This is a genomic window from Seohaeicola nanhaiensis (assembly GCF_042654245.1).
In the GTDB taxonomy this organism is placed as follows: domain Bacteria; phylum Pseudomonadota; class Alphaproteobacteria; order Rhodobacterales; family Rhodobacteraceae; genus Seohaeicola_A; species Seohaeicola_A nanhaiensis.
In genome coordinates this window covers 1-56,592 of the sequence record NZ_JBHSGI010000026.1, presented here as the reverse complement: position 1 = coordinate 56,592, position 56,592 = coordinate 1, and the positions used below count along the sequence as shown (strand labels likewise).

General features: G+C 61.1%; 50 protein-coding genes and 4 pseudogenes (1 of these 54 only partly in view). 19 read left to right on the top strand and 35 right to left on the bottom strand.

Annotation, left to right across the window (positions count from 1 at the left end; all coding sequences use genetic code 11):
- The 3 genes in view from ACFO5X_RS18460 to ACFO5X_RS18450 are tightly spaced (at most 27 nt apart) and all read left to right on the top strand, a layout consistent with a single transcriptional unit that may run on beyond the window.
- A protein-coding gene (locus ACFO5X_RS18460) for an acyl-CoA dehydrogenase family protein (protein WP_068242714.1) crosses the window boundary here: on the top strand, positions 1-13 show its end. The gene continues 1,139 nt to the left of window position 1, outside the view; only the last 13 of its 1,152 coding nucleotides appear in the window; the start codon falls outside the window, past its left edge; the stop codon is at positions 11-13.
- A 27-nt stretch (positions 14-40) separates the two neighbouring features.
- Positions 41-850, top strand: a complete 810-nt coding sequence (locus tag ACFO5X_RS18455) for an enoyl-CoA hydratase/isomerase family protein (RefSeq protein WP_380719708.1) — start codon at positions 41-43, stop codon at positions 848-850.
- A gap of 27 nt (positions 851-877) precedes the next feature.
- On the top strand, positions 878-2,074 hold the full coding sequence (locus ACFO5X_RS18450) for a phenylacetate--CoA ligase family protein (protein ID WP_380719706.1): 1,197 nt from the start codon (positions 878-880) through the stop codon (positions 2,072-2,074).
- A gap of 63 nt (positions 2,075-2,137) precedes the next feature.
- Here ACFO5X_RS18450 and ACFO5X_RS18445 read toward each other — a convergent pair.
- A pseudogene (locus ACFO5X_RS18445) lies at positions 2,138-2,654 on the bottom strand (IS66 family transposase); the annotation flags it as partial.
- A 135-nt stretch (positions 2,655-2,789) separates the two neighbouring features.
- On the opposite strand from ACFO5X_RS18445, the pseudogene ACFO5X_RS18440 reads away from it, so the two are divergent.
- Positions 2,790-3,747, top strand: a pseudogene (locus ACFO5X_RS18440) (IS630 family transposase); the annotation flags it as partial.
- A 218-nt stretch (positions 3,748-3,965) separates the two neighbouring features.
- A pseudogene (locus tag ACFO5X_RS18435) lies at positions 3,966-4,265 on the top strand (helix-turn-helix domain-containing protein); the annotation flags it as partial.
- Here ACFO5X_RS18435 and ACFO5X_RS18430 read toward each other — a convergent pair.
- Complete coding sequence (locus ACFO5X_RS18430; RefSeq protein ID WP_380719704.1) at positions 4,247-4,414, bottom strand: IS4/Tn5 family transposase DNA-binding protein; 168 nt, start codon at positions 4,412-4,414, stop codon at positions 4,247-4,249. The pseudogene ACFO5X_RS18435 and the gene ACFO5X_RS18430 sit on opposite strands and share 19 nt — an antisense overlap.
- Before the next feature lie 71 nt (positions 4,415-4,485).
- Entirely contained in the window at positions 4,486-5,529 is a 1,044-nt protein-coding gene (locus ACFO5X_RS18425; protein ID WP_380719702.1) for an IS1595 family transposase, read from the bottom strand.
- 101 nt (positions 5,530-5,630) lie between these two features.
- On the opposite strand from ACFO5X_RS18425, the gene ACFO5X_RS18420 reads away from it, so the two are divergent.
- Together ACFO5X_RS18420 and ACFO5X_RS18415 are read left to right on the top strand one after the other, a co-directional pair.
- Positions 5,631-6,589 (top strand): IS630 family transposase gene (locus ACFO5X_RS18420; protein ID WP_380719700.1). Its coding sequence is split into 2 segments (ribosomal slippage): positions 5,631-5,972 and positions 5,975-6,589, totalling 957 coding nucleotides; the frame shifts between segments, so codons are not numbered across the junction.
- Between the two features lie 158 nt (positions 6,590-6,747).
- A pseudogene (locus tag ACFO5X_RS18415) lies at positions 6,748-7,221 on the top strand (IS6 family transposase); the annotation flags it as partial.
- 138 nt (positions 7,222-7,359) lie between these two features.
- Here ACFO5X_RS18415 and ACFO5X_RS18410 read toward each other — a convergent pair.
- From ACFO5X_RS18410 to ACFO5X_RS18400, 3 genes are read right to left on the bottom strand one after another with little or no spacing between them, the layout of a single operon-like run.
- Positions 7,360-8,526, bottom strand: coding sequence for an acyl-CoA dehydrogenase family protein (locus tag ACFO5X_RS18410; RefSeq protein ID WP_380719698.1), 1,167 nt, complete (start codon positions 8,524-8,526; stop codon positions 7,360-7,362).
- Between the two features lie 15 nt (positions 8,527-8,541).
- Positions 8,542-9,783: a thiolase family protein gene (locus ACFO5X_RS18405; protein ID WP_380719696.1), complete on the bottom strand. Its 1,242-nt coding sequence runs from the start codon at positions 9,781-9,783 to the stop codon at positions 8,542-8,544.
- 13 nt (positions 9,784-9,796) lie between these two features.
- On the bottom strand, positions 9,797-10,585 hold the full coding sequence (locus ACFO5X_RS18400; protein WP_380719694.1) for an enoyl-CoA hydratase/isomerase family protein: 789 nt from the start codon (positions 10,583-10,585) through the stop codon (positions 9,797-9,799).
- Positions 10,586-10,697: 112 nt separating this feature from the next.
- On the opposite strand from ACFO5X_RS18400, the gene ACFO5X_RS18395 reads away from it, so the two are divergent.
- Positions 10,698-11,801 carry a CaiB/BaiF CoA transferase family protein gene (locus tag ACFO5X_RS18395; protein ID WP_380719692.1) on the top strand — a complete coding sequence of 368 codons (1,104 nt, stop codon included), beginning with the start codon at positions 10,698-10,700 and terminating at the stop codon, positions 11,799-11,801.
- A gap of 22 nt (positions 11,802-11,823) precedes the next feature.
- On the opposite strand, the gene ACFO5X_RS18390 is transcribed toward ACFO5X_RS18395, so the two are convergent.
- The 18 genes from ACFO5X_RS18390 to ACFO5X_RS18305 all read right to left on the bottom strand — a co-directional run bounded on the left by ACFO5X_RS18390 (position 11,824) and on the right by ACFO5X_RS18305 (position 32,568).
- Positions 11,824-12,612, bottom strand: a complete 789-nt coding sequence (locus tag ACFO5X_RS18390) for an SDR family NAD(P)-dependent oxidoreductase (protein WP_380719690.1) — start codon at positions 12,610-12,612, stop codon at positions 11,824-11,826.
- A 13-nt stretch (positions 12,613-12,625) separates the two neighbouring features.
- A complete protein-coding gene (locus ACFO5X_RS18385; protein WP_380719688.1) occupies positions 12,626-13,417 on the bottom strand; it encodes an ABC transporter ATP-binding protein in 792 nt (263 codons plus the stop codon).
- A 61-nt stretch (positions 13,418-13,478) separates the two neighbouring features.
- Positions 13,479-14,717 (bottom strand): ABC transporter substrate-binding protein, encoded by a 1,239-nt coding sequence (locus tag ACFO5X_RS18380; RefSeq protein WP_380719686.1) that lies wholly within the window; start codon positions 14,715-14,717, stop codon positions 13,479-13,481.
- A 36-nt stretch (positions 14,718-14,753) separates the two neighbouring features.
- Entirely contained in the window at positions 14,754-15,755 is a 1,002-nt protein-coding gene (locus ACFO5X_RS18375; protein ID WP_380719684.1) for a branched-chain amino acid ABC transporter permease, read from the bottom strand.
- A 54-nt stretch (positions 15,756-15,809) separates the two neighbouring features.
- Complete coding sequence (locus tag ACFO5X_RS18370) at positions 15,810-16,694, bottom strand: branched-chain amino acid ABC transporter permease (protein ID WP_380719682.1); 885 nt, start codon at positions 16,692-16,694, stop codon at positions 15,810-15,812.
- A gap of 15 nt (positions 16,695-16,709) precedes the next feature.
- Positions 16,710-18,707 carry an AMP-binding protein gene (locus tag ACFO5X_RS18365; RefSeq protein WP_380719680.1) on the bottom strand — a complete coding sequence of 666 codons (1,998 nt, stop codon included), beginning with the start codon at positions 18,705-18,707 and terminating at the stop codon, positions 16,710-16,712.
- 4 nt (positions 18,708-18,711) lie between these two features.
- Positions 18,712-19,491 (bottom strand): ABC transporter ATP-binding protein, encoded by a 780-nt coding sequence (locus ACFO5X_RS18360; protein ID WP_047998046.1) that lies wholly within the window; start codon positions 19,489-19,491, stop codon positions 18,712-18,714.
- A 209-nt stretch (positions 19,492-19,700) separates the two neighbouring features.
- Positions 19,701-20,540, bottom strand: a complete 840-nt coding sequence (locus ACFO5X_RS18355) for an HTD2 family dehydratase (protein ID WP_380719678.1) — start codon at positions 20,538-20,540, stop codon at positions 19,701-19,703.
- Between the two features lie 11 nt (positions 20,541-20,551).
- A complete protein-coding gene (locus tag ACFO5X_RS18350) occupies positions 20,552-21,715 on the bottom strand; it encodes an acyl-CoA dehydrogenase family protein (RefSeq protein ID WP_380719676.1) in 1,164 nt (387 codons plus the stop codon).
- Between the two features lie 3 nt (positions 21,716-21,718).
- The gene (locus ACFO5X_RS18345) at positions 21,719-22,513 is read right to left on the bottom strand and encodes a citryl-CoA lyase (protein ID WP_380719674.1); all 795 of its coding nucleotides are present in this window, start codon (positions 22,511-22,513) and stop codon (positions 21,719-21,721) included.
- Positions 22,513-23,427: an SDR family NAD(P)-dependent oxidoreductase gene (locus ACFO5X_RS18340; RefSeq protein WP_380719672.1), complete on the bottom strand. Its 915-nt coding sequence runs from the start codon at positions 23,425-23,427 to the stop codon at positions 22,513-22,515. Before ACFO5X_RS18340 ends, ACFO5X_RS18345 begins: the two co-directional genes overlap by 1 nt.
- A 12-nt stretch (positions 23,428-23,439) precedes the next feature.
- Complete coding sequence (locus tag ACFO5X_RS18335; RefSeq protein ID WP_380719670.1) at positions 23,440-24,399, bottom strand: hydroxymethylglutaryl-CoA lyase; 960 nt, start codon at positions 24,397-24,399, stop codon at positions 23,440-23,442.
- Between the two features lies 1 nt (position 24,400).
- Positions 24,401-26,410 (bottom strand): acetyl/propionyl/methylcrotonyl-CoA carboxylase subunit alpha, encoded by a 2,010-nt coding sequence (locus tag ACFO5X_RS18330; protein ID WP_380719668.1) that lies wholly within the window; start codon positions 26,408-26,410, stop codon positions 24,401-24,403.
- A gap of 10 nt (positions 26,411-26,420) precedes the next feature.
- The gene (locus ACFO5X_RS18325) at positions 26,421-28,028 is read right to left on the bottom strand and encodes an acyl-CoA carboxylase subunit beta (protein ID WP_380719666.1); all 1,608 of its coding nucleotides are present in this window, start codon (positions 28,026-28,028) and stop codon (positions 26,421-26,423) included.
- Positions 28,025-29,416 carry a phenylacetate--CoA ligase family protein gene (locus ACFO5X_RS18320; protein WP_380719664.1) on the bottom strand — a complete coding sequence of 464 codons (1,392 nt, stop codon included), beginning with the start codon at positions 29,414-29,416 and terminating at the stop codon, positions 28,025-28,027. Before ACFO5X_RS18320 ends, ACFO5X_RS18325 begins: the two co-directional genes overlap by 4 nt.
- A gap of 26 nt (positions 29,417-29,442) precedes the next feature.
- Complete coding sequence (locus ACFO5X_RS18315; protein WP_380719662.1) at positions 29,443-30,603, bottom strand: acyl-CoA dehydrogenase family protein; 1,161 nt, start codon at positions 30,601-30,603, stop codon at positions 29,443-29,445.
- Positions 30,604-30,610: 7 nt separating this feature from the next.
- Positions 30,611-31,390 (bottom strand): enoyl-CoA hydratase/isomerase family protein, encoded by a 780-nt coding sequence (locus ACFO5X_RS18310; protein ID WP_380719660.1) that lies wholly within the window; start codon positions 31,388-31,390, stop codon positions 30,611-30,613.
- Positions 31,387-32,568, bottom strand: a complete 1,182-nt coding sequence (locus tag ACFO5X_RS18305) for an acyl-CoA dehydrogenase family protein (protein ID WP_380719658.1) — start codon at positions 32,566-32,568, stop codon at positions 31,387-31,389. Before ACFO5X_RS18305 ends, ACFO5X_RS18310 begins: the two co-directional genes overlap by 4 nt.
- A gap of 95 nt (positions 32,569-32,663) precedes the next feature.
- Between ACFO5X_RS18305 and ACFO5X_RS18300 the strand changes: the two genes are divergently transcribed.
- Positions 32,664-34,697, top strand: a complete 2,034-nt coding sequence (locus ACFO5X_RS18300) for an FAD-dependent oxidoreductase (protein WP_380719656.1) — start codon at positions 32,664-32,666, stop codon at positions 34,695-34,697.
- A 22-nt stretch (positions 34,698-34,719) separates the two neighbouring features.
- On the top strand, positions 34,720-36,240 hold the full coding sequence (locus tag ACFO5X_RS18295) for a class I adenylate-forming enzyme family protein (protein ID WP_380719653.1): 1,521 nt from the start codon (positions 34,720-34,722) through the stop codon (positions 36,238-36,240).
- A 27-nt stretch (positions 36,241-36,267) separates the two neighbouring features.
- On the opposite strand, the gene ACFO5X_RS18290 is transcribed toward ACFO5X_RS18295, so the two are convergent.
- The 5 genes from ACFO5X_RS18290 to ACFO5X_RS18270 form a co-directional block, all read right to left on the bottom strand.
- Complete coding sequence (locus tag ACFO5X_RS18290; RefSeq protein ID WP_380719651.1) at positions 36,268-36,723, bottom strand: PaaI family thioesterase; 456 nt, start codon at positions 36,721-36,723, stop codon at positions 36,268-36,270.
- A 21-nt stretch (positions 36,724-36,744) separates the two neighbouring features.
- On the bottom strand, positions 36,745-37,470 hold the full coding sequence (locus tag ACFO5X_RS18285) for a helix-turn-helix domain-containing protein (RefSeq protein WP_380719649.1): 726 nt from the start codon (positions 37,468-37,470) through the stop codon (positions 36,745-36,747).
- A complete protein-coding gene (locus tag ACFO5X_RS18280; RefSeq protein ID WP_380719647.1) occupies positions 37,454-38,308 on the bottom strand; it encodes an SDR family oxidoreductase in 855 nt (284 codons plus the stop codon). Before ACFO5X_RS18280 ends, ACFO5X_RS18285 begins: the two co-directional genes overlap by 17 nt.
- Positions 38,305-40,242, bottom strand: a complete 1,938-nt coding sequence (locus ACFO5X_RS18275) for an AMP-binding protein (RefSeq protein WP_380719645.1) — start codon at positions 40,240-40,242, stop codon at positions 38,305-38,307. The genes ACFO5X_RS18280 and ACFO5X_RS18275 overlap by 4 nt, the downstream gene beginning before the upstream one ends.
- A 112-nt stretch (positions 40,243-40,354) precedes the next feature.
- Positions 40,355-41,116, bottom strand: coding sequence for a glucose 1-dehydrogenase (locus ACFO5X_RS18270; protein ID WP_380719846.1), 762 nt, complete (start codon positions 41,114-41,116; stop codon positions 40,355-40,357).
- Positions 41,117-41,207: 91 nt separating this feature from the next.
- On the opposite strand from ACFO5X_RS18270, the gene ACFO5X_RS18265 reads away from it, so the two are divergent.
- A complete protein-coding gene (locus ACFO5X_RS18265) occupies positions 41,208-42,581 on the top strand; it encodes a TetR/AcrR family transcriptional regulator (protein WP_380719643.1) in 1,374 nt (457 codons plus the stop codon).
- A 15-nt stretch (positions 42,582-42,596) separates the two neighbouring features.
- On the opposite strand, the gene ACFO5X_RS18260 is transcribed toward ACFO5X_RS18265, so the two are convergent.
- Genes ACFO5X_RS18260 through ACFO5X_RS18235 form a run of 6 tightly spaced genes read right to left on the bottom strand, consistent with a single transcriptional unit; the run spans position 42,597 to position 47,581 of the window.
- On the bottom strand, positions 42,597-43,001 hold the full coding sequence (locus ACFO5X_RS18260; protein WP_380719641.1) for a PaaI family thioesterase: 405 nt from the start codon (positions 42,999-43,001) through the stop codon (positions 42,597-42,599).
- Positions 42,998-43,480, bottom strand: coding sequence for a PaaI family thioesterase (locus tag ACFO5X_RS18255; RefSeq protein ID WP_380719639.1), 483 nt, complete (start codon positions 43,478-43,480; stop codon positions 42,998-43,000). The genes ACFO5X_RS18260 and ACFO5X_RS18255 overlap by 4 nt, the downstream gene beginning before the upstream one ends.
- Before the next feature lie 11 nt (positions 43,481-43,491).
- Positions 43,492-44,295, bottom strand: coding sequence for an enoyl-CoA hydratase-related protein (locus tag ACFO5X_RS18250; protein ID WP_380719637.1), 804 nt, complete (start codon positions 44,293-44,295; stop codon positions 43,492-43,494).
- Positions 44,288-45,142 carry an SDR family NAD(P)-dependent oxidoreductase gene (locus ACFO5X_RS18245; protein ID WP_380719635.1) on the bottom strand — a complete coding sequence of 285 codons (855 nt, stop codon included), beginning with the start codon at positions 45,140-45,142 and terminating at the stop codon, positions 44,288-44,290. The genes ACFO5X_RS18250 and ACFO5X_RS18245 overlap by 8 nt, the downstream gene beginning before the upstream one ends.
- Before the next feature lie 10 nt (positions 45,143-45,152).
- Positions 45,153-46,352, bottom strand: a complete 1,200-nt coding sequence (locus tag ACFO5X_RS18240; RefSeq protein WP_380719633.1) for an acyl-CoA dehydrogenase family protein — start codon at positions 46,350-46,352, stop codon at positions 45,153-45,155.
- A 14-nt stretch (positions 46,353-46,366) separates the two neighbouring features.
- The gene (locus tag ACFO5X_RS18235; RefSeq protein ID WP_380719631.1) at positions 46,367-47,581 is read right to left on the bottom strand and encodes an acyl-CoA dehydrogenase family protein; all 1,215 of its coding nucleotides are present in this window, start codon (positions 47,579-47,581) and stop codon (positions 46,367-46,369) included.
- 101 nt (positions 47,582-47,682) lie between these two features.
- Between ACFO5X_RS18235 and ACFO5X_RS18230 the strand changes: the two genes are divergently transcribed.
- The 8 genes from ACFO5X_RS18230 to ACFO5X_RS18195 form a co-directional block, all read left to right on the top strand.
- Positions 47,683-49,488, top strand: a complete 1,806-nt coding sequence (locus ACFO5X_RS18230; RefSeq protein ID WP_380719629.1) for an acyclic terpene utilization AtuA family protein — start codon at positions 47,683-47,685, stop codon at positions 49,486-49,488.
- Positions 49,488-50,279, top strand: coding sequence for an ABC transporter ATP-binding protein (locus ACFO5X_RS18225; protein ID WP_274557998.1), 792 nt, complete (start codon positions 49,488-49,490; stop codon positions 50,277-50,279). The genes ACFO5X_RS18230 and ACFO5X_RS18225 overlap by 1 nt, the downstream gene beginning before the upstream one ends.
- Complete coding sequence (locus ACFO5X_RS18220) at positions 50,276-51,070, top strand: ABC transporter ATP-binding protein (RefSeq protein ID WP_274557821.1); 795 nt, start codon at positions 50,276-50,278, stop codon at positions 51,068-51,070. The genes ACFO5X_RS18225 and ACFO5X_RS18220 overlap by 4 nt, the downstream gene beginning before the upstream one ends.
- Positions 51,060-52,910, top strand: a complete 1,851-nt coding sequence (locus ACFO5X_RS18215) for an AMP-dependent synthetase/ligase (protein ID WP_380719626.1) — start codon at positions 51,060-51,062, stop codon at positions 52,908-52,910. The genes ACFO5X_RS18220 and ACFO5X_RS18215 overlap by 11 nt, the downstream gene beginning before the upstream one ends.
- Before the next feature lie 51 nt (positions 52,911-52,961).
- Positions 52,962-53,795, top strand: coding sequence for a branched-chain amino acid ABC transporter permease (locus tag ACFO5X_RS18210; RefSeq protein WP_380719624.1), 834 nt, complete (start codon positions 52,962-52,964; stop codon positions 53,793-53,795).
- 3 nt (positions 53,796-53,798) lie between these two features.
- Positions 53,799-54,836 carry a branched-chain amino acid ABC transporter permease gene (locus ACFO5X_RS18205; RefSeq protein ID WP_380719622.1) on the top strand — a complete coding sequence of 346 codons (1,038 nt, stop codon included), beginning with the start codon at positions 53,799-53,801 and terminating at the stop codon, positions 54,834-54,836.
- 45 nt (positions 54,837-54,881) lie between these two features.
- On the top strand, positions 54,882-56,072 hold the full coding sequence (locus tag ACFO5X_RS18200; protein ID WP_380719620.1) for an ABC transporter substrate-binding protein: 1,191 nt from the start codon (positions 54,882-54,884) through the stop codon (positions 56,070-56,072).
- Positions 56,073-56,148: 76 nt separating this feature from the next.
- Positions 56,149-56,592 (top strand): biotin carboxylase N-terminal domain-containing protein (locus tag ACFO5X_RS18195; protein WP_380719617.1); only part of this gene is annotated, 444 nt, incomplete at its 3' end.

The window sequence follows — 56,592 nt, the reverse complement described above, 5'->3', positions numbered from 1 at the left end:
ATTGCCTGACTGAACCCATACCCTGAGGAGGAAAAGAACCATGTCTGACCGTTACGCAAAATATCACAAGATGAAATTCGACTACCCGGCTGATCGCGTCCTGCGCATCACGTTCGACCGCCCTGAGTCCTTCAATTCCGTAGATGCGGAAACCCACACCCAGATGACCGACATGTGGCTCGACATCGACCGCGACCCCGACATCAGTGTGGTCATCGTGACCGGCGCGGGCAAGGCGTTTTCTGCTGGCGGCGATTTCAGCCTGATCGAAAACATGATCGGCAATTCGTACGAGATCATGAAGACGTGGAAAGAGGCCAAAGACCTCGTTTACAACATCATCAACTGCAACAAGCCGATCATTTCCGCCATCAACGGTCCTGCCGCCGGTGCCGGCCTTGTGGTGGCCATCCTGGCCGACATCTCGATCGCCGGGAAGAAGGCCAAGATCGTTGACGGTCACCCGCGTCTGGGCGTTGCCGCTGGCGATGTCGCGGCAATCATCTGGCCATTGCTGACCTCGATGGCCAAGGCGAAGTACTATCTGATGACCTGCAAGCCGGTGTCCGGCGAAGAGGCCGAGCGCATCGGGCTGGTGTCCATGTGCGTCGAAGATGACGTGTTGCAGCAGACCGCTTTGGACACGGCCGTCGAACTGGCCAACGGCTCGCAAAGCGCGATCCGCTGGACCAAATATTCGCTGAACAACTGGCTGCGCCAGGCTGGCCCGATCTTCGATGCCTCGACTGCGCTTGAAATGCTCGGGTTCATGGGCGAAGACGTCAAGGAAGGGGTGCTGTCGCATCGCGAGAAGCGCGCGCCGAACTTCCGCAAGGACTGCCCGCTTTAAACCACGACTGCACAGGGAGGCATGGTCATGTCTGAAGACATCTACAAGGACATAGCTCAGGCCTATGCCGCCGCAGCCGAAAGGGCCCCTGGGCTGAAATCACGATTTGCGGCTGCCGGATTCGATCCGGCGACCGTCAGGTCTCTGGCAGATCTGTCACGGCTGCCGGTGATGAAGAAGGAAGAACTTCTCAAGCTCCAGCGCGCCAACCCACCCTTCGGCGGGTTTCTCGCAGTCGATCTAAGGGATGTCGGCCGGATCTACGTGTCGCCCGGCCCGATCTTCGAGCCGTCGCTTTCGGGCGGCGGTGGACACGGCTTGGACCTGCTGTTCAGATCGGCCGACGTGGGCGCGGGCGACATCATCCTGAACACCTGGATGTATCACCTCGTGCCGGCGGGGCTTTTGTTCGACGAAGCGGCACAGGCCGCCGGGGCCACCGTAATTCCCGGCGGCGTCGGCAATACCGAGCTTCAGGCGCAGATCATCGTCGAAACCGGCGTCACTTCGATCTGCGCATCCACCGCGTTTTTCCTGACGCTGGCGGACAAGGTGATCGAAACCTATGGCCGCGACGCCTGGAAGGTGAAAACGGCCTTCCTCGGTGGTGAGATGGGTGACTGGATGGCCAAGCGCCGCCGGATCGAGGCCGATTACGGCGTGTCCACCTGGGCAGCCTATGCCACCGCCGATCTGGGCCTTGTCGGCTATGAGGATGGCGGCGACGGCTATGTGGTTCATCCCGACCGCGTTGTGCAGATCTGCGATCCGGTCAGTGGAGAACAGGTCGCTCACGGGGAACCGGGCGAGGTTGTTGTGACCGCGCGCGATGCCACCTGGCCGATGATTCGGTTTGGCACCGGCGACAGCGCCTTTGCGCTGGAGAGCAACGCGGATGGCAGCATCAGCCGGATTTCCGCACTGCAGGGCCGGGTCGGCGCTGCGGTGAAAGTGCGCGAGATTTTCGTCTATCCGCGCGTGGTCGAGGAAGTCGTCATCGGCTCGCCCGGCGTGAAGGCCGCGCAGGCCGTGGTAACGCGCGAGAACGATCGCGACATGATCCGCATCTCGCTTGTGCTGGAAGACGGTGCCGATGCTTCTGCTGCGGAAACAGCCGCAGCAGAGACCTTCAAACTGCATGCACGAATCCGCGCCGACGAGGTGAGCATTGTTTCGGAACTGCCCGAGAATGCAGAACTGATCATTAACCAAAAAGACGGTTGAAATCGCTTCCCGATCATCTGCGACAACCGCAGAAACGGAGTAAGCAACCGGCGAGAGCCGCGGCTACGCGGCTTTGATACCTTCAACTTCAGCCTTCCAATGCATCGGGAGCAGCTCATGCACGCGCGAGATTGTGATGTTTGGAAGGCGGGCAAGCACATCGGCCATCCATGCTTGGGGGTCGATATCATTCATTTTTGCCGTTACGATAAGAGTATACATAAAGGCGGCTCTGTCGCCGCCGCGCTCTGAGCTCGCAAAAAGCCATGACTTGCGTCCAAGGGTAAATTCCTCTGAGGGCGCGTTCGGCGGCGTTATTGGGCCGGCAGATGCGCCCGTCGTCGAGGAGCGCTGTGAAGGCCGCCCACCGACCATGTTTAGGGGTGGTGAAGTAGTCGATGGCTTTGGCGACGCCGTTGTGTTTCGACAGCTTGCCGCGCTCTGCGATCAACCAGCTACGCAGACCTTCGACCAATGGGCTTGATCGTTCATGTCGCGCGGCCAAGCATGTGCGTGTGCCTGCGGCCTTGCCATTGATTTCACGCTCGATATCGAAGATCGCGTCGATACGTTTATCCGCTCTTTGCAACCTTGGTGTTGATTTCCACCGAGAACTGACCCGGGTAGCGTCCTAAAGCGGTTTGCGTTTGATCTGAATCGAAAGTGGATTCACAGGAGGCTGTTTGTTTGATTCACTTCTTTTGGGAGGTGGATCATGGGCAAGCCTTACTCTTTAGATCTTCGGGAACGGATTTGCGCATACGTTGCCAAGGGAAACTCAGCCCGGTCTGCAGGGCGGCTTTTCGGGGTGAGCGCGGCGACGGCGGTTCGGTTTGCAGCAGAGCATCGAGACCATGGCGCTGCGCGTCCCAAGCTGCAGGGCCGCCCCGCTGGTCAGTTTGGCAAACTCGCACCGCATCGGGAGTTTCTGCTGGAGATCGTGCAGGCCGAACCGGACATCACGCTCAAGGAACTGGCCGCAGCCCTGTCGGAAACACATGGCGTAGATGTTCAGTTCTCCTCGCTGCACCGTGCTCTCGAACGGGCTGGACTGTCATATAAAAAAAGGACTGATCGCAGCCGAGCGTGATCGGCCCGCGCTCCGCCAGGCCCGTCACGATTGGATCATGCGCCGCCAGCCTCGCATGCGCCTGGAACCGCACAGGCTGGTCTTCATCGACGAGACGGCGGTCAAGACGAACCTCACGCGGCTCCGCGGACGTGCCCCTGTCGGGGAGCGGCTGTACGGCACAGCCCCATTCGGCAAATGGGGCACGCAGACCTTCATCGCTGGGCTGACGCAGGACGCCCTGATCGCGCCATGGGTGATCAAAGGGGCGATGAACGGTCCCGCCTTCGACACCTACATCGAGACGCAACTGGCCCCGGCGCTTGATCCCGGAACCGTCGTCATCCTCGACAACCTGTCCACACACAAGAGCCAGCGCGCCGCCGAAGCACTGCGCAAGAGAGGCTGCTGGTTCCTGTTTTTGCCTGCCTACAGCCCCGATCTCAATCCGATCGAAATGGCCTTCTCCAAACTCAAAGCTCACCTGAGGCGGATCGGCGCCAGGACCTATGATGCCTTGTTCGAAGCTCTTGGCGACATCTGTGACATGTTCAATCCAGACGAATGCTCGAACTTCCTCAAAGCTGCAGGATATGCCTCAGATTACACGCAAAACGCTTTAGAACCTTTGCACCAGAGCCGCGCAGCTCCATACCGGCCAGCGGTCATGTGTTTGCCGCGCAACAGGCCTGATACATGACCGCACCCGATCACACGTCAATGCTGTTCGAAAGCCAACTTGCGCGAACGGGGGCATCCATACATGACCCATGTGACCCTTCCCCCACGCGACGCGCGCAGGGGGGCAACGGAGTGATCCACATGGGACTTTTGAACATTATTCGGAAGCTGCGTTTGCGGCACGGCCTCCCGATCCGGGAGATTGCCCGACGGACTGGTCTGTCGCGCAATACGATCAAGAAGTATCTGAACGCGGGGACGATCGAGCCTTCCTTTTCGACGCCGGAGCGGCCCAGCAAACTCGATCCTTTTGCCAACAAGCTGGCAGGCTGGCTGAAGACCGAGGCGGGGAAGTCGCGTAAGCAACGGCGGTCCCTGAAGCGGATGCATGCTGATCTGGTCGCGCTTGGCTTCACCGGATCCTACAATCGCGTGGCGGCCTTGGTGTTTGACCAGTCCTGAAACGCCGTCGGCAGCGATTTTCCCGGCCGTTCACCAAGGGCCTCGAGCATTCCTTCGAGTCGCCGGTTCAGCCGGGCATCTCCCAGATCGCATCCGGCAGTTTCCGTTTCCACCCAAGTTTGTCCCATGTCTGCACCTCAATCATTTGGTGCCACATGACGAATCATGATCGGTTCCTTACAAACAAGACCAGGCGGTGTCAGCAAACCGTGTTGGCGCGAGGGCCTGAAGCGAGCAGCAGCCTGAGCGCATGAAGGTAGGAGCGGTCCGCGTTGCTTCGGGCGGCATGCCATCGGCCGTAGGCTGCAAGGTTCTTTGACGCGGGTCCGCAGAAGGGTTGCATGAAGGCGCGGAAACGGCTGATCAGGGCGTTCACGGTGTTGATGTGGTGGCTGCGCGGGGTGCGTTCCGTCCGCCGCCCTGCGTTGAGCGCGAAGTGCGGGATGCGCGCGTCCTTCGCGATCCGCTCGTAGGTGACGAACCCGTCCGTGCAGAGCACCGCGTCCGGCGCCATCACGGGCAGCAGGGCACCGGAGATCGCGGCCTGGCCCGCGTCGGCAATGGCCTCGAACGCCCGGTGGCCGGCGCGATCGGTTGCCGCGAGGAGCTTCTTCTCCCAGGCCCGCCAGCCCCCCGGAGGCGCGACCGCCGAACCGCTCCTGCACCGATAGGCCCGCCACCTCAGGCGGGGCGGCACCGGGTGGTTCACGGGGTCACGCCGGTGCCTGACCCACTCCCTCGACCCCTTTCGGCTCTCGCGTTGGTGGGCTTCGTCGGCTTCGACGATGCCAGCAAGGGTGGCGTCGGGCTCCGGCTTCAGGGCGCCGATGATCGCCATCCGCCAGCGCCAGATGCTGTGACGCGACGCACCCAGCACCTCGGCCCCGCGGCGGCACGACATCGGCTGCGGCGCCTCGATCATGTCGCGTGCCAGCGCGACCACCAGATCGGGGCGGTGAACCCGGGCCAGCGGCGTCCCGCTGCGACCTGACCACGTCGCCCCGCACCCCGAGCAGTTCCATCGCTGTGCGCCTGTTCTGGTCCGACCCCACCGGGTGCGCGCGTCGCCCCCGCAGCGCGGGCAGGACGCCGCCGGGCCGCCAGCATCGGCCCGCGCGTCGATCTCCAGGACCGCCTCGGCACGCTTGCGCGCATCTGCAACGAGCCCTTCGGCCTGGCGCAGCTCCTGCGGGGTCAGGCGGGCAAGCAGACGGCCGAATTCAGCCGGATCGAAGCGGGGCATGGCGGGTCTCCTGGAGCTTAAAGCGTCCGACGCAAAACCTGAATCGGAATGGATTCCCTTGAGGCATCAGATGTGATTCATCCTGTTTGGGAGGATGGATCATGTCAGCACCTTTGCCATTGGCACTTCGGACGCGATTTCAGAGATTGGTTGAGGAAGGGTTGAGCGGACGGGCGGCAGCGTTGCGTTTGAAAGTGTCACCTGCCACGGGTGCAAGGTGGGCGCGGCAAGTGAGGGTCAGAGGCCATGCAGAACCTGCCCCTCAGGGACCTCCGCGCGGCAGGGGAAAGCTGGTCCCGCATCAGGCTTTCCTTGAAGAATTGATCGCCCAAGACCCCGACATCACGCTCTTCGAGCTGCGCGATGCGCTGGCCGATGCCGAGGGCGTGATGGTGCATCACTCCTCCATCGCCAACCTGCTATCCCGGCTCGGCTTCACGTACAAAAAAAGTCGCTGGTGGCGACCGAGCGCCGCCGCGCCAAGGTAAGACAGCAGCGCGCGGATTGGTTCAGGCATCGGCTGCCTGCCATTGCGGCCTTGCCCGAGCGCGTTGTCTTTATTGACGAAACGGCCGTGAAGACCAATCTGACCCGCCTGCGCGGCAGGGCGCCGCAGGGTGAACGCCTGACAATGGACGCACCCTTTGGCAGTTGGGGCACCCAGACGCTGATCGCAGGTCTGACCCAGGACGCGCTGATCGCGCCGTGGGTCATCAAGGGCGCAATGGATGGCTCCGCTTTTGCCGCCTACATCCGCGAAGTGCTGGTCCCCGAAATCGCCCCCGGCACCGTCGTCATCCTCGATAACCTTGCCACGCATCGGAACGCGGAGGCCGCGCAGGCCTTGCGAGACCACGGATGCTGGTTCCTCTTCTTGCCGCCGTACTCGCCCGATCTGAACCCCATCGAACAAGCCTTCTCAAAGCTGAAAGCCCACCTGCGACGGATCGGTGCCAGAACATTCACCGATGTCTTCGAAGCCATCGGATCAATCTGCGACCTATACGACCCAGCAGAGTGCTGGAACTACTTCAGGGCTGCTGGATATGTCTCAGGTTAATGTCGAATTGCTTTAGGAAGCCTCAGCATACCTCACTGACAGATCAGAACAAAGTGCGAACCAACACGCTTTGCTGACACAGCCCAAGACCAAGTCTGACGGGTGAATCAATTCGCCGCACCACACCTATGGGTAACTGCAAGGACAACCGGGCGGTTACGTCCTGGCGAATGGACGAGACCTACATCAAGGTCAAAGGCCGATGAACCTATCTCTACCGTACCGTTGATCGCAATGGCGAAACCCTTGATTTTATGCTGTCTGAGCGCCGTGATCTGGCAGCGGCACTCCGCTTCTTCAGAGGTGCTATCGCCACCCACGGGGTTCCGGACCGGGTGGTAATTGACAAGAGCGGAGCCAATCTGGCTGGCCTGCAGGCGGTGAATTTTATCCTCAAGTTCACCGGCACGGGCAAGAAGGTTAAGATCCTGCAGGTCAAGTACCTCAACAATCTCCTCGAGCAGGATCATCGCTTCATCAAGCGCATAACCGCCCCAATGATGGGCTTCAAAACCTTCCACTCCGCGCAGGCCACCATTGCAGGGATCGAGATCGCCCACATGATCCGAAAGGGACAGATCCCGGCCAATGGACGTACCGCCTTTCAGCAGTTTACGGACCTCGCTGCATAATCATGTTCGAAGCTTGGGCGACTCAAAAAAGCCCAAAACGATGCGACAGAACCGTTTGGATCGACCTGCTTAACGCCATTGGGCCGGAACGATCACGCCGTGGCTGCACCTCGTGTGCCGTACCGGCCCGGGCGCATTTCAGAACGCGTTCAGCCCGGTCAGGTTGCGCCCGATGACCAGCTTCTGGATTTCGGTGGTGCCGTCCGGGATCGGCATGACCTTGGCATTGCGGAAGTGCCGTTCGACGGGAAACTCTTTGGTGATACCGTTGCCGCCGTGGATCTGCACGGCCTTGCCGGCGATTTCGACTGCCATTTCAGTCGCATACCATTTCGCCATCGAGGTCTGCGTGTCGCAGCGCACGCCCAGTTCCAGAAGTTGCAGCCCACGCTGGCACAACAGGCGCGCAGCATCCAGATGCGTGGCCATGTCGGCTAGGTAGCCCTGGATCAACTGGTGCCCGCCGATCGGCTTGCCGTGCTGCTCGCGCTCTTTCGAATAAGAGACTGCGCACTCCAGCGCCGCTTGTGCAATACCGACGCTTGTCAGTCCCACAAAGACCCGCGCGCTCTCAAAAAGCTTCAATGTCTGGAACAGGCCCCCGCCTGCATTTCCCAGAACATGTTCGGCGCTGGTTTCCGCACGGTCAAAGAACAATTCGCAGGTCGATGCCCCGACAAGCCCCATCTTGCGCAACTCGCGGCTTTCATAACCGCCCTTGTCGCGATCCACGATAACCATGGAAATGCCACCGTCCAGATTGCAGACAACGATGGCGAAATCCGATTGCGCACCGTTGGAAATCCACAGCTTCTGTCCGCTGACAAAAATCCTGTCGCCGTGGCGCTCCGCGCGGGTCTTGACCTCACGCACGTTCGAGCCGACGGAGGGTTCGGAAATGCAAGTGGCGCAAATGCGCTCACTGCGCAGGAGCGGTTTGAGATAAGCCTCTTTCTGCGCCGCGTCGCCCAACAGGTTGAGCGCGAATGCGGCATGGCCCTGAATCAGAACGGCAATCGCCAGATCGGCCCAGATCCGCGCCAGTTCCTCGTAGAGGATGCCATAGGTCATGCGGTCGATCCCCGCGCCACCGTCCTCTTCGGGGAGCAAGCCGCTGATGAGCCCGAATTCCTCGACCTTGGCGAACAAGCCCTTGAGGGTTTCCGCATCCGGAGGATGGCCCAGGTCTTCGTATTTTTCCACTAGCGGAGCGAATTCCGCATTGGCCATCTTGCGGAAGTTTTCCAGCAACATGCGCTGGTCGTCGGTATAAATCGCCTGTGCGGCAGCAATCACATTTTCCATTTTCTTTTCCTTGTTTCAGCGGCCCAGAATGGTAACGCAGGCGGCGGCTTCCTCGACGCCGTGCAAGCCGCCGCCATTTTCGGCGATGGCGTTCTGTGCGCCGTCAACCTGGCGTGCGCCAGCCTCGCCGCGTAGTTGCGTGACCAGTTCGAATATCTGGCCAATCCCGGTGGCACCCACCGGGTGGCCCTTGGATTCCAGCCCGCCCGAGGTGTTCACCGGGATGCGCCCGCCGATCGTTGTCTCGCCGCGGAGGCTGGCCCGGCCACCTTCGCCGAACGGGACAAAGCCCAGGTTCTCTATCTGGATGACCTCGCCCACGGCGGTTGCGTCGTGCACTTCGGCGAGGGACATGTCATCGGGGCCAAGCCCGGCTTGTTCATAGGCTTGCAGGGCGGCAAGGCGGGTCAGGTGGTTTTCGTGATCCTCGGGCGCGCGGTCGGTGCCCGAGCGCAGGACCGCTGCCTTGACCCTGATCGCGCGGGTCCGGTCGATGCCCAGCCGTTTGAGGCCCTCGCCCGTACAAAGCACCGCCGCCGCCGCGCCGTCGGAAATCGGGGCGCACATGGGAAGGGTCAGCGGGTAGGTGATGGGCGGCGCGGCGAGCACCTGATCAATGCTCATGCTGTCGCGATATTGCGCCAGCGGATTATGTACCGAGTGCCCGTGGTTCTTGGCGGACACGGCCGCGAAGTGTTCCTGTGTCGTGCCAAAAGTTTTCATGTGCAGCCGCGCGAAGCCGGCATAGACATCCATGAACACGCTATAGGGCTTGGACGATTTCGAGCCTTCGGGTTCCTCCACCCCGGCACCCAGATCGGCCAGGCGCTGCGCGACCGCTTCGCCGTTGCTCACGTCCCAGCCGCTGTCAAAGGCCGCGAACATCAGCGCGCGGTCATCGGAATACATCTTTTCGGCCCCCACGGCGAGGCAGCAATCGCCGTTGCCGGCCTTGAGGAAATCCACCGCCAGCTTGAACCCGGTCGAGGCGCTTGCGCAGGCGTTTTCGACATTCACCACCGGAATGCCCTGAATGCCCATCTCGCGCAGCGCGATCTCGCCGCGGATCATGTGCTGGCCTTCCATGTGGCCCTGCACGGCATTCGAGAAGAACGCACCGTCGATGTGCTCTGCCGCAAATCCGGCATCGGCAAGGGCACCGGTGACGGCCTCGCGGGTCATGTCCTTGATGGACTTGTCCCGGAACTTTCCGAACGGCGTCATGCCGACGCCGACGACATAAATATCCTGCATCATTCGTTCTCCTGTGTCAGTATCCGCGAAACTGCGGCTTGCGCTTCTCATTGAATGCCGTCAGCCCCTCGCGCATGTCCCAGGACCGCATATGGGCGCGCAGGTTCAGCATCTCTTCGGCCAGCGCCGCAGGTTCGTCCACGTTCATCGACCTATTCGCCACAGCCTTCATGCGGCGCAGCACGGCGGGGCTCTTGTCGGTCAGCTTGTCGGCAAAGGCCTGCACCGTCTCGCGAAGCTGCGCATCCGCAACCACCTTGTTGACCAATCCCCACTCCATCATTTCCCGCGCCGAGACATTTTCGCCCGAGAACAGCAGGTATTTCGCGCGGTTCAGTCCGATCCGGCGCGGCAGGATCGCGGCGCCGCCGGCACCGGGAAAGACGCCGAAATTGGAATGGGCATCGCCAATCTGCGCGCTTTCGGCGGCAAAGACCAGATCGCAGGACATCACCATTTCCAGCCCGCCCGCCATGGCCAGCCCGTTGACGGCGGCGATCACAGGCTTGGGGCCATGGCGTATCAGCCCGAACGTGTGCTCGACCAGATCGAGCAGGTCGGACTCTCCGGGTTCATGCCTGGCACCGGCCACTTCCTTCAGATCGGCCCCCGCGCAGAAAGCACGGCCCGAGCCGGTCAGGACAATAGCGCGAATGGCATCGTCGGCAATCGCGGCTTCAAGCGCATCTGCCATCTCGCGCAGCATCTGCATCGACATGGCGTTCAACTGGTCGGTCCTCTGGAAGGTGATCCATTCGGTTCGGGCCACGCGCTCCACGGACAGGGTCTGGGGGGCTTCAGTCATGGTAAGCTCCTGAAGAAGAATGAAAAGATATGATTTCAGGTTGCCTTTTGCGGCGGATTGCGCTGCTATGGGCCAGACCCGCACACGGATAAAACGACAACGGGAGACTGACATGAGCACTGCACCACTGGCCGGATTGAAAATCCTCAGCCTCGCGGAACAATTCCCCGGCCCCTACGCGACGATGCTTCTGTCGGATATAGGGGCCGAGGTGATCATGGTCGAACGGCCCGGTGTTGGCGATCCGGCGCGGCAGTTTCCGCCGCTGTTTCGTGCACTGAACCGGGGCAAGCGCAGCGTGGCGCTCGATCTGAAATCCGCCGAGGGGATCGCGCGGTTTCGTGAGATGGTCAGCAAATCCGATGTCATCGTCGAAGGCTTTCGCCCCGGCAAGCTGGCAGCACTTGGCGCCGGGTTCGAGGACATGCGCAAGATCAATCCGCGGCTGGTCTATGTGTCGATCTCGGGATACGGGCAAGACGGCCCCTATCGCGACAGGGCGGGGCATGACCTCAGCTATGAAGGCGTCGGTGGTCTTCTGGCCGATCAGGCCGAGGCCGGGCAACCGGGGCCGGTGCCGACCCTGCCGCTTGCGGATATCGGCGCCGCGCTGTTCGCGGCGATCGCGATCCTCTCGGCTGTGGTATCCAGCCAGCGGACGGGGCAGGGCCGTTACGTCGATGTCTCGATGTCGGATGCGGTGGTCTCGATGCTCACGGCCTTCCTTGTGCCCGCGGCCAATGGCACGCCGCTGGGCGAGTTCATCTCTGAGCCGGGCTATGGCGTGTTCACCTGCAAGGACGGCAAACTGCTGACGCTGTCCATCGCGCATGAGGACTGGTTCTGGCATCCGTTCTGCGAGGCGATCGACAAACTGGACCTCGCCGGGATGAAAAGCCGCGACCGTGTCACGCGCAAGGACGAGTTGCGGGAGGAGATTGCGGCGGTTCTTGTCGGCAAGACGCGCGCGGACTGGGGCGGTCTCTTTGACAAGGCCGGCGTACCCTGGGGCCCTGTCAATTCGCTGGCCGAGGCCATGAACGATCCGCATGTGCGCGCCCGCCGGTTGCTGCGCACCATCGCGCACGATGGCGGCAAGACAGAGACTTTTCTGGTCCAACCCCTGAAATTCGACGGTTTCGAAACCGAGATTTCGGGGCTGCCGCCGGAGATCGGCGCCGATAATAAACGCTTGTTCGAGGGCGGCCCCAATTGATTGCGACTGCCCATATTCGGCTCTAGCAAGCAAATGAATAACCGCCATTCACCGGATAGGTCTGGCCGGTGATCCAGCTTGCTGCATCCGAGCAAAGAAACAGGATCATGCCTGCCGCGTCTTCCGGCTCACCCAGCCGACGGATCACATATTGCGAAAGCGCCCGCTTTTCGGTCTCCGCATCCGGGATCAGATCGGCGACCGCCGGGGTTCTGGTGCCGCCTAGGGCGACGCAGTTTGCGGTAACTCCGAACCGGCCACCGGCCTTTGCAATGGCGCGCATGAAGCCCGCCGCCCCGGCCTTGGCACCGGAATAGACCGCCAGGTGCGGCTCGCCCACCCGGCCTGCGTCGGAAATGACCGTCACGATGCGTCCGTAGCCACCCTTGACCATCATCGGCATGGCGTGGCGGGTGCAGTTCAGCACGCCATCGAAATTGGTGGCCATCCAGCGCCGCCATTCGGCGGGGTTTGATTCCCAGAACGGTACAAGATCGTCGAGCCGTGACGTCGGCCCGGCATTTCCAGCATTATTGACCAGAATTTCCACGCTACCAAAGACGCGCTGCGCCTCGGAAAAGGCCGCGCCGACAGCATCGAAATCCGACACGTCAAAGGCCATCGGTAGCGCCTTTGCACCAGCCGCTTCCACTTCCGCCGCGACGCTTTCGGCCCGCGCGGCGTGGAAATCGTTGACCACAACGGCACCCGCGCCATGTTCGGCGAGATAAAGCGCGACCTGACGACCCACGCCTTGTCCGGCCCCGGTTACAAGTGCGGTATGACCCTTGATGTCCAGCAATTCAGTCATTGTATTTCCCCTCCTATCCGAGCCATCTTTTGCGGCGCCGATAATGCTTGATTTCGCGATAGCTCTTGCGTTCACCGGAGGCGGTGACACCAAGATAGAATTCTCTGATGTCTTCGTTGCCGGCGAGCTTGTGGGCGGGGCCATCCAAGACGATGCGCCCGTTCTCCATCACATAGGCGTAATCGGCGATCGACAGGGCGGCGGCGCTGTTTTGTTCAACAAGAAAGAAGGTCGTGCCTTCGCGCTTGAGCTGTTTGAGAACTTCGTAGACGTCACGGATCATCATCGGCGCCAGACCCAGCGACGGCTCGTCGATGGCGATGATCTTGGGCCTCGCCATCATGGCCCGGCCGATCAAAAGCAGTTGCTGCTCACCGCCGGACATGAACCCCGAGGTGCGGTTGCGCAGGTCCGCAAGACGCGGCATCAGGCTGTAGACATGAGCCAGACGGTTTTTCAGTTCGGTGGAATTGGTCACCATATGCCCGCCGACAATCAGGTTCTGTTCCGATGTCAGGTGACGCAGCACGCGTCGGCCCTCCATCACATGGATAAGGCCATTCTTTACCACATTCGACGCTTCCATGTTCTGAATCGGCGTGCCGTTCAGGACGATCGAACCGGCGGACACGGTTCCGTCTTCGGATTTCAGAGTTCCGGAAATCGCCTTGAGCGTCGTGCTTTTTCCTGCCCCGTTTCCACCGAGAAGCGCAACACACTGACCCTCGCGCACGGTCATTGAGACCCCTTTGAGCGCCAGAATGACGTCGGAATAGGTCACTTCCACGTTATTGAGTTCGAGCATAACTTCGGGTCCGGATCCAGAGAAAGGGTCGGGCACCACGATCGCGGTGCCCGGGTTTTGTTTACCACTTGCTCAAATCGGGAACATCGACGCCGGTCGCCGCGATGGTGATCTTCCCGTCCTTAACCGTGCCCACGTTCACCTTGAGTCCTTTCAGAGGAAAGGGGGCTTCGGGGGTGAAAGTGAGACTCGGAAGGAAGCCATGGGTTTCCTCCGAGGTGATCGGCTTGGCAAAGAGCGCCTCGCGCACCAGCTCGCCCGTCAGACCTTCGGCACCGTTCTCCTCGATCGCGTGCTCGATCACGGCCACGGTATAGAGGGCCTGGGAAATCCCCATGGCCGTCACGACATTCCAGGGCGCCTTGAGCCCGTAATCCGAAACTAGGGTCTGGTAGAACTGCTGCGCTTCTGTGTCCTCATCGGCCGCGATCACCATGCCGTAGGCCTCAAAGTCGCCTTCAAGCTGCGCCAGCCCGCCAAGCGCTTTGCCCGAGGCAGGCAGCCCGTTATGCGAGCTCATCATGATCGGGATGTCGGCCCCGTTGGCCTGCAACCCGCGTTTCGCGGCGACCACGATCGAGGTGTTGGTCTGGATGATCACCGCTTCGGCCCCCGACCGCGCGACGCGACGCATTTGCGCGGTCAGGTCGGTCGGCTGCACGTCGGTATAGATGACCTCAACCAAATCGGCGGCCTCGGGATACTCTTCGGCATAGACTTCGAGCCCCTTTCCCATATCGACATAGGCAGGGGATGCCTCGGAGGACAGGACCGCGAATTTTATGGGTTCGTCGCCGCCACGCTGTTCGCGCATCCAAGCCAGAAAGCCTGCGGCTTCATGCGCATAGGTCGGGCGCGGATTAAATATCCAGGAATCGGGCTGCCAGGCAAAGCCATAGGCGGCCGTGGCCATGAACATCGGGATCTTGTCTTCGGGTAAGCGTTCGGACAGGGCCGCCACGTCCGGCCCGCCAAGGCCGACCACGGCGATCGGCGCCAGCTCCGACTTGATTCCGGGCCACAGGCTGGCGACCTGTGCGGCATCATATCGGGTCTCGTAGTTCTTGTAGTTCAGCTTGACGCCGAGTTCCTTGCCGCTGGTCGCGTTCCACCAGTCGAAAACGACCTCCCGGCTTGAGGCCAAGATCGGCATGATGTCGGCATAGGGGCCAGAAAAGTCCGACAGAAGCGCAAGGTTGTATGTGGTCTCCGCCTGTGCCTTCATTGGTAGCGCCGTGGCGAGCGCCAGCGTTCCGGCGGCCAGCAGCCCCCCAAGGCCCGATTTGCTGAGGTATGTCATTTTCATTCTCCTCCCAGGTTATAGACCGCCCCGAAATCAATAGGGGAACGGCCAGATACGATAAGACGACTTCAGGATATTCCAGCGGTGCATCAACCCCTTGGGTTCAAGGATCATGAACAAGGCAATCACGCCACCAAGAATGACGTTCATGCCCGCGAACACGATATCGCCTCCCAGAAACGAGACGGAATCGGCGATATTCGGGCCGACTGTGGCAATAACTTCCTGGATGGTGCGAATGACGAAGACACCGACCAGCGCCCCGACGATCGACCCCATTCCACCGACGATGATCATCGCCACGAAAAAGATGGAATGGAACAGGGTGAATTGATCGACCCCGATAAAGCGGATCATGTAGGCCCAAAGTGCCCCGCCGACGCCAGCATAGAAGGCGCCGATCAGAAAGGCATTCGCCTTGGTAGCCGCTACATTGATCCCCATGATGCCTGCGGCCACGTCATCGTCCCTGACCGCGATGAAGGCGCGACCGAAGCGCGACCGGATGATCCCGAACGCGCCTGCGATCATGATCGCGGCAACCGCAAGGTTCATGTAGAATTGCTGGGTCTCGGTGACGAAGCGCAGCCCGAATATCTCTGCTGCCGGCACGGTGACTCCATTTGAGCCACCTAGCCAGGAGGATGGCAGGTTCAGGACTGCAAAATGAAAGATGAACTGTGCCGCGAGAGTGGTCAGCGCCAGATAGAACCCCTTGATCCGAGTCGCCGTCAAACCGAAGAGAAAGCCGAACAGCGCAGCCGCGAACCCGGCCAACGGTATGGTCAACAGGAACGTGAGACCGGTCTTGGAGGCCAGTATCGAAGCGGTATAGGCGCCCACCCCCATGAATGCGGCCTGGCCCAGATTGATCTGGCCCGCATAGCCGGTGCAAATCTGGAGTCCGACGGCGATCACGGCGCTGATCAGCATCATGTTCAGCACGGCGATGATACGCCCGCTCACAAGATAGGGCATCGCCAGCATAACCACGAGGAACAGCGCCAGGCAAACCGCCTGCCAGCGCGTGCGCACGAGACGTCTGTCGGCGCGATAGCTTGTGGGAAAAATGCCGGAAGGATCCATGAATTAAACCCGCTCGATTGTGCGCCAGCCGAACAGACCCGTGGGCCGGATCAGCAGAATGGCAAGCATGATGATATAGGGCACGACACTGCCGAGCGAGCCGCCGATGATCGGATCGAGGTAGTTGGTGGTCAGGCTCTGGATTACACCGATGATGATTCCCGCCAGGACAAGTCCGCCGATCGACTCCAACCCGGCGAACAATGCAACCGGCAGTGCCGCAAAACCGATATCCGAGGCCAGAAAGGTCAGCGACTTGCCGCTGAGGAAGATCATCGCCCCTATCGTGGACAGGATTGCGCCGAGAATCCAGGCAAAGGCAATAGAGCCTTTCACCGAAATCCCCATCGAAGCAGCGACGACGTGATCTTCGGCCACTGCCGTCATCCGCAGGCCTGAACGGGTCCAGTTGAAGAACCAGGACAGGCCAACGGCGGCAACGATGGTGATGATCCCCCCGATAAGCAAGTTCATCGGAATCAGCATATCGCCGAGGAAGAGCGGCTTCAGCGGAAAGATGATCGGGAATGGCCGGACGGAAGCCCCAAACAGCAGCAGGACGACGCCACGCAGCAGGATCAGCAGGCCGACAGTCACCATCACCATCGAGAACACCGATTCACCGATCAGCTTGGTGAGGAAAATCCGTTCGATCAGATAGCCGACAAGACCCGCAAGAACCAAGGATAGCGGGATCGACAGCCACAGGCTCAGGCCGAGCTGCATGGTTGTGAACCAGACGATGAAACCGCCGATGATCACCAGTTCGCCCTGCGCGAAATTGAACACCTTGCTAGCGCGGTAGATCACGACGAACCCCATGGCCACCAGCGCGTAAAGCAGGCCGATCAAGGCCCCGGTGATGATGTCATTGATGAAATAGACCATTTTTGCCGACCTCCCTTAAATTTGCGACCGCCGCCCGGCAGCCTTCGATCCGCTCTCGACATCCGATACACGCACCTCGGCCCTGAGCACGCCCTGGCGTCCATCCTGATAAGTAACGGCAATCTCAAGGTCGATCTTGTCGGCACCGCTGTAAATAGCCTCAACGAGCGTGGCATACCGATCTTCCAGGAATTCGCGCCGGAGTTTCCGGCTGCGGGTCAGCTCGCCTTCGTCCGGGTCCAGTTCCTTGGGGAAATTCGCGAACCGCACGACCCGAGAACCTTCGGGCAGCAAGGCGTTGATGCGCGAAACCTCGCCTTTGATAAGGTCCAGAACCTCGGCTTTTTGCGACAGGTCGGTATAGGTCGAGAAGCTGATATTGTTCTCTTCGGCCCAGCGGCTGAGGACCTCCATGTCGATATTGATCAGCGCTCCGACAAAATCCCGGGTTTCGTCGCCCAGCGTCATAAGATCCTTGATGTAGGGGCTGTAGCGCAGCCGTGTTTCGATAAACTGCGGCGGATAACTGTGGCCGTTCGCCAGGCGGCGCATGTCCTTGACGCGGTCGTAGAATACCAGCTCTCCGTCATCGGTCATCGAAACCGCATCGCCGGTGGCATACCAACCGTCTTCGGTCAGCACCTCGGCGGTCTTGTCCGGTTTGCCATAATATCCGCCAAAGCCCGAGCCGCCGCGGACCTGCAACTCGCTTTGCGGCGTTATGCGGTATTCCAACGGATCGCCATAAGCGGTATTGCTTTGCATCCAGCTGCCGCTTGTTTCCAGCTGATAACTTTCGCTGACATGCGCGGTCAGAAGGCCGATTTCGGTCGCGCCATAGACGTTGCGCAGCTTGACCCCCATGGCGTGGAACATGCGAAAGACTTCGGGGGCCATCAGAGCACCGCCGCACATCGCATTTTTTGCCTTGCCAAGGCCTAAATTGTCGCGCAGGTGATGCAGCACCAGCGCCTCGGCAAAGGGAAGTCGCAGGCGCGAGGCGAGGCTGGGACTGCGCCCTTCCAAGCGTTCGACATAAACGTCACGGCCGACTTTCATACCCCAATTGTACATCAAGTTGCGGAACTTGCCCGCGCCCAACATCCGGGCCTGCACGATCGACGCAAGGTTTTCCCACTGGCGCGGACTGAACACCAGCGCGTCAACCGCCAGTTCGCGGATGTTGGTCAGCACGTCTTCGGGGCCTTCGGGAAAATTGACGACCATGGGCGCGATCAAACCGATCGACAGGCCGAAAATCTGTTCCGTAACCCAGGCCGGCGAAATGTAGGTCAGGTATTCGGTGCCCGGCGCGATTTCGATTGCCCCCATCACCCGTGAGCAGTTGTCGAACAGGTAGCGATGGCTGATGACAACGCCCTTGGGTTTTCCCGTGGTCCCCGAAGTATAGGACAGCACGGCGGTATCGTCCGCCCTCCCGCGTTTGACGTGTTCTTCAAATCTGGCAGGCTCTTTGGCGTGGATCTGACGTCCTGCCGCGCTCACACTTTCAAAGGAATGCAACAGGGGATGATCATAGCCCCATAGACCGGAATCATCCCAGTAAACGATCGCCAGGGCACCCGAGTACTTGCCCGCGATCTCGATGCATTTATCGACCTGCTCCTGATCCTGCGCCAGAAAAATCCGCGTTTGCGAGTCTTCGGCCAGATACAGGATCTCTTCGGCGTTCTGATCCGGATAGACGGACAGGACTTTGCCGCCCAATGACTGAACGGCGTATTCAGCCCAGAAATGTTCGGGTTCGTTTTCCCCGATCAACATGACGGATTCGCCCGCCGACAGGCCCAGGTTGTCCAACCCGAGAGCCAGGGCACGAACTCTGTCAATCACATCGGCCCAGGTGAATTCCCGCCAGATGCCCAGGCGCTTGTGGCGTTCGGCGAGGTTGTTCGGCATGGACGTTGCACGCGCGAGCAAAATCTGCGGCAGGGTTTCGCTGTGTGTCACTGCCGGGTCTGAAAAGACCATTGCTGTTCGTTGTTTTGTCATCCCGCTAACCCAGATATGCCTTGATCACAGCCGGGTTCTTCTGGATTTCTTCGGGCGTGCCTTCGGCGATGACCCGCCCGAAGTCCAGCACCACGATCCGGTCAGCAAGGTCCATAACAACGCCCATGTCGTGCTCGACCAGAACCACTGGAATCTTGCGCGCCTCGCGCACATCGAGAATGAAGCGCGCGAGGTCTTCTTTCTCTTCCGAGTTCATGCCAGCCATCGGTTCATCCATCAGCAGGATGGATGGTTCCTGCGCCAATGCGCGGCCCAGATCGACACGTTTGCGCAGCCCGTAGCCCAATGTGCCCACTGGCCGGTTGCGGATTGCTTCGATCTCCAGAAAGTCAATAATCTCTTCGGCGGCTTCGCGATGCTCTGATTCCTCCCGCATCACGAGCCCAAACTGGAAAAAGGCCTGGATCACATTCGATTTCATCAGCATGTGACGACCGATCATGATGTTTTCCACCACGGTCTGCCCGGCAAAGAGATGGGTGCCCTGAAACGTACGCGCCAGTCCGCGCCGGGCGATCTGGTCAACACGCAGGCCGGTAACGTCCTGCCCGGACAACTCGACACGGCCCTTCTGCGGACGATAGAAACCCGCAGTAACGTTCAGAAGTGATGTTTTTCCGGCACCGTTCGGACCGATGATCGCAAGCAATTCATCGTCGTTCACGGTAATGCTCACATCGTCGAGCGCCGTCACACCGCCAAATTTCAAAGTTGCACTGCGCACAGCAAGCGGCGATGTGACGATCCCCCCATTCGTGGTCATGACTCAGCCCGTGCCTTTTGCCGACAGCCCATGGAACGGCACATAACCCGACCGAACGGTGATCCGCGAGTGACGAGGTTTCCTCGCATTTTTCTCCTCCCACCTCTTATTTCAGAGTGCTGCTGCCGGAGGTGCCAAGCCTCTTTCTGATACCTAACATCTGTTAGAAAGTTAAATCAACAATTAAATCCGCCGCCAAGCAGAACCGCTCAGACAGTCGCGTATTCTGCGGTAAAGCTTCGAAGACCGGTTTGATCCTGGCACCAGACGGTTCCGGAGTTTTCGGCGCCTTCACTATGCAACTGCAATTCGCAGGGCAGGGTCAGCGGTGCGAGTCCCCGGAAAGAAAACCGCTGGGGCGACGTCTTCAAGGCTTCCGCCGCCAGATTCAGAAGAAGCGTCGCCTGCAATGGGCCATGCACAACAAGCCCGGAATAGGCTTCGGTTTCGGTGGCGTAGACGTGGTCATAGTGGATGCGATGGGCATTGAACGTCAGCGCCGAATAGCGAAACAGCAGCATCGGATCCGGTGCAAGGCTCGATCTGAGCGTGGTGGGGTCAACCGCGTCAGGTACGTTCTTGACCGGGCGGGGCGCAGAAATCTCGCGATAGACAATCGATTGCTTCTCCCGAATACAAAGCCGGCCGCCGCTCGAATACTCGTGTTCTACGGTCACAAAGACCAACGTTCCGCTGCGGCCCTGCTTGGCCGTTATATCCCCGATCACCGAGCGGCGGGTGACGGCTTCGCCGATCTTCAGCGGCGTGAGATGTGTAACATCGCCGCCGGCCCACATACGGGCTGGCAGCGGGACAGGGGGCAGAAACCCACCCCTTGCAGCATGGCCATCGTCTGACAGAGCGGCAGCTGGCACGGTATCAAGGGCAATACACCAATGAATCCCCAGCGGGACATCACCTGCTCCGCCGCAAAGATGCGGACCGAACGTGGCACGGAATTTGTCGATCAGACCGTGCGTCAGGACGTCTTCTTTGGTTTCAGTGCGTCCTAGCCAGGGTGCCAGCGCGTCAAGGTCGATCTCACTCATGGTCCCTGGCCTCAGAACGACCGCGGCATACCCAGGATATGCTCGCCGACATAGGACAGGATGAGGTTGGTCGAGATCGGGGCCACCTGATACAGTCGGGCCTCGCGGAACTTGCGCTCGACATCGTATTCGCGCGCAAAGCCGAAGCCGCCATGGGTCTGGATGCAGGCATTGGCCGCTTCCCAGCTGGCATCGGCGGCCAATAGTTTTGCCATGTTCGCCTGTGCCCCGCAATCCTGCCCGGCGTCAAAGCGTCTTGCGGCCTCGAAGCGCATCAGGTTGGCGGCCTCGACGTTCACATAGGCCTTGGCGATAGGAAACTGCACGCCCTGATTCTGACCGATCGGGCGATCGAAGACAATACGCTCGCCGGCATAGGCGCGGGCCTTATCCACAAACCAGTATCCGTCGCCGATACATTCCCCGGCAATCAGCGTGCGTTCGGCGTTGAGCCCGTCAAGAATGTGGTAAAATCCGCGGCCTTCGGTTCCGATCAGGTTCTCGGCGGGAATCTCCAGGTTGTCGAAGAACACTTCATTGGTTTCGTGGCCGGGCATGTTGGCGATGGGGCGCACCTCCATGCCATTGCCGATGGCCTCTTTCAGATCAACCATGAAGATCGACAGGCCCTGGGACTTCTTCTTGACATCTTTCAACGGTGTGGTGCGGGCCAGCAGGATCATCAGGTCCGAATGTTGAATGCGGCTGATCCAGACCTTCTGGCCGTTGATCACATAGCGGTCGCCCTTCCTGACCGCTGTGGTCTTGAGCTTGGTGGTGTCGGTGCCGGTGGTCGGCTCTGTCACGGCCATGGACTGCAGACGCAGCGCGCCGCTGGCGATGGCGGGCAGGTATTTCTGCTTCTGCTCGTCCGACCCGTGCCGCAGAAGCGTGCCCATGTTATACATCTGCCCATGGCAGTGGCCCGCGTTGCCGCCGCAGCGGTTCACCTCTTCCATGATGATAGAGGCTTCGGTCAGACCCAGGCCCGATCCGCCGTATTCCTCGGGGATCATCGCGGCGAGCCAGCCCTCGCGGGTCAGCGCATCGACAAATTCCACGGGGTAGGTTTCGTTCTCGCCGAATTTTCGATGATATTCTGGCGGGAACTGTGCACAAAGCGCGCGCAGGGCATCGCGCAGGTCGCCATGGGTTTCGGGGGCTGATGTCTGCATCGTTTATTTCGCTCCCGGTCCCGAGGTTTCAAGGATTTCCTGCTCGGCACGCTGCCACAGCTCATAGGAAATCGGGTTTTCGCTTTCCTCAAGGATATGGCCGACCAGCCCGATCGCCCGCGCCATCACACCGAAGCCGCGCACGATCTTCCAGGGGAACCCGAATTCGCAGCAGATCGCGCCGATGGCACCGGTGGCGTTGATCGGCAGCATCTTTCCCGATTTCGCCTCTGCCACGCCCTGAATTTTCTGAATCAGAGCGACATATTCGCCGGATTTGCCATTCTCGGCGGCGATCTGGAACAGGCGCGGTGTGCGTGGATCAACCGGCTTGTGTACCGGATGGCCAAGCCCCGGCACGATGGCCTTGCGGGCGCGGAACTTTTCGACCGTCTCGACGGCAAGCGCATCCAGATCGACACCGGTTCCCAGCTTGTCCTGCGGCAGCGCCTCGTAAAGCATCTTCGACGCGCCCTCCATCGAGCCGACAAAGACCGTGCCCAGCCCGCACAGACCGGCCGCCACCGCCGCCTGAAGCGATTCCGGCGCGCCCATATAGGTCATGCGTGCGGCAAGGGCCGAGGGCGTGATGCCATGTTCCACCAGGGTAATGACAATGGCGTTGAAGACCCGGCTTTCCTCTGGCGTGGCCTTGCGGCCCGTCAGTTGCAGAAAGGCGAGATCGCCCAGGTTCATGTGGCCCAGGATCTCGTTCGGCAGGTCAAGGCCCCGCACGCAGATCTTGTCAGGGGTGCTCCAGCCGATGTTCGAAGTGATCTTTTCCTTGCGCTTCCCCATCAGACCGGATCCCACGAAAAGACATCCGCCGACACCTCGAGCGGTGTGAACTGCGATCTGAGCGCGGGAATGGCGCGCTCGGCGATTTCATCTGCTGTCCAGCCATGGCCGGAATGAACCGACCGCACCGGGCGGGGCTGGTTGAAGAGGAAGATCTCATTGTTGCGAACGGCAAAGATCTGCCCGCTGACGCCATCGGCCTTGTCGGACATGAGGAAACAGGCCATGGGTGCCACCTTTGCAGGGGTCATCTGTTTGAGCTTTGCAACCCGCGCCACCTGATCGGGCGTTTCGGTCTTGATCGACGAGATCATCCTGCTCCAGGCGAAGGGCGCGATGCAGTTCGACCGCACGTTCCACCGCTTCATGTCGAGCGCGACCGATTTCGAGAACGCCGCGATACCCAGCTTTGCGGCCGAATAGTTCGCTTGCGCCAGATTGCCGATCAGACCCGAGGTCGAGGTCATGTGAACCAGGGCACCGCCTTCCTGTTCGCGGAAATAATCGGCGGCAGCGCGGCTGGTATTGAAGGAACCATAAAGATGGACCTTCACCACCGCATCGAAATCCTCGTATGTCATCTTGTGGAAAAACCCGTCGCGCAGGATGCCTGCGTTGTTGACCACAGCGTCAATGCGACCGAATTCCTTGACACCGGCCTCGATCATCGCACGCGCGGCCTCGGGGTCGGTGACCGAACCGCCATCGGCGATCGCATCACCTCCGGCGGCTTTGATCTCTGCGACGACGGCCTGAGCGGCGCTTTCGGTCTGGCCGGTGCCTTTCAGGGATGCCCCCAGATCATTGACCACCACCGCCGCCCCTTCGGACGCCGCCATCAGCGCGATATCGCGGCCGATACCGCCACCCGCGCCGGTGACCAGAACCACTTTTCCGTCAAGTGCCTTTGCCATCTTCATTCCTCTTCAGTTTGCCTTGCGGTACTTGTCGAGCCCGCCGGTATGCATGACCCGGCCCATCAGTGGTGCGCCGATGATTTCTTCCGCCTTAACCGCCGCAGCGATCAGCTTGTCCAGGTCGATCCCGGTTTCGATGCCAAGCTCGTGGCACAGGAACACCGCATCCTCAGTGCAGACATTTCCTGCGGCGCGGGCATGGCCGTGGCCCGCGAAGGGACAGCCGCCAAGACCGGCGACCGAGCTTTCGAACATGTCCACCCCCATCGACAGGGCCGCGTAAAGATTGGCGATGCCAAGGCCGCGCGTGTCATGGATATGCATCCCGATGCGCGCATCGGGTGCCATTTCGCGCAGCGCGCCGATCATGCGCTTGACCGCTTCGGGGTTGCCCCAGCCCATTGTATCGGCGATCACAAGGATCGGTACGGGGATGTCCTCTTCTTCGCACAGCTGAAGAACGAAGCGGAAATCGTCCAGGATGCGGCTCTGCGGGATCGGCCCCTCGAAGTTGCAGCCGAAGGCCGTCATCACATAGGCCGCGTCGATCGTATATCCCTCTTCCTTGTAAAGACGAACCCAGTCGCGTTGTTTTTCCCGCATTTCCGCGGAGGAACAATTGTTGTTCGATTGGGCAAACGCCTCGGAAGGATATAACAGCAGGCGCGGGTCGATATCGACCTCATGCGCCGTCAGGGCCTTGCGAAACCCTTTGTCGTTCAGCCATAGTGACGTGTAATTCACGCCCGGCTTGCGCTTGATACGCTGGAACAACTCCCCGGTGTCCGCCATCTGCGGCACGTATTTCGGGCTGACAAAGCTGCCGACCTGAATGCGCTTCAGACCGGTTTCGCTAAGCATATCGATCAGTTCGATCCGCTGTTCGATCGGGTAGATCTTCTTTTCGATCTGAAAGCCCTCGCGCGGGCCTTCCTCACGAAATTCGACGAATTTGGGAAAGTCGCTCATTTCATTGCTCCTCAGATGGCAGTATCTCGGCGATGACCTGGCCGCGATCAACCATGTCCCCATTCGAGACGGAAATATTGCTGGCAATCCCGGCTGCGGCAGCGCGGATCGAGATTTCCATTTTCATGGACTCCATGACCGCAATCACGTCGCCTGCGGCGACGGGTTGACCTTCGGTCACCTTGATCTCGACGATCATGCCAGTCAGCGGCGAGACTACGGCGCGATCCGCTGCCGCATCGCCGCCGGCAAAGGCCAGCGGCGTGGCCGGGCGAAAGATCAGCCGACCTTCGGGCGTGTCCATCTCAATCACCCCGGCGTGGAGCCGCGCGTCGATCAAAAGGACGGTATCGCCCTCGCTCAGGCGCCATCGACCCGGCGTGATTTCGCGCGCGGTCAACATGGTAGCATCGCCGTTTTCCGAAATAACGGTGTATTTGTCACCCGGTTTGACCGGGCCGACGCGCAATTCTTCGGATGCACCGGCGGAATCGGAGAGCGTCACGCGCTGTCCCGCCTCAACCGCATCGCCACCCAGGCCAAGCCGCCAGCCAGTGAAGGTATCGCGGTTGCTCCAGGGATCGGCATCCGCATCGCGGCGCGACGTTGCCACGAACAGAATCGCGGCTGCCGCCTTCCACCGCTCGGGGCGGGTAAGGGGGGGCGGCTGTGTCAGCGCGTCAAGTCGGCCGTCGATCCAGCGCGTATGAACCTGCATCTGCCCGAATTCGGGGTTTCGCGCCAGCGCCGTCAGAAAGGCACGGTTGGTTTCCACGCCCTCCACCGCGACATGGTTCAGCGCCGTCGCCAGCCGCGCCAGGGCGGTTTCCCGGTCGGGCGCGTGCACGATCAGCTTGGCGATCATCGGGTCGTAATAGGGCGTCACCGCGTCACCTTCTTCGACACCGCTGTCGATCCGCAGGCCGCCGGGCAGGCTGAGTGTGGTCAGCGTGCCCGTCGAGGGGGCGAATTGCATGGCCGGGTCTTCGGCGTAAAGCCGCGCTTCGACGGCGTGGCCGTTGATCCGCAGATCCTCCTGAACAAGCCCCAGGCCCGCGCCCTCGGCAATGCGCAGGTGCAACGCGACCAGGTCCAGCCCAGTGATCGCCTCTGTTACGGGGTGTTCCACCTGGATGCGCGGGTTCACCTCCAGAAAGAAATACTCGTCCCCCGCGACCAGAAATTCGACCGTGCCCAGGCCGCGGTAATTGAGCGTTTCGCCCAGACGCACCGCGTCATTCGCGATCTCGTCAAGAAGCGCGCGAGGCAAGCCCCAAGCCGGGGCCTCTTCGATGACCTTCTGGTGGCGGCGCTGAAGCGTGCAGTCGCGCTCGAACAGGTGCACCACATGGCCCTTGCCGTCGCCCGCGATCTGCACCTCGACATGGCGTGCCTCGGGCAGAAAGCGTTCCAGCAGAAGGCCCTCGGAGCCAAAGGTGGACTTTGCTTCGCGCAGCGCGCCCTCGATGTCCTCCACAAGCGTGGCTTCATCTGTCACGAGCCGCTGCCCGCGCCCGCCGCCGCCGCCGACCGCCTTGAGCAACACCGGCAGGCCCATCTTGCGCACTTCCTGTGCGATTTCCTGCGGGTTGGAGCGCGCGCCCTGGGCGCCCGAGACAACCGGAATGCCGGCAGCAACCGCCGCGTCCTTGGCGCTGGCCTTGTCGCCGAAGCGTTCCAGCGTTTCCGGTGTCGGCCCCATGAAGATCATGCCTGCGGCTTCGACCGCGCGGGCGAAATCTGCGTTCTCGGCCAGAAAGCCGTAACCGGGATGGATCGCATCGGCGCCGACAGATATGGCGGCGGCGATGACCGCGTCGATCTTCAGATAGCTTTCCGATGCCGGACCGGCACCGATGCAAACGGATTTTCCGATCTCACGGACGTGAAGGGCATTGGCGTCGGCTTGCGAATGCACGCCAACAGGGATGATGCCGCTGGCCCGCGCGGTGCGCGCGATTCGGCAGGCGATTTCGCCGCGATTGGCGATAAGAAGCGTTTTGATTTTCATGGTTTGCGCCTCACATCCTGAACACGCCGAAATGCGTTTCGACCTTGGGCCTGCGCGAAGCGATGTCCAGCATCAGCGCCATGACGTCCCGGGTCTCGGCAGGCTCGATCACGCTGTCGATCCAGAGGTTGGAGGCGAAATTGTAGGCCCCCTGGAAATCCTCGTATTCCTTGCGGATTGGTGCCTTGAAGGTTTCCTCCTCCTCGGGTGTCCATTTCTTGCCTTCGCGTTCGTTGATCTGGGCGCGCACCTGCGCCAGCACGCTGGCGGCCTGTTCCGGCCCCATGATCGCGGACCGGCCCGTGGGCCAGGCGAACATCGCGTCCGGCTGGAACGGGCGGCCAAGCATGGCCAGGTAACCCGCCCCGTAAGAGCCGCCGGTGATGATGGTGAACTTCGGCACCCGCGCCGAAGACATGGCGGTGATCATCTTGGCGCCCGCCTTGGCAATGCCCATCTGCTCGACGTCGCGGCCGACCATGAAGCCGTTCACATCCGCGAGGAACAGCAGCGGGATATCGCGCTGGACGCAGAGATTGATGAAATGCGTAGCCTTCAGCGCGGCCTCGACAAAGAGCACGCCGGTGTTGGCCAGGATGCCGACCTCGTGGCCATGGATTCGGCCCCAGCCGGTCATGAGGGTGTCGCCGAAAAGCGGCTTGAACTCGTGAAAATCGCTGTCATCGACAAGGCGCGCGACAATCTCGCGGTTGTCGGTCGGCACCCTTGGGTCTCGGCTGACGACGCCATAGATCTCCTCGACCGGATAGGCCGGGGGGCGCGGCGACGTCGGCGTCTTGCGCGGCTGCGGCTTTTCGCCCAGGTGGCTGACGATTTCGCGGGTGATGGCCAGCGCGTGCGCGTCATCCTCGGCAAGATGGTCTGTCACGCCGGAAACGGACGAATGCATCTTGCCGCCGCCCAACGTTTCGGCATCGACCTTTTCGCCGGTCGCAGCAAAGGTCAATTCTGGCCCGCCCAGATACATGAAGCCCTGACCGCGCACGATCACCACCTCGTCGCAAAGCGCCGGGATATAGGCGCCGCCCGCGGTGCAGGGCCCCATGACCACGGCGATCTGCGGTACGCCATCGCCCGACATGCCGATCTGTTGATGGAAGATTGAGCCGAACTGCCCCTCATCGGGAAAGATACTCGCCTGCTCCGGCAGAAACGCGCCGCCGGAATCGACCAGGGTGATCACCGGAAGACGGTTTTTCCAGGCGATTTTCTGCGCCCGGACGTGTTTGCGGCAGGTCATGCCGAAATAGGTGCCGCCCTTCACGGTAGCGTCATTGGCGATTATCATGCACTGACGTCCCTCGATCACGCCGATGCCGGTGATGATCCCTGCACCGGGTGGCACGCCTTCATATTTGTTCAGCCCGGCGAGTTCTCCGATTTCAAGAAAGGGCGTGCCCGGGTCGAGCAACCGCTCGACCCGTTCGCGCGGCAGGATCTTGCCTTTGCTGACATGCCGTTCCCGGGCCTTTTCGGGGCCGCCGACGCGTTGTAGCAGCCGAAGCGCATGCAGTTCGCCGACCTTTTCCCGGTAAAGCACGTCGTTTTTCCGGAAGTCGTCGGACCCGGTGTCGAGAAGGGATTTCATTTTCGTCATGGCAGGTCCGGGTACTTTCTGAGGACAAAGGCGACCTTGGCTGCGCCGGGCTTTTCAAACGTATCCGGCGCGACCAGGCGAACGTCGGCCTTGAAGACGAGGGCATCGCGCAAGCGCTGCTCGATCTTCTTCTTGAGGGCCGCGTCATCCGCCGGATCACGGGCAGGACCGCGTTCGACGATCACTGTCAGCGCGCCCTGCGTGGTGTGGCCCTGGAAATCCGCCACGACACGCATGACGCCGTTGGTGTCCGGCACCATTTCGGTGATGACGCTGTTGATGGCGGAAGGAAAGACGTTGGCCCCGCGCACGATCAGCATGTCATCGGTGCGACCGGTGCAACGGATCTTGGGGCCGGTGCGCCCGCAAGAGCACTCTGTGTCGATGACCTCAATATAATCGCCCGACCGGAACCGCACCAGCGGGCTTGCCCGCCGGCCGATCGCGGTATAGATCATTTCGCCCTCGGCGCCTTTTTTCCAAGGAATGATCTCGCCACTTTCGGGATCGAGCAGTTCGGTGATGATGTAGTCCATGTTGACCATATGCATGCCCGATTGCGCGTCGCATTCGGCCCAATAGGTCACGCCCAGATCGGTGCCCCCCAGCATCTCGGTGCATTTGGCACCCCAGGCCGCTTCGATCTTGGCGCGGATCGCCGGGATGCCGCCGCCCGGTTCGCCGCCCACGATCACCCGCTCGACGCCCAGCTCGCTGGCCTTGCAGCCAAGCACTTCCGGAGCCTTTTCGGCCAGATGCAGAACGAAGTTAGGTGCGCCGACGATACAGCGCGGGCGGGTGTCCGCACAGGCGCGCAACAGCCGTTCCACACCGCCATCCGCCCCCACCGGCACGTCGATCGCGCCCATGTATTGCAGGCCCTGCACCACAGGGATACCGCCGACAAAGCCCTTCGCCAGCGAAAACGCGTGCAGCACCATGTCGCCGGGCCGCACGCCGTTGGCAAAGAAACAGCGCGCCGTCATCTCGTGCCACATCTCGGCGTCGGCCTCGGTCAGCGCGATATAGGACGGGCTGCCGGTGGTGCCCGACGAGGCCTGCATCTGGATAATGTCGGCCATCGGCGCGGCGCGGTGCTTGCCGAAGGGCGGCTCTGCCGCGAGGCTTTCGCGGATCTCGGTCTTGTAGGTGCAGGGCAGCTTTTGCAGGTCTTCGATGGTGCGGATATCGTCGAATTCCACGCCCGCCTCGGCGAACTTCTCCTGATAGAAGGTCGAGTTCGCCTTGAGATAGGCCATCTGATCGCGCAGCCGCTCTTCCTGAATGCGGCGCACCTCGTCGAGCGGCGTGCCCTCGATTGCGTGCCAGAAGCGATCGTTTACCTTGTCGGCTGCATCCTCCCGCCGGAAGCGCATTCCAAATTGCATATTGTCCTCCATTCCCGGCTGGGCGATCAATAGGACCGCGGCAGACCCATGACTTTTTCGCCGATGAAGCTAAGGCACAGCTCGCGGTTCACGGGTGCCGTACGCAACAGGCGCACCAGCGGATACATCTCGTATAGTCCCGTATCTTCGGTGAAACCCGATCCGCCATGCGCCTGAAGTGCTGCGTCCACCGCTTCGATCCCGGCTTCGGCGGCGAAGTATTTCGCCATGTTCGACGAGGCCCCCGCGGGCAGCTTGTTGTCGAACTCCCACGCGGCGCGACGGGTCATCAGGCTGGCCATTTCAATGGCGGTGTAGGCCTTGGCCATCGGGTGCTGCACACCCTGGTGCGCCCCGATGGGTTGACCGAAGACATTGCGTTCGGACGCATAGGCCACACCTTTGTTCAGGGCGAAGCGGCCGATGCCGCAGCATAGTGCGGCCAGGATGATGCGCTCGGGGTTGAGGCTGTCGAACAGGATGGAAAACCCTTCGTCCACCTCGCCGACCACGTCCTCGGGACCCAGATCCACCTCGTCGAAAAACAGGGTCCACTGTTCTTCGGGCAGAGGGATCGAGATCTTCACTCGTTGCTGAGCGACGCCCTTCTTTTTCAGGTCCACGGCAAAAAGGGTGAACCCGTCGGTCTTGCGGCTGACCTCGGTGTGCGGCTTGGTCCGCGCCACAACCAGGCAATAGTCGGACACATCGGCCCCGGTGATGAAGGTCTTTTCCCCCGTCAGGCTGAACCGGTTGCCCCGGCGCTTGGCCAGCGTGGTGGACTTCATCGTGTTCGACCCGGCCCCCGGTTCGGTGATCGCGAAACAGAACTGGATTTCGCCCCGGCAGGCGGCCGGAAGCAGCTCTTTCTTGTGGAACTCGGTGCCGTGGCTGGCGATATGGGCCAGCGACATGGTCGGGCCGACCACCATCATCAGCAGCGGAATGCCGTGATTGGCCGTGCCTTCCATGAACAGGGCCATCTCGGTCATGCCAAGCCCGGCACCGCCGTATTCTTCGGGAACCATGATGCCAAGAAAGCCGTCATCGGCGATTTTCTGAAACATCTCCCTGGGAAATTCATGTTTCCGGGCATGCCGCAGCCAATAATCGTTGTCGAATTTTTGCGCCAACTGACCGCCGTATTCGTAGATCTGGCGCTGTTCGTCGTTCAAAGTGAATTCCATGTTTTCCTCAAGTCTTGAATTCGGGGGCGCGCCGGTTCTCGAATGCGTCGAGCCCCTCGGCCACGTCATCACTGGGCAGCGCGCGCACGGCGGCGTCACGCTCCAGCCGCATTTGCTGGTCGATGCCCAGGTCCGCACCTTCCCGTGCCAGACGCTTCATCTCGGCGATACCGGGACGCGAGCGGGTGGCGATTTTTTGGCAGTACTCTAGCGCGGACTTGTGCAGATCCGCATCCGGCACGATGTAGTTGACCAGCCCGGCCTCTTTGGCCTCGCCCGCGTCAAGCCAGCGGGCTGAGAACATCAGGTCAAGCGCCCGGCGCTGCCCCATCAACCGCGTCAGCCGCTGCGAGCCGCCCCAACCGGGGATCAGCCCGAATTGCGCATGCTGATCGCCGAACTGGGCGGTTTCGGCGGCGAAACACACGTCGCAAGCCAGCATCAGCTCGATCCCGCCGGCCAGACACAACCCCTGCACCGCCACGACGACAGGGAGGGAGGAGGTTTCGAGCGCACGCAGGTTCTTCATGCCAAAGGCGATGAAATGGTCCAGCGCGGCGGGATCGTTCAGTTTGCCCTTCACCTCGGTCAGATCGGCACCGGTGCAAAAGTGCTTGCCCTGCGCCCGGATGAGGATCGCCCGCATATCCGGGTTCGCCTCGAATTCCGCGCGCGCGGCAGATATGCGCTCATGCACGTCAAGTGACAGGCAATTGAATTTCTCGGGTCGGGCCAGCTCGATGATGCCGACGCTACCTTCGATGGTTACGGCGACGGGAGCACTCATTTCGACACTCCCTTCGCCCTTTTGTCATACTGCAGCGCCAGCCGCCCGACCTTTTCGCGGGCAATCACCAGTTTCTGGATTTGCGCGGTGCCGTCGCCGATCTGCAGGCCGAGCACATCGTTATAGCGCTGATGGTGGGGCAGGTCGGTCGTGTAACCGTAATGTCCGTGCAGGATCAGACACTGGTGCAGGATCTCGCAGGCGGTTTTTGGCAGGTACCATTTGCACATCGCCGCTTCGGACGTATGCGGCAGGCCCCGGTCGCGCAGGTCTAGTGTGTAATAGCAAAGCTGCCGCATCATGGTCAGCTGGGTTTCGGCCTCTGCCAGCGGGAAGCTCACGCCCTGATACTGCACGATGGGTGCGCCGAACGCTTCGCGCTCGCGGACATAGGCCCAGGTTTCATCCACCGATGCTTGGGCGGCACCAAGGCATTCCAGTCCGATCAGTGCGCGGGAATAGTCGAACCCGGCCATGATGGTGCCAAAGGCGCGGTCCTGTTCGGCCATCATGTTTTCTGCCGGCACGAAGACATCGTCGAAGAACACCGATCCGCGTCCGACCGGCCTGGTGCCGATGTCGTTGAAATGGGTGCGCTTGATACCTGGCTGGTTCAGATCAACGAAAAAGGCGCTGACCCCTCGCGAGCCGCCTTCGGGGTCGCCGGTGCGCGCAAAGACCACCGCCGCGTCGGCCTGGGCCGCAAAGCTCATGGAGGTCTTTTCACCGTTCAACCGCCAGCCGTTGCCGGATTTGGTGGCCTTGAGAATCAGGTTCGCCGCATCCGATCCGCCGCGCGGTTCGGTCAGGCCCAGGCCAATGACAGCATCCCCCGAGACAACCTTGGGCACCCATTCCGAAGCGATCTCGCGGGAGGCGTGCTTGGCCACCATCCCGCCCATGAGAGAGCCGAGGAGCTGGACATAGCTTGCGTTGAAATCGGCATAGGCGATTTCTTCGACGATCATCCCTGACGTGACAGAGCTTTCGCCAAGCCCGCCGAACTCTTCGGGCAGATCGGCCCCGATCAGACCCAATGCGCCCATCTCCTTGATCAGCGCACGATCAAAGGTGTGGCCGCTTGCGCGCGCGAGGTAGCTGGGTGCCAGTTTTTCAGTGGCGAATCGCTTGGCGGCTTCACGAAACGCCCTTTGATCCTCTGTTGGCTGGAACTGCATCGGTACTCCTCCCGTTGACCGAAAACTCTTCTTCCCAAAAAATCTAACGGATGTTAGAATATAGATCAAGCTAAGTTTCGAGGAGAATGTTCACAGTGGAAAACACGCAGAGGGAAAGCTTCGAAACCATGCTTTCGCCCATCCGCGCGGGCCGACGCACGTTGCGGAACCGGATCATCATGGGGTCGATGCACACCCGGCTGGAAAACGAGCCGGACAGCCTGGCCAAACAGATCGCCTTTTACGCGGAACGGGCGCGGGGGGAGGCGGCGATTCTGGTCACTGGCGGGTTTTCGCCAAATGCCGAGGGGGTGTTCGACCCGGAAGGACCGCGCATAGATGACCCGGATGAGGCGCTGCACCTGCGACCAATCTGCGAGGCGGTCCAGGCCGAGGGCAGTCTGATCTGCGCGCAGCTTCTTCATGCCGGGCGCTACGCAAAGATCGAGGGCTGCGTTGCGCCATCACCGATTCGCGCGCCGATCAACCGTTTCATCCCGCGTGAGATGACCGATGCCGACATCCGCCGCACCATTGAGGATTTCGCCAAAGCCGCCGCCAATGCGCAGGCCGCCGGGTTCGACGGCGTCGAGATCATGGGGTCCGAGGGCTATCTGATCAACGAATTCACTGTCACGCATACCAACAAGCGTGAAGACGACTGGGGCGGCAGCGCCGAGAACCGCCACCGCTTTGCAGTCGAGACCGTGCGCGCGGTGCGGGAGCGTTGCGGGCCGGATTTCCTAGTCATCTACCGGATTTCGGCGGCTGATCTGGTCGAGGGCGGCGCGCCCGCCGATGAAATTGCGGCACTGGCGCGCAAGATCGAGGCGGCGGGGGCGGATATTCTGAACACCGGCATCGGTTGGCACGAAGCGCGCGTGCCGACGATTGCCTATCCGGTTCCGCGCGGTGCCTGGCGGCAGGCGGCGGCCAATGTGAAGGCCGCAGTGTCCATTCCCGTGGTCGCCTCGAACCGGATCAACACGCCCGCAATGGCCGAGGACATCCTTGCCTCTGGCGAGGCAGACATGATCTCGATGGCCCGGCCCTTTCTGGCCGACCCGCATTTCGTCAAGAAGGTGCGCGAGGGCCGCGCGGACGAGATCAACACCTGCATCGCCTGCAACCAAGCCTGTCTGGATTTCATCTTTTCCGACCGGCCGGTGAGCTGTCTGGTCAACCCTCGGGCAGGCCGCGAAACCGAATTCCGGGACACGCCGACAGATTCACCCCGGAAGGTGGCGGTTGTCGGCGGCGGCGCCGCGGGCATGGCCACGGCGGCCGAGGCGGCACGGCTGGGCCATGTCGTCACCTTGTTCGAAGCCCATGACAGGCTGGGCGGTCAATTGAACCTGGCGCGTGCGGCGCCGGGCAAGGACGAGTTCGACGAAACCCTGCGCTATTATTCCGGCCAGATGAACAGGCACGGGGTCACGCTGCGCCTGGGGCAGCGGGCCGGTCTGGACGATCTGGCCGGTTTCGACCATGTGGTGATCGCCACCGGGGTCACGCCGCGCATTCCCGATCTGCCGGGCGTGGACCATCCGAGCGTTGCCACCTATGCCGAGATCCTGTCCGGCGAACGTGTGGCGGGCGACAGTGTCGTGGTGATGGGGGCAGGCGGCATCGGCCATGACGTGGCCGAATTCCTCGTGACCGGATCGGCAGAGGTCCACGACACCAACGCATTCTGCGAGACATGGGGCGTAGACCCGGCATTCGCCGCGCCGGGCGGTCTTGCGGGCGATCCGCTGGCACCGAAACCTTCGCGTCGCAAGGTGGTCATGCTTCAGCGGAAAACCTCGAAACCGGGGGCGGGGCTTGGCGTCTCCACGGGCTGGATCCTGCGCAACGCGCTGCGCAAACACGGGGTCGAGGCCATGGGCGGCGTGGTCTATGACCGTATCGACGACGCGGGGCTGCATATCCTCATGGACGGAAAGCCAGAGGTCATCGCCGCCGATACAATCGTGCTGTGCACCGGGCAGGAGCCAGAGCGGGCGCTGGCCGAGGCCCTCGCCGGGCGCGGAGTCACCGTCACGATGATCGGCGGGGCAAAAGAGGCGGCGGAGCTTGACGCTCTGCGCGCCATTGATGAAGGGGTGCGTTTGGCGCAGGGTCTCTGAATTGGCATGAGGGGAGGATGCGATGCAGCCAGAGGTTTTTCGCGCAGGACGCACCGATCTGTATTCGATCTTTCGAAGCCGCGCGCAGGACAGTGCCAGGGTTCTTGCCGTCGAGGACGGTCGCAAACGGCAGACCTACGCCGAGTTGCTGGAGCGGGTAGATCGTCTGGCCGCCGTCTTTCTGGCGAGAGGCGTCACGCCCGGAGACAGGATCGCGATCCTGTCGCACAACCGGGCGGAATATCTTGAAACCGAACTGGCCGCTGCGGGGATCGGCGCAATCGTCGCCTGCCTGAACTGGCGGCTTGCGCCGGATGAACTGCGGCATTGCATCGATCTGGTCGAGCCGGTTCTGGCGCTGGTCGAACCCGGCCTGCGCGGCGCGTATCATGCGGTCTCCGCTACCCGATGCTTGGAGATCGGGCCGGATCTGGACGCGGCCATCGCTGGGGCCAAACCAGATCCGCGCACCGGAACCCTGGTGGAGGATCCCGAGGCCGGGCTGACGATCCTTTACACATCGGGGACGACAGGCCGACCCAAGGGGGCGCTGATCAGCCACCGGGCCCATATCGCGAGATCCATGGTCTTCGCGGCGCAACTGGCGCTCGATCCCGGCGACGGCTTCATCGCCTGGGCGCCCATGTTTCACATGGCGTCCACCGATCATGCGCTGGCGACGATCTTGCGCGGCGGCACGGTGGTGATGGTGGACGGGTTGCAACCTGCCGTCATCAATGAGGCGCTGTCACGCCACAGGATCGGCTGGTTCGTGATGATGCCGGGCGCGTTGGATGCCTTCATCGCCGAGCGGCGCGCCAACCCGCTGCCGGTGAAAGGGATCAAGGTCTGCGGCGCGATGGCCGATCTGGTGCCTCCACATCAGATCGCGGAGTTGACCAGCCTTCTGGACACGCCCTTCCTGAATTCCTTCGGGGCGACCGAAACCGGCTTGCCGCCTGGCACCGCAGGTCTGATCGCGCCCGGTGTCATACCCGAAAAACTGTCCAAACGGATCAGCGCATTCTGCGAGGTCCGGCTGGTTGACCCTGAAGACCGCGACGTTCCCGACGGAACGCCCGGTGAAATGGCGATGCGCGGCCCGACGCTGTTCTCTGGCTACTGGAACGCCGACGCCACCAATGCCCGAGACTTTCGCAACGGGTTCTTTCACATGGGCGATCTGTTCCGGCGCAATCCCGATGGCACGATCGACTTTGTGGACAGGGTGAAATACCTGATCAAGAGCGGCGGCGAGAACGTCTATCCGGCGGAAATCGAGCGCGTGCTTCTGGCGCATCCGTCTGTTGTCGAAGCGGCGGTGGTGCGGGCGTTCGACGCGAAATGGGGCGAAGCCCCGGTGGCCTTTGTCGCCTGCGGCAATGACCGACCGGATGCGGATGCGCTGATGAATTTGTGCCGCGAAAGTCTGGCAGGTTACAAGCGCCCGCGCGAGCTGCATTTCATCGCATTCGACGATTTCCCCAGATCGACCAGCGGAAAGGTCCAGCGGCATGTCCTCGAAGCCCGGTTGAAGGTCTGACCCTCGCCCGGTGCCCGGCCCCGGTCGTCACCCCGCCACGCCCGTCCGCCCCACCAGCGCCATCAGCGTTCCGGTCATCGTCGCGACCAGCTTTTCCTGTCCGCCCTTGGTGGCATAGGCGCGTGCCTCGCAGATGGTCAGGCTCCTTCCCGGTTTCACCACGTCGGCAACGAAGCGAAACCGTTCGCCGTCCGCCGGGTTGAGCAGGTTGATCTTGAATTCCACCGTCAACACCGCAGCTTCGGCGGGCATCAGCGAGAAGGCTGCATAGCCGCACGCACTGTCCAGCGCGGTCGATACGATCCCGGCATGCAAAAACCCATGCTGTTGGGTGAAATCAGCACTGTGGGCCATCTCCAGGACGATATGTCCGGGGGTAAGATCGGCAATCCTGATCCCCAGCGTGTGCATCACATTCTGTCGATTGAAACTGTCGCGCACGCGTGCGTCATAGGCAGGATTTTTCGGTTCGAATGGCGTCATGGCGTGCTGCCCTCCTGAATTTCATTCATTGATGACCAAGATTAGCCGATCCTTGAGGCGCGCATCTTGTAGCGAACGGCCAAAACCGCACTGTGCCGCCTGTAAGCGAAGTGCGAGGGGTGGTTTTCCTGCAAAGGCACGGCAGGCGGCGGACATATGAGGTTGATCGTAATATCCGGCATCCAGCGCCAGATCTGTCAGGGACACGGTCTGCGTCGCGAGTTGTCCAAGCAACCTCCGAAAGCGCCGTGAGGCAACGAGTCGCCGCCGTGACACGCCGGTTTCCTCTCGGACCTTACGTCGTTCCGTCCGGGCGCTGCACAGCCCGGGTGACGCGGCAAAACGCAGACTCTTTGCAAGTTCGTCGAGCATAGTGACCAGCAACGGCAGCGCCTCGTCGCTCTGCTGAACGCGCGCCAGAGCTGAAGCCAACGGTTTCAGTTCCTCGGCCTCGGGCAAACGCTCCGGTCTTGACGACAGCCGTAGCCCGGCCACGACACCATGGAATGGCATTAGGCGGGGCGTGAAACCCGGGCGCGGTGGTGCCAGCGATCCGCGCGCCCCGCCGCTGTCGTCGCACGTTATCGAAAGGCTAAAGAGGTCGGTCGCGAACCGCCCGCTTCCACGTCCGCTCAGTACACCCATATCGCGGAACAAAAAAAGATGGTTGATCTGGGACGCTGCGTTCAGGGGCGGCGCCATTTCAAGATAAAGCGGCGCCGCCGCCAGGTCACTGGACGAACGCATCCCGGTTCTCAGCGACGAAATCGGTAAATCGACGGGCCGGGCGGCCCAACACATCGCTGACCGTTGTTTCGATACCGGCAAGGTAGCCCTTGGGGGCGATCGAGGCCAGTTCCACCATCGCCGCGGCGACTTCGCCCTGCATCCCCCCGGCGATCATCGTCGCCTTGGAGTCTTCGGCCGACAGCGGCGCGCAGATGACAGATCGTCCGGTCACATCCGAAAGGATTGCCGCGATATCCACGCCGGTCAAGGCCTCGGGGCCGGTCAGGCCATAGGTCTTGCCCTCGTGGCCCGCCCCGGTCAGCGCCTCGGCGGCGACAGCGGCGATGTCACGGGCGTCGATCCAGGCCACGGGCCCGCCCAGATCGTCATGATAGACGCCGGTCTTCGCGACGCTTCCCGCCTGCCAAAGCAGGTTCTGCATGAAATAGGTCGGCTGCACGAAGGTCCAGTTCAACCCGCTCTGCTTCAGCAGTTCCTGCGTCTCGGAATGCCACTTGCCAAAGGTCACCCTGGCCTTGGGCGAGGCCCCCAGCCCAGTGGCCAGAACGACATGGCGCACGCCTACGGCCTTGGCCGCCTCGATCGTATTGGCTTTCCAGCGGCGCATGTCCCGGTGTGCGGGTGTTACCAAGTATATCTTTTCGGCCCCGGCACAGGCCCGTTCTAGCGCAGCGGGGTCGGTGAAATTCGCGGTGATGGCCTCGCACCCCCTGGTCCTGAGGGCCGCAACCCTGGCCGGATCGCTGGTGACGGCGCGCACCTCGGCGCCTTTCGCCAGAAGGGTTTCGACAAGGGGGGCGCCGGTGGTTCCGGTGGCTCCGAAAACGGTGATCATGTCTTATCCTTTCGCAGGTCTGCAATGGGCCGGATCGTTTCCGGGTTGCTGATCGACGACAGATCGCCCGGGTCCTCGCCCAGGAAGGCCGCGCGCACGATCCGGCGCATCGTCTTCATGGTGCGGGTCTTGGGCAATGCCTCGACGAAATGGATCTCGCGCGGGCGGAAGGGTTTCGACACGACCTCGCCCACCCGGTCCTTGAGCCCTTCGACAAGCGTCGCATCGGGCGACACACCCGGCGCCGCGACGCAGATGCAGATCACGGCCACCCCCTTGATATCGTCGGGCGCGGCGATGGCGGCAGCGTCCACCACCTCTCCAGTCCCGGTCAGCGCCGCCTCGATCTCGGGCGGGCCGATGCGTTTACCGGCGATGTTCAGCGTGTCGTCCGAGCGGCCGAGGATATACCAGGTGCCGTCAGGGTCGCAGCGCACCCAGTCGCCGTGCCGCCAGATGCCGGGATAGGTGGACCAGTAGGTTTCGAGATACCGCTCGCGGTCGCCCCAGATCGCCGAGGTCAGCCCCAGAGGCGGCTGGGTCACGACCAGTTCGCCCACCTCGCCCGGCGCGGCCTCGTGGCCATCCTCGCGCAGTACGCGCGCGCCCACACCCAGGGCCTGGGCCGAAAAGCCGCCCGGCTTGATTTCGTGCAGCACAGTTGAGGTCAGGATCGCGCCGAAAAGCTCGGTCCCGCCGGAAATGTTCAGTGGCACAGCGCGGCGTCGGCAGATATGGTCGAGTTGCCAGAGCCAGGCGTCTTCCGTCCAGGGCTCGCCGGTCGAGGCGACGATGCGCAGGGGTGCCAGGTCATAGGCCGAGAGTGGCTCGGGGCTTTGCGTCATGAATTGCCGCACCAGCGTGGGGGCAACGCCGATGTGGGTCACCTGCATCTCGGACGCAATGCGCAACAGCCTGAAGGGATCGCCGGGCATAGAGGGCGCGCCCTCGGCCAGCACAAGCGTGGCGCCGGACAGCAGCACCGACAGCAGGGTGAGCGGCCCCATCACCCAGCCCATGTCGGTCATCCACAGGTGGCGGTCATCGCGTTTCATGTCGAGGCACAGCAGAATATCCGACGTTGCCTTGGCCTGCACCCCGAGATGGGTATGCACAACGCCCTTGGGCCGGCCTGTCGTGCCCGAGGTATAGGCGATGAGGAAGGGGTCCTCGGTCTTGACGGCAACCGCTGCGAAATCCGGGTCGGCGGCACCCACGGTTTCGGTCCAGTCGAGATCGCGGGCCGGATCGGCCACCGCGCCGCCGAACCGCCGCAGGCTGAACACGGTATGAACGGAAGGCACCTCGGTCAGGGCTTCGGCCAGCATCGCCTCCATCCAGACCGGCTTGCCCCGTCTGGGTGTGGCATCCGCCGTCAGCACCGCCACCGCACCCGCATCCTTCAGGCGCGAGATGATGGCATGCGGCGCAAAGCCGGAAAACAGCGGCACCGCGACCGCGCCCAACCGGGCAATACCCAGCAGAGCGGCCTCGATTTCGGGGATCATCGGCATGTAGATACCCACCGCCTGACCCGGCTGTACCCCGCGCGCGTCAAGGGCCGAGGCGACGCGGGCGGCTTCGGCGGCAAGTTCGGAATAGGTCCAGCGGCGGCGGCTTCCGTCTTCGCCGACCCAGTCGATCGCAGTTTTTTCGCCAAGACCTTCGTGAATTCGTGCGTCGAGACAGGTTTCCGTCAAATTCAGAGTGGCTCCGACGGCCCATCTGATCGATTCAGGCCCATCGGAAATATCCCGCAGCACCCTGTGCGGCTTGCCGAACCGTATACCGGCATGGTCAATGATCCGGCCCCAGAACCAATCCGGCTCCTCAATGGCGCGGCGGACAAGATCCTCGTAACTGTCAATGCCGCAGTCTTTCAGAAAAGCGGTCAGGGTGCTTGACCGCTGAATGTCAGAGTCTGGCTGAAACATCCGCCACCTTTCTACAAGGAAAAAGGGCCGCGCATTTGGCGCGGCCAGTCGGGGAGGTAACCCTGGACACGGCGTGACGGCAATACCTTGTGACAGGCACTCCCGCCCACGGTCAACCGTGCATCGACAAGCCGCCGGAAACCGAGATCACCTGGCCGGTGATGAAACCGGCGTCGTCGGACGACAGGAAGCAGATGATGCCAGGATAATCCGTCGGCTGCGCCAGCCGCTTCATCGGAATCGCCCGCTTGAGACCCTCGGCGATTTTCGCACCGGCCTCGCCCTCGGCAACCTGAGCAAACAGCGGCGTATCGGTCGGGCCGGGGGCGACAGCGTTCAACTGAATGCCCTTGCGCGCCAGTTCCCGCGCCACGGTTTTGGTGAACGAGATGATGCCGCCCTTGCAAGCCGAATAAACGGCTTCGCCCGAAGACCCGACACGGCCGGCGTCGGAGGCGATGTTGACCACGCGGCCCCCGCCGTTATTGACCATGCCGGGCAACACCGCGTGGTGCATGTTCAGCGGACCATAAAGGTTGATGTCGATGACCTTTTTCCACAGATCCGCATCGCTGTCGAGGAACGGCTTTATCACATCCCAGCCGGCGTTGTTCACCAGCACGTCGATCGGACCACCAGCCTCGAAGGCGGCCACGGCCTTGTCCACCTGGGCGCGGTCGGTGATGTCCACCTTGTAAGCCTGGGCTTTTCCGCCGGCGCTCTGGATCAGACGGACCGTTTCCTGCGCGCCGCCTTCATTCATGTCGAAGACCGCAACCTCGGCACCTTCTTCGCCGAACCGTTCGCACACCGCGCGCCCGATTCCGCTGCCGCCACCAGTCACGATGACACGTTTTCCATTCAACCCGCGCATATGGATGTCCTCCTCTTCCGCTAACACCTTGGCAAAGAACTTGATTCGAGGCGTTCTTTTGTGCATTCTAACGCTTGTTAGATTTATTGCAATGGACATCCTTGTGGACGACAACTATCGAAAGCGGATGATACAACGGCTTGATTTGGTCAATAAAACAGAAGATGAGCTGAGCAAGTCCGAAAGGACGCGCGGGGACATCCTCGCTGCGTCTGCCCGACTTTTTCGGCACGATGGCTATTACGCGACGACGATGCGCGACATCGCCCATGAATCCGGCATAGAAGCCGGAAGCATCTACTATTATTTCCAGTCCAAGGACCAGATTTTGAGCGAGGTTCTCGAACTTGGTGTGCGGCAGCTTTACGAGAAGGTCTGCGAAATCGTCCACGCGGCGAAACAACGCCCCGAGGATTTTCGCAAGACCTTCGCTTTGCTTATCGAAACCCACCTGACCTATCTCCTGACCGACAGCGACTTCACTTCCGCCAATATCCGGAACTATCCGATGCTGTCGGATGAAGCGCGCGCCCCGCATCGAGATTTGCGGGCCTCCTATGCCGGGGTCTGGAGCAGCTTTCTGAAGGACGCCAAAGACTCTGGCCGGCTCAGAAACGACATTTCCGTTACGGCGATCCGGCAGTTCATATTGGGCGCCATGAACTGGACCGTCGAATGGTATAATGTGGATCGGTATCCGGTGCATATCCTGTCGGAACGTATGAGCAAACTGATACTTGACGGCATGTGTCCCAGTCACCGAGCTGACACAGACGGCCAGAAGACGGGCGGCGAAGCCGCTTCTGTTGAAGAGCAAGACACCATCGGCAAGGCCGCAAAAACCCGCGCCGAAATCCTGAGGGCCGCGGCGCGCGTTCTTAGAGACAAAGGGTACAAGGCGACCACGCTAAGACAGATCGCGGATGAAGCGGATATGAAGGCGGGCAGCGTCTATTACCATTTCAAATCCAAAGACGCGATAGTGGACGAGGTTCTGAACGTCGGCTTGAGCGATTTGCTATCTGGGGTCACCGCAGCAGTCCAAGAATTTCATGCGCCAATCGACCATCATGCTAGGATCGCAACTGCGATTTGGACGCATTTGCATTTTCTCTTCAAGGCAAGCGAATTCACGTCTGCGAACATCAGAAGCTATGGGATGCTGCCCAATCATTTAAGGAAGAGACACAGGGATATTCGTCATGAGTATGGGCATCTCTGGGACAGGGTTCTTCGCGAAGCGCAAGAGGCCGATGCCATAAGATCTGACATCAAGATTGTCCCTCTGCGCCAGGTGATGTTGGGCGCCTTGAACTGGACGGTGGAATGGTTTGATCCCAACAAGGAGGGAAGCTCGGGGTATCTTTCATTGTCTGAGTTCTCTGGCATGCTCATCAAGCTGCTACTTGAAGGGATCTGCGACAGGGAGAACGTCGCGCGCGCGGAACAAGCGCCAGCCCGATGAGCGCGGCCATTGCGATCAAACCAGAAGGAAGTGGTACAGCCCTTCCGCAACCGCCTTTTCCCGGTCCGTCTGCCATGTGATCACGCTGACGCTCGCCATCCGCTTGCCCTTGCGGGTCAATTTAGCGCGGGCATAAAGCGGACCCTTCACACCAGGGCGGAGGTAATCGACGGTCAGATTGATCGGCTTGGCCGGGACGTCCGCGAAATCGGGATGAACTGCGATAGCGGCAGTCGCTTCCATGAAGCTCGCGATGATCCCGCCATGGTAGTAGTCCATGACTGGATTTCCGATGTGGCGTTCTACAAAGGTCATCTCGGTTTCGGCGTGGCAGCTGTCCACGCTCTGAACCTCGAAGTTGAGAAAACGGAAGAACGGCACGCGGGATACATTTGCATTGACGGCTTGCAAGTTGATCACGATGGATCTCCTTTTTCCAACGCGTCAAACAGGCTGGAGTCTCCACGGGTCAATGCGAATGATGCGACTCCACGTGCAATTTCCGCATTCTCATGGCCATCAAACCAGATACTGCCCGAATCGAAGGCAATATGGCGGGTTTTTCGAAAACAATGCGCGCGAACGATAACGTCCGCGCGCGATCGAGCGGGCCGCAGGTAATCAACCCTGAGGTCAAGCGTTGCCATCGTGCTGACACCCTCGATGGCCACAAAGTTCGCAAGACCGAACACACTGTCCAGAAGAGCGGTCAGGATACCACCATGAAGTAGTGTTTGTTCCCTATCCACGCAGAACTCGGGGTTGAACGGCATTCGAACTTGCACGCCTTGGATCGAAACCTCCTCGATCTCGAGCGCCATATGGGTAATCAGACCCTTGCCGCGCTCATTCCACATCTGGGCGATCTGCTCGATTTTTTTCTGAGCTATACCGGACATGCGATCTTCCTTTAGCGACCCGTGAAGCTCGGTTTTCTTTTTTCGATATAGGCAGCAACCGCCTCGTGGTGGTCTTCAGTCTGATGCATGAGCGCCTGATAGGCCGCCGCGGAATTCAGGAAATCTGGTAGATCCATCCGTTCGGCATTGCGCATCAGACGCTTTGCGATCCGCACCGCGCGCGGCGGCTTCGATGCGATGACGGCGGCGCGTTCGCGGGTGCGGTCCATCAATTTCTCATGCGGCACGACCTCCAGCACCATTCCCATTTCCAGGGCCTCGGCGGCATCGATCATGCGGCCCGAGAAGGTCAGATCGGCAGCTTTCTGATGGCCCAGACGGCGCAGCATGAACCAGCTGCCCGCATCGCCCGGAATGATTCCGAGGTTCAAAAAGACTTCGCCGAACCGCGCCTTGTCCGAGGCGACGCGCATATCGCACATCATCGTCAGGTCGCATCCCGCGCCGACCGCCGCGCCGTTGACCGCTGCTATGGTCGGAACATCGAGGTTGTACAGCGCCAAAGGCAACCGCTGCACCCCATCGACATAGCTCTGCGCTGCCGCAAGCGGTTCCTTGCGAAAGATGCTGTCGGGGTCATTCATTTCCTTGATGTCGCCGCCGGCGCAAAAGGCCGGATCCGCGCCGGTCAGGATCATGACGCTAACTTGCGGGTCGGCCTGCACTTTTGCAAACGCGTCCAGAAGCGCGGCGATCATGTCGTTTCCGGTGATCGGGTTGCGACGTTCCGGATCGTTCAGCGTGACCGTGGCTATCCTGTCGGAAATTTCCAGAACGACGGGGGGGTTACTCATTTTTTCCATCTCCTCGTTCGCGTTTCTCGAACATGTCGGGGTTTATCATGTCACGGGCATCGTGACCCATGTGCAGGGTTTCCCCGCCGTCTACATAGATGTCTTCGCCGGTCATGAAATTCCCCAATTTGGATGCGAGGAAAATGATCGTCCCGGCGATGTCCTCCGCCGCGCCCATCCGGTTCAGGACCGAGCGGTTGAGCTGTTTCCAGCGCTCCGGCGGAATGGGATAGCGGCCAAGCGCCTCTGTCTTGATCGTTCCCGGCGCGACGCAGTTCAGACGGATCCCGTATTCGCCCCATTCGGCGGCCAAGGTCTTCATCATGCCCGTCACGCCGGCGCGCGCGGCGACGGTATGGGTGAACCCGGTGAGCGCGGTGCGCGCTGAAATCGCAGTCACGAAGACGATGGAGCCGCCGTTTTCATACATGAAATGATCGGCCACGGCGCGTGTCATCTGCCACGATCCGATCAGGTTGTTGCGGATCACGGCCTCGAAGCCCTTGTTGGTGATGTCGCGCGCGGCAGCGATATACTGGCCGCCGGCGTTGTTCACCAGAACATCAAGCCGCCCGTAATGGTCCTTGATGCGCCCCATCGCCACTTCGATACTGTCCGCGTCACGGGTGTCGCCTGGCACGACAAAGGCCTCGCCACCCGCCGCGCGGATCATCTCGGCGGTCTCATCCAGCGGCCCTTCGCGGCGCGCGAACAGGGCTAGCTTGGCCCCGCAGGATGCCATTTCCAGCGCCGTTGCCCGGCCCATCCCCGAGCCGGATCCGGTGACCAGAGCCACCTGGCCCGCCATGAGATCCGGCGCGTAACGCCGTGCTTTTTCTTCGCTCATGTTCTGCCCCTCAGTTTTTAAGCAGTTCGCCGGCGATGATCAGCTTGCGTACCTCCTGGGTGCCCGCGCCGACCTCCAGCACACGTCCGGTGCGGTAGAGGCGGTTCACTTCGGTATCACGCATGTAGCCCGACCCCCCGTGGATCTGCACCGCCTTGTCCAGCACGAAGGACGTCGCCGCGGCGGTCTTGAAGATCGCCGCAGCGGTCAGCTTGTGAATTTCGCCGCGCCCGCCTTCGCCCTCTTCCAGCCCCTCGCACATGGCGGCCGTCCGCAGGGCCAGGCTGCGCGCCGCCTCGATCTGGGTATACATGTCGGCCAGCATCGCCTGCACCATCTGGAAACTGGCGATCGGTTTGCCGAACTGCTGGCGCGTCTTGGCGTAATCGATGGAAATATCCAGCGCCCGCTGCGCAATCCCCAAGGCATTGAAGCAGACGATGGCGCGCTCCAGATCCAGCCCCGACATTGTCACCGCAACGCCGCCGTCCAGCTTGCCGACCATGTTCTTCGCGGGCACCCGGCAATCCTCGAACACCAGCTCGCCAGTGGGCGAGCCGCGAAAACCCATCTTGTTGAGCTTCTGCGCCACCTTGAAGCCGGGCGTGTCGGTTTCGACGATGAAGGCGGAAATGCCCTTGGCGCCCTTTTCGGGCGAGGTCTTGGCATAGACCAGCACCAGGTCGGCAATCGGCCCGTTGGTGATATAGATCTTGGTGCCGTTCAGGATATAGTCATCGCCATCCTTCTTCGCCGTGGTCCGCATCGAGCCGAGTGCGTCCGACCCGGCGCCCGGTTCGGTCAGGCCAAGCGCGCCCACCAGCGTGCCGTTGCACAGGCCGGGCAGATACTTGCGGCGCAGATCGTCATTGGCGTTTCGGTAGATGTTGTTGACGCACAGGTTGTCATGCGCGGCATGGGTCAACCCGATGGCCGCCGAGGCGCGCGACAGCTGTTCGGTGATGATGCAGGCCGAGGTGAAGTCGAGCCCCGCGCCGCCGAATTCCGGCGATACGTTGAGGCCGAGATAGCCCATCTCGCCCAGCCTGGGAAGGACCGAAGGCGGCAGGTCGTCGGTGTCGTCCATTTCCGCGTTCAGGTGGTGGAACTCGGAAAAGAAGAACTTGCCAGCCTGATCGGCCAGGGCCTGCTGTTCGTCCGTCATGAAATGTGTTGGCAGATTGATGTCGTTGCGTAGTTGCTTGTTCATGGTCTCGTCCCCCCTCAGGCGCGCAAAAGTTCTTCGGCGATGATGATCTTGCGCACTTCGCTGGTGCCCGCGCCGATCTCCAGCAGCTTGTTGGCGCGGAACAGCCGGTTGATCTCGGTGTCCTGCATGTAGCCCGAGCCGCCGTGGATGTGGCAGGCTTCGGTGACGGCCTTGTTAAAGGCCTCGCCTGCGTAAAGGCAGGCGGCCGCGGTCAGCTTGTGGATCTCGCCGCGACCCCCAGCACCCTTCGGCAAGCCGACACAGGCCGCGAGCGCGCGATAACTGAAGGCGCGGGCGGTCTCGACCTCGGTGTAGATCTCGGCCAGTTTCGACTGCATCATCTGGAAGCTGGCGATCGGCTTGCCGAATTGTTCGCGCATCTTCGCGTATTCCAGACCCAGTTCAAGCGCACGTTCGGCCATGCCGACGCAGACCGAAGCGACCATCGCGCGTTCCAGATCAAGCCCGCTCATCACCACTGCAACGCCAGAGTTTTCGACCCCCAACATGGCTGATGCCGGAACGCGGCAATCCTCGAACACCAGCTCACCCGTAGGTGAGCCGCGAAAACCCATCTTGTCCAGTTTCTGCGCCACCTTGAACCCGGGATTGTCGGTTTCGATGACGAAGGCCGAAATGCCCTTGGCGCCTTTGGATTTGTCGGTCTTGGCATAGAGCAGGATCACATCGGCAATGGGACCGTTGGTGATGTAGATCTTCGAGCCGTTGATGACATAGTCGTCGCCGTCGCGCCGGGCGGTGGTGGCCATGGAGCCAAGCGCATCGGATCCCGCACCGGGCTCGGTCAGCCCCAGCCCGCCGACCAGATCGCCCGAACACAACCCCGGCACATATTTTTTCACCTGCGCTTCGGAGCCGTTGCGCAGCAGGTTGTTCAGGCACAGGTTGTCATGTGCACCATGCGACAGGCCGACGGCGGGGTTCCACTTCGAAATCACCTCAGACACCAACGCCTGGGTAAACTCGTTCTGGCCCGATCCGCCCAAAGCCTCCGGGGCCGTGATCCCCAGAAGACCAAGTTCGCCCATCTGCTTGAAAAGATCGTCAGGCCACCAATCCTCTTGGTCCATGCGTGCCTGTAGCGGGTGAAGCACCTCGCGCGACACCCGATCCACATGATCGACGATCTGGCGCTGCTCATCGGTCAGCGAATAGTTCGCCCTGATGGCCGCCAGATCAGCCGCGATAGCCTCACTCTGAGTTGTCATTTCTTCATCCTCCCAAGAATAGTTATCTGCAGTGTTGACCAAAATCAAACATATGTTAGAAAACTTTTCAAGGCCGCTGATCAAGTGGGAGGAAAACGCACATGTCAGATCGAAAACTGCGCATCGGGTGCGCATCGGGATTCTGGGGCGATACGCCTGAAGCGATCGGTCAGCTGGTCTCCAAAGGCGAGATCGACTATCTGGTGTTCGACTATCTGGCCGAGGTGACGATGTCGCTGATGGCGCGAGCCCGCGCCAAGTCGCCCGATGCGGGTTATGCGCCGGATTTCGTCAAGGCGCTGGTGCCCTGGTTGCCGGACATCAAGGCCAAGGGGATGAAGGTCGTTGCCAATGCCGGGGGTGTGAACCCGCGTGGCTGCCGCGATGCGCTGGCCAAGGCCGCCGCCGAGGCCGGAATCGATCTTTCCATCGGTGTGGTGCTGGGCGACGATCTGCTGGACCGGGCCGACGAGATCCGCGCCGGTGGTCAGACGGAGATGTTCTCGGGCGTCGCGTTTCCCGACGATATCTGGAGCATGAACGCCTATCTGGGCGCCCGTCCCATCGCGGCGGCGCTGGATGCCGGAGCCGACATCGTGATCACCGGGCGCTGTGCGGACAGCGCGGTGGCGCTTGGGCCCCTAATGCATGAATTCGGCTGGGGCGACGATGATTGGGACAAGCTCAGCCAGGGATCGCTGGCGGGCCATTTGATCGAATGCGGCCCCCAGGGGACCGGCGGCAATTTCACGGACTGGCAGGACGTTTCGGGCTGGGACGACATGGGGATGCCCATCGTCGAGGTCTCCGAGGACGGCAGTTTTGTCATGACCAAAACACCAGACACGGGCGGGCTGGTCGTGCCCGGGTCGGTCGGAGAGCAGATGCTCTATGAAATCGGCGATCCGCGCGCTTACCTGCTGCCCGACGTGATCTGCGACTGGTCGCAGGTCACGCTGGACCAGGTCGGGACGGATCGGGTGTTGGTCAAAGGCGGCAAGGGTCTCGGGCGTACCGGCAGCTACAAGGTGTCGGCGACCCATGCCGATGGCTGGCGCGCTGTCTCCACCCTGACACTAGCCGCGATTGACGCACCCGCCAAGGCCGAACGCGTGGCCGAGGCGATCCTGACCCGCTGCCGCCGGATTTTCCGCGACCGCAATCTGGGCGATTTCCGGCAGGTCAGCGTCGAAGTGCTGGGCGCGGAGGCCGCCTATGGCGCGAACGCCCGCGCACAGACGCGCGAAGTTGTGCTCAAGATCGGCGCGATCCATGACGACCGCGCCGCGCTCAACATCTTCGCTGGCGAGATCGCACCGATGGCTATCTCGACCGCGCAGGGGCTGACCGGGTTCTTTGCCGGGCGGCCCAAGGTGCAGCCGGTGGTGCGGCTGTTCTCGTTCCTGCAGGACAAGGCCGACACCCCCGTCGCAGTCGAGGTCGACGGCAGGGATGTGCCCGTCACCGTGGCCGCCAACCCAGTCTACCTTGATCCGCCGGCCGCACCGCCCGCAGAGAGCCGCAAGCCCGGTCCGGACGCGGTCAAGGTGCGCCTCGTCGATCTGGCCTGGGGACGGTCGGGCGACAAAGGGGATATCGCCAATATCGGTATCCTGGCGCGCAAGCCAGACTACCTGCCTTTTATCCGGTCGGCTCTCAGTGAGGCGGTGGTAAATGACTATTTCGCCCATGTCTGCGAAGGCAAGGTCGAGCGGTTCGACCTGCCGGGAAGCCATTCGCTGAATTTCCTGCTGCATGAATCGCTTGGCGGGGGCGGCATCGCCTCGGTCCGCATCGATCCGCAAGGCAAGGGGTTTGCCCAGATGCTGCTGGATATCGAAATCCCCGTGCCGGCCGACTTGGCCGCGCGCGACGGGCTGAACGCGGTCGGGGAAGTCGCCGCGTGATGTTGAATGTCAATAACGTCCAGATCGTCTACGACAACGTGATCGAAGCGGTGCGCGATGCGTCACTCTCGGTCGAGCAGGGCAAGATCGTCACTTTGCTGGGGTCGAACGGGGCGGGGAAATCGACGATTCTCAAGGGGATATCCGGTGTGCTCTACCCTGAGGAGGGCGAGATCATCGGCGGCACAATCACCTTCGAAGGTGAAGACCTCGTTGGCCGCAAACCCGACGAAATCGTGCGCCGCGGCGTTGTCACGGTTCCTGAGGGACGGCAGTTGTTCGAGCCGTTGACAGTCGAGGAAAATCTGATGATGGGTGGGATCACCCGCAGCCGTCCGGCGGCGGCGGAGGCGCTGGATTACGTCTTCAGCATCTTTCCACGCGTGAAAGAAAAACGCGGCACGATTGCGGGCTATCTGTCGGGCGGCGAACAGCAGATGGTGGCGATCGGTCGCGCCCTCATGTCCCGACCGCGCCTGCTGATGCTGGACGAACCCAGCCTCGGGCTGGCACCTCAGATCATCACCGAGATATTCGCCGCCGTGACCGAACTGGTGAAACAAGGCAACGTTTCGGTGTTGTTGGTGGAGCAGAATGCCGAGCTGGCACTATCGATCGCAAGCTACGGTTATATCATCGAAAACGGGCGGGTGGTGATGGATGGCACCCCGGCGAAGCTTATGGAGAACGAGGATGTCAAGGAATTCTACCTAGGGTTCTCCGAATCCGGCCACAGACGCAACATGCGCGATGTAAAACACTACAAGAGGCGCAAGAGGTGGCTGTCATGACGGTGCTGTTGCAGGTTGATGATCTGATTAAGAAATTCGGTGGCGTGACGGCGGTCAACAATGTGAGCTTTCCGGTCCTCAAGGGCGAGATTTTCAGCCTGATCGGCCCCAACGGAGCCGGCAAGACCACGATGTTCAACATGATCAGCCGGGTTCTTCCGGTGACATCGGGCACAATCACCCTGGATGGCAAGGACATTACACGCGAAGCACCCCACAAGATTGCGGCGCTTGGCATGGGGCGCACGTTCCAGAACCTGGCGGTATTCAAACATGCCAGCGTTGTCGATAATCTGCTGGTCGGACGCCACAGCCACATGACGACCAGCGTTCTGGGCGGATTGTTCTTCGGCCCGTCCACGCGGGCGGCGGAACGGGCGCACCGCAAGCGGGTCGAGGAGATCATAGACTTCCTGGAAATCCAGCATGTGCGGGACGTTCCCGTGGGCGCTCTGGCCTACGGATTGCAGAAGCGGGTCGAACTAGGTCGCGCTCTGGCAACCGAACCCAAGCTCTTGCTACTCGACGAGATGGTTTCGGGGATGAACGCGGAGGAGACCGAAGACATCGCGCGCTTCATTCTCGATCTCAAGGAGGAACTCGAGATCACGGTCATGATGATCGAACATGATATGGGCATCGTCACGGACATTTCCGACCATATCGTCGTGATGAACTTCGGCGAGCGGATCGCTTACGGCACGCCGGAGGAGATCCGAGCCAATCAGCATGTGATCGAGGCTTATCTGGGGCACAAGCCAGCGGAACGGGCGGGGGTGAATGATGGATGATCTGAAACTGGCGCTCAAAGACGGCAGCACCACCATGCCGCAACTGTTGATGCACTGGGCCGATACCATCCCCGGCGACCTCGCAATGCGGGAAAAGAATCTCGGGATCTGGAACCGGGTCACCTGGAGCGAGTATTTCGCCAAGGTGCGGGGCTTTGCCCTTGGCCTTCACGCCATGGGGTTCGGGCACGGCGACCGTCTGGCCATCGCCAGCGAAGACACGCCCGAATGGCTTTATTCCGACATCGCCACCCAGGCGCTTGGCGGGATGACCGTCGGCGTCTATCCGACCAACCCCTGGCCCGAGCTCGACTATATCCTGCGACACTCCAAGAGCAGCATGATTGTTTGCGGGGATCAGGAACAGGTCGACAAGGTTCTGGACGCCGAAGCGAAGAATGGTGCCTTTCCCGAACTGAAGCTTATCGTTTGCGTCGATATGAAGGGGATGCGCGGCTATGACCGGACACGCCTGAAATCGTTTGACGAAGTCGTGCAGGCCGGGCTGGATCATGCTGCGGGCCGGCCCGAGGACATCGACTTCTTCCGTGATTGCGTGAGGGCGACCAGGCCCGACGATCCGGCGGTCGTGGTCTATACGTCGGGGACCACGGGCCCGCCGAAAGGGGCGCTGTTGTCACACCGCAACCTGCTTGTGGCGTCTTATCCTCTGATTGTTCAGTTCGATCTGAAGCGCGAGCGGTATTCCGTGGTTTGCTATCTCCCGCTTTGCCACGTGGCCGAACGGGTATTCTCTACCACTCTCAGCCTGATGATCGGCGGCGAGGTGAATTTTGCCGAGTCCATCGACACGGTGCAGGTGAACCTGCGCGAAATCGCGCCAAAGGTGTTCCTCGGTGTGCCGCGGATCTGGGAAAAGCTGCAGTACAGCGCGTCGATCCGGATTCAGGATGCACGGCCGATGGCCCAGCGGATCTACCACTGGGGGCTCGGTCTGGGACAGGCGCATTTCCGCAAGATCGAGGCCGGCGGACAATTGACCCCGGTGGAGCGCATCAAGCATTTCGCAGCCACGATTCTAGTCTTCAACCCGCTGAAACGGTTCATGGGTATCGACAAGGTGCATTCCGGTTTCGTCGGTGGCGCATCCATTTCGCCCGAGGTCGTCCGGTTCTTCCGGGTTATCGGCGTGCCGCTCTATCAGGTTTACGGCATGACCGAATCGTCTGGCCTTGCGTTCTTTCAGAATGCCGACAAGACCAGGGTCGGGGCTGCGGGTGTTGCTGCGCCGGGCCTTGAATACCGGATAGCCGAGGATGGCGAACTCTTGATCAGACACCCCAGTGTCTTTCTGGGCTACCTCGACAATCAAAAGGCAACGAACGAAACCGTCATTGATGGCTGGCTTCACACCGGCGATGTGATCGAACAACTGGACAACGGCGAAATCGCCATCGTTGACCGGAAAAAGTCCATCATCATCACATCGGGCGGCAAGAACATTACACCGTCTGAAATCGAAAACGCCTTGAAGGATTCGATTTATATCTCCGAGGCGATCGTGGTCGGCGAGGGGCGGAACTTTCTCGGGGCGCTGTTGCAGATCGACTATGACACCGTCGGAAAGTGGGCTCAGGCCCAAGGCCTTGCCTATACCACGTTCAGCCATCTTTCCAGGATGGAACCGGTCAGGGAGCTCATCTCGAAGGAGGTGCAACGGGTGAATGATGCTTTTGCACGGGTCGAGAACATCCGCAAGTTCGTCCTGCTGAAAAAGGAGCTCGACCATGACGACGGAGAAATGACCGCCACGCAGAAAGTGCGGCGCAATATCATCGAGACGAAATTTGCAGCCGAGATGGCGGAAATCTACGGATAAGGGGGGACGAAATTGGACTATTTCATATTGCTCAGCGTTTCGGGCATCGCCATGGGCGTGATCTACGGCCTCATCGGGATGGGCTATGCACTGATCTTCAAGGCCACCAGTGTGGTCAACTTTGCCCAGGGCGAGGTCATGATGCTGATTTCATACATGGCCTTTTCAATCGCGAACTCATGGACCTTGCCGTTCTGGGGGTTGCTGGTGGTCTGCGTCGCGCTTTCGGCCGCGGTCGGCCTGGTGATCGAGCGGATCTTTATCCGCCCTATGCTGGGACAGGACGTGTTTTCAACCGTAATGGTCACCATCGGGCTGGCGGTGATGATACGTGCGGTGGTGGTCATGATTTGGGGGGCCGACCCCATGGTTCTGCCCACCGACATTGGTGACAGTGGCGTCGAGCTTGGCCTGGTTTTCCTTTATACTTCGCAGCTCTATGCCATTGGTCTGCTGGCGCTTTGTGTGATGGGCATGTGGGCTTTCCTGCGGTTTTCGCGCATGGGCGTTGCCATGCGGGCCACGGCGGCGCGTGAAACCACGGCGCTGCTGATGGGGATCAACGTGACGCGGGTCTATGCGCTGGCCTGGGCCATTGCGGCGGTCATCGCCGGGTTGGCCGGGGTTTTGCTGGGCACGATCTATGGCCTGGGGCCAGATATGTGGACGCAGGGCCTGCGTGCCTTTCCGGCAGTTATTCTCGGCGGTCTGGATTCCGTGTTCGGTGCGGCGATTTCAGGCATTCTCATCGGCCTCCTGGAAAACCTGTCCGAAGGCTATATTGGACAGGGGCTGAAAGAGATTTCCGGTTTCCTGGTCATTCTGGTGGTTCTGATGATCCGTCCCTACGGATTGTTTGGGACGCCTGAAATCGAAAGGGTCTGAGCCATGCGCACGGGAGTTATTCAGGAAAGCTATGGCGAACTGATATCGCTGTTCCGCAATCCAACGCAGACCTATTGGACATGGGCGCTCGCGATCATTTCGCTGGCCGCACCACTGGTGCTGACCGGTCATGTGACGTCGCTGGTCAACGGGATGATGATTGCGGCCGTCGGGGTAATCGGTCTGAATCTTCTGACCGGAACCACAGGTCTGATTTCCTTTGGCCACGCCGGGTTTCTGGCTGTCGGCGGCTATACTGCGGCTATCCTCTCGGCTGATTACGGCATGCCTTTATGGCTGTGTCTGCCGGCCGGAGGGCTGATGGCGGCGGCGTTCGGGCTGTTGGTCGGGATACCCTCGTTGCGACTAAAGGGGCTGTACCTTGCGATCACGACGCTGGCCTTCACCATCATCATAACTCACATAATCCTGAGCGCCGAAAGCATCACGCACGGCTCTGCCGGCATATCGACGCCCAGGCCCGCGATCTTCGGGCTGGAACTGGCGACAGACAAATCGTTCTACTATCTGATTCTGGCGATCTTGACGCTGGCCGTTCTGGGGTCCGCCAACATCAAACGCAGTCGCATCGGCCGCGCCTTTCTGGCGATCCGCGAACAGGATATCGCCGCCCGTGCGATGGGTATCCCGGTGGCACGTTACAAGCTTTATGCCTTTGTCGTCAGCTCGTTTTATGCGGGCGTGGCGGGCGCGCTGATGGCCTATCATATCCGTTTTGTAAACGTCGACAGCTTTAGCCTGATCCTCTCGATCGAGGCTGTTTCCATGATCATCGTTGGCGGTCTCGGATCCACTGCCGGGGCTGTCATCGGTGTGGTCTTCGTGCTGGGGCTGGCCGAGGTCTTGAACTATGTGATCAATTTGACGGGCGGGTCGCTGGGATCACTGTCGGCGTTGGAATTGAAAGGGTTCATTTACGGTCTGACCATCGTGCTTTTCCTGCGGTTCGAGCCGGACGGGTTGATGGGGATCTATCGCGAATACAAGAACCGATGGATCAACTGGCCATTCAGATACTGATACGGACGGTCCAGAAGGATGGGCCATAAAAAGGGAGAAGAAACAATGAACTGGCTTTTGAGAGGGACACTGTCCGCCGCTCTTCTGGCGATTGGAACCGCCGGTGCAATGGCGGAACCCGGCGTTACCGACGACAAGATCATTCTGGGTGCCGTGGACCCGTTGACCGGCCCGCCCAGCCTTCTGGGCAAGGCGCATTCACTTGCGCTGAAAGTCTGGCAAGCGGATGTGAACGCCCGTGGCGGCATCAACGGCCGCATGGTGGAGATCGTGTTCGAAGATGACGGATACGTTCCGGCGCGCGCGCTTCAGGGGCTGAAGAAGATGATTGAGGTCGATGATATCTTCGGGCTGATCGGCACCTCGGGCAGTTCGCAACTGGCAGCCATGATGCCCCTGATCAACGAACTCGGCATCCCGACACTCAACAACATGGCGGTGAATTCGCACCATTTCGATCCGCCGTTGAATCCGCTGTTCGTGGTCGGACCGACCTATTGCCAGGAAATTGCCGCCGGCATGAAGTATCTCGTCGAAGACCTGGGCCTAAAAGACGGTAAATACGCCATCGTCTATCAGGACGACGAATTCGGCGATGATGTCCGCTGTGGCTATCTCGCGGGCATCGAGAAATACGGTCTGGACAACGTGCTGGAAGTGAAATTCAAGCGCGGCCAAAAGGATTTCTCGGCCGAAATGCTGCGGGCACGAGCCGCAGGCGTAAACGTGCTGGTTTCCGGCGGCGTCGTGGCCGAGCACTCGATCCTGCTGAAGGAAGCCGCCAAGAACCGGATGGATATCACGTTCCTCGGCGCCCATTCCGCTCATCTGACCCCGGTTCAGGCGTTGGCCGCAAGTGCAGGCGACGGTTACTATGCGGCGGATTATGTGCCCCCGCTGACCGCACTTGAGGTTCCGGGCGTGGCGAAATTCATGGAACTGACCAAAACATATCTCAGCGACGCCGAACGGGATTCGCTGAACCGGTACTCGCTGGCGGGCTATGCCGGGGCCCTGATTTTCGAGCACGCTATGGCCGAGTGCGGCGCTGGCCTGACCCGGGCCTGCGTCATTGACAAACTGGAAGGTCTGGACGGGTTCGAAACCGGTGGCCTGCTGGGGCCGGTCACCTATGGCAAAGGCAAGCGGCACGCGCCCACCGCAGTGACCGTTCTGCAATCCAACGCCAAGGACAAATCGTTCTCGATCGTGTCCGAGCGGATGGAAATCGAATGATCTGCTGACATTTCCTTGAAAACCCTCTCCCTGCGAGCACGCGGGGAGAGACTCAAAATAAGGACGACAGCCGGAAATGAGCATCAATAAACTCCTTGTCGCCAATCGTGGCGAAATCGCCGCCCGCGTGGTGCGTACAGCCCGTGCCATCGGTATTAGGACTGCGGTGCTCCGGCATGCCGCAGAGATCGAAGCCCCGGCCCATCTTATTGCCGACGAGGTCGTGATGATCGAGGGGGTGACCCCGGTCGCTGCTTATCTCGATATTCCGCAGATCGTTGCGGCCGCAAAAAAGATCGGGGCTGATGCGGTGCATCCCGGCTACGGCTTTCTGTCGGAGAATGCCGGTTTCGTCGCGGCGCTGGAAGAAGCCGGTGTGACATTTGTCGGCCCGACCTCCGAGGTCATCGACCTGATGGGCGACAAGGTCCGCGCGCGCGCCTTTGTCGAGGCGCGCGGCTTTCCCGTCGCCCCCTCGGCGATCGAGGATGACGACCCCACGACATTCGTCGAACGCGCC

What these genes read in the sequence shown, in the direction of transcription:
- ACFO5X_RS18455 (WP_380719708.1), top strand. Translation starts at nt 41, where the DNA reads ATGTCTGACCGTTACGCAAAATATCACAAGATGAAATTCGACTACCCG.
- ACFO5X_RS18450 (WP_380719706.1), top strand. Translation starts at nt 878, where the DNA reads ATGTCTGAAGACATCTACAAGGACATAGCTCAGGCCTATGCCGCCGCA.
- ACFO5X_RS18430 (WP_380719704.1), bottom strand. Translation starts at nt 4,414, where the DNA reads ATGGGACAAACTTGGGTGGAAACGGAAACTGCCGGATGCGATCTGGGA.
- ACFO5X_RS18425 (WP_380719702.1), bottom strand. Translation starts at nt 5,529, where the DNA reads ATGCCCCGCTTCGATCCGGCTGAATTCGGCCGTCTGCTTGCCCGCCTG.
- ACFO5X_RS18410 (WP_380719698.1), bottom strand. Translation starts at nt 8,526, where the DNA reads ATGGAAAATGTGATTGCTGCCGCACAGGCGATTTATACCGACGACCAG.
- ACFO5X_RS18405 (WP_380719696.1), bottom strand. Translation starts at nt 9,783, where the DNA reads ATGATGCAGGATATTTATGTCGTCGGCGTCGGCATGACGCCGTTCGGA.
- ACFO5X_RS18400 (WP_380719694.1), bottom strand. Translation starts at nt 10,585, where the DNA reads ATGACTGAAGCCCCCCAGACCCTGTCCGTGGAGCGCGTGGCCCGAACC.
- ACFO5X_RS18395 (WP_380719692.1), top strand. Translation starts at nt 10,698, where the DNA reads ATGAGCACTGCACCACTGGCCGGATTGAAAATCCTCAGCCTCGCGGAA.
- ACFO5X_RS18390 (WP_380719690.1), bottom strand. Translation starts at nt 12,612, where the DNA reads ATGACTGAATTGCTGGACATCAAGGGTCATACCGCACTTGTAACCGGG.
- ACFO5X_RS18385 (WP_380719688.1), bottom strand. Translation starts at nt 13,417, where the DNA reads ATGCTCGAACTCAATAACGTGGAAGTGACCTATTCCGACGTCATTCTG.
- ACFO5X_RS18380 (WP_380719686.1), bottom strand. Translation starts at nt 14,717, where the DNA reads ATGACATACCTCAGCAAATCGGGCCTTGGGGGGCTGCTGGCCGCCGGA.
- ACFO5X_RS18370 (WP_380719682.1), bottom strand. Translation starts at nt 16,694, where the DNA reads ATGGTCTATTTCATCAATGACATCATCACCGGGGCCTTGATCGGCCTG.
- ACFO5X_RS18365 (WP_380719680.1), bottom strand. Translation starts at nt 18,707, where the DNA reads ATGACAAAACAACGAACAGCAATGGTCTTTTCAGACCCGGCAGTGACA.
- ACFO5X_RS18360 (WP_047998046.1), bottom strand. Translation starts at nt 19,491, where the DNA reads ATGACCACGAATGGGGGGATCGTCACATCGCCGCTTGCTGTGCGCAGT.
- ACFO5X_RS18355 (WP_380719678.1), bottom strand. Translation starts at nt 20,540, where the DNA reads ATGAGTGAGATCGACCTTGACGCGCTGGCACCCTGGCTAGGACGCACT.
- ACFO5X_RS18350 (WP_380719676.1), bottom strand. Translation starts at nt 21,715, where the DNA reads ATGCAGACATCAGCCCCCGAAACCCATGGCGACCTGCGCGATGCCCTG.
- ACFO5X_RS18345 (WP_380719674.1), bottom strand. Translation starts at nt 22,513, where the DNA reads ATGGGGAAGCGCAAGGAAAAGATCACTTCGAACATCGGCTGGAGCACC.
- ACFO5X_RS18340 (WP_380719672.1), bottom strand. Translation starts at nt 23,427, where the DNA reads ATGGCAAAGGCACTTGACGGAAAAGTGGTTCTGGTCACCGGCGCGGGT.
- ACFO5X_RS18335 (WP_380719670.1), bottom strand. Translation starts at nt 24,399, where the DNA reads ATGAGCGACTTTCCCAAATTCGTCGAATTTCGTGAGGAAGGCCCGCGC.
- ACFO5X_RS18330 (WP_380719668.1), bottom strand. Translation starts at nt 26,410, where the DNA reads ATGAAAATCAAAACGCTTCTTATCGCCAATCGCGGCGAAATCGCCTGC.
- ACFO5X_RS18325 (WP_380719666.1), bottom strand. Translation starts at nt 28,028, where the DNA reads ATGACGAAAATGAAATCCCTTCTCGACACCGGGTCCGACGACTTCCGG.
- ACFO5X_RS18320 (WP_380719664.1), bottom strand. Translation starts at nt 29,416, where the DNA reads ATGCAATTTGGAATGCGCTTCCGGCGGGAGGATGCAGCCGACAAGGTA.
- ACFO5X_RS18315 (WP_380719662.1), bottom strand. Translation starts at nt 30,603, where the DNA reads ATGGAATTCACTTTGAACGACGAACAGCGCCAGATCTACGAATACGGC.
- ACFO5X_RS18310 (WP_380719660.1), bottom strand. Translation starts at nt 31,390, where the DNA reads ATGAGTGCTCCCGTCGCCGTAACCATCGAAGGTAGCGTCGGCATCATC.
- ACFO5X_RS18305 (WP_380719658.1), bottom strand. Translation starts at nt 32,568, where the DNA reads ATGCAGTTCCAGCCAACAGAGGATCAAAGGGCGTTTCGTGAAGCCGCC.
- ACFO5X_RS18295 (WP_380719653.1), top strand. Translation starts at nt 34,720, where the DNA reads ATGCAGCCAGAGGTTTTTCGCGCAGGACGCACCGATCTGTATTCGATC.
- ACFO5X_RS18290 (WP_380719651.1), bottom strand. Translation starts at nt 36,723, where the DNA reads ATGACGCCATTCGAACCGAAAAATCCTGCCTATGACGCACGCGTGCGC.
- ACFO5X_RS18285 (WP_380719649.1), bottom strand. Translation starts at nt 37,470, where the DNA reads ATGCGTTCGTCCAGTGACCTGGCGGCGGCGCCGCTTTATCTTGAAATG.
- ACFO5X_RS18280 (WP_380719647.1), bottom strand. Translation starts at nt 38,308, where the DNA reads ATGATCACCGTTTTCGGAGCCACCGGAACCACCGGCGCCCCCCTTGTC.
- ACFO5X_RS18275 (WP_380719645.1), bottom strand. Translation starts at nt 40,242, where the DNA reads ATGTTTCAGCCAGACTCTGACATTCAGCGGTCAAGCACCCTGACCGCT.
- ACFO5X_RS18270 (WP_380719846.1), bottom strand. Translation starts at nt 41,116, where the DNA reads ATGCGCGGGTTGAATGGAAAACGTGTCATCGTGACTGGTGGCGGCAGC.
- ACFO5X_RS18265 (WP_380719643.1), top strand. Translation starts at nt 41,208, where the DNA reads ATGGACATCCTTGTGGACGACAACTATCGAAAGCGGATGATACAACGG.
- ACFO5X_RS18255 (WP_380719639.1), bottom strand. Translation starts at nt 43,480, where the DNA reads ATGTCCGGTATAGCTCAGAAAAAAATCGAGCAGATCGCCCAGATGTGG.
- ACFO5X_RS18250 (WP_380719637.1), bottom strand. Translation starts at nt 44,295, where the DNA reads ATGAGTAACCCCCCCGTCGTTCTGGAAATTTCCGACAGGATAGCCACG.
- ACFO5X_RS18245 (WP_380719635.1), bottom strand. Translation starts at nt 45,142, where the DNA reads ATGAGCGAAGAAAAAGCACGGCGTTACGCGCCGGATCTCATGGCGGGC.
- ACFO5X_RS18240 (WP_380719633.1), bottom strand. Translation starts at nt 46,352, where the DNA reads ATGAACAAGCAACTACGCAACGACATCAATCTGCCAACACATTTCATG.
- ACFO5X_RS18235 (WP_380719631.1), bottom strand. Translation starts at nt 47,581, where the DNA reads ATGACAACTCAGAGTGAGGCTATCGCGGCTGATCTGGCGGCCATCAGG.
- ACFO5X_RS18230 (WP_380719629.1), top strand. Translation starts at nt 47,683, where the DNA reads ATGTCAGATCGAAAACTGCGCATCGGGTGCGCATCGGGATTCTGGGGC.
- ACFO5X_RS18225 (WP_274557998.1), top strand. Translation starts at nt 49,488, where the DNA reads ATGTTGAATGTCAATAACGTCCAGATCGTCTACGACAACGTGATCGAA.
- ACFO5X_RS18220 (WP_274557821.1), top strand. Translation starts at nt 50,276, where the DNA reads ATGACGGTGCTGTTGCAGGTTGATGATCTGATTAAGAAATTCGGTGGC.
- ACFO5X_RS18215 (WP_380719626.1), top strand. Translation starts at nt 51,060, where the DNA reads ATGATGGATGATCTGAAACTGGCGCTCAAAGACGGCAGCACCACCATG.
- ACFO5X_RS18210 (WP_380719624.1), top strand. Translation starts at nt 52,962, where the DNA reads ATGGGCGTGATCTACGGCCTCATCGGGATGGGCTATGCACTGATCTTC.
- ACFO5X_RS18205 (WP_380719622.1), top strand. Translation starts at nt 53,799, where the DNA reads ATGCGCACGGGAGTTATTCAGGAAAGCTATGGCGAACTGATATCGCTG.
- ACFO5X_RS18200 (WP_380719620.1), top strand. Translation starts at nt 54,882, where the DNA reads ATGAACTGGCTTTTGAGAGGGACACTGTCCGCCGCTCTTCTGGCGATT.